The 56,567-nt window shown below is 75.1% G+C and carries 52 protein-coding genes and 1 riboswitch (1 of these 53 running past the window's edge); of the genes, 38 read left to right on the top strand and 14 right to left on the bottom strand.

Annotation, left to right across the window (positions count from 1 at the left end; all coding sequences use genetic code 11):
• The 3 genes in view from FH969_RS05875 to FH969_RS05865 are tightly spaced (at most 36 nt apart) and all read right to left on the bottom strand, a layout consistent with a single transcriptional unit that may run on beyond the window.
• A protein-coding gene (locus FH969_RS05875) for a pyridoxal phosphate-dependent aminotransferase (RefSeq protein ID WP_246071733.1) crosses the window boundary here: on the bottom strand, positions 1-1,082 show its 5' portion. Its footprint begins 85 nt before the window's first position; 1,082 of the gene's 1,167 nt are visible here — the first part of the coding sequence; its start codon is at positions 1,080-1,082; its stop codon lies off the left edge, out of view.
• 9 nt (positions 1,083-1,091) lie between these two features.
• Positions 1,092-2,042: a DUF808 domain-containing protein gene (locus FH969_RS05870; RefSeq protein WP_139986463.1), complete on the bottom strand. Its 951-nt coding sequence runs from the start codon at positions 2,040-2,042 to the stop codon at positions 1,092-1,094.
• A 36-nt stretch (positions 2,043-2,078) separates the two neighbouring features.
• Complete coding sequence (locus tag FH969_RS05865) at positions 2,079-3,185, bottom strand: alpha/beta hydrolase family protein (protein WP_180359687.1); 1,107 nt, start codon at positions 3,183-3,185, stop codon at positions 2,079-2,081.
• Between the two features lie 293 nt (positions 3,186-3,478).
• Here FH969_RS05865 and FH969_RS05860 point away from each other — a divergent pair, with 293 nt between their 5' ends.
• The 7 genes from FH969_RS05860 (at position 3,479) to FH969_RS05830 (ending at position 8,394) form a co-directional block, all read left to right on the top strand.
• Positions 3,479-4,735, top strand: coding sequence for a TadA family conjugal transfer-associated ATPase (locus tag FH969_RS05860; RefSeq protein WP_139986461.1), 1,257 nt, complete (start codon positions 3,479-3,481; stop codon positions 4,733-4,735).
• Between the two features lie 29 nt (positions 4,736-4,764).
• A complete protein-coding gene (locus FH969_RS05855; RefSeq protein ID WP_108719413.1) occupies positions 4,765-5,628 on the top strand; it encodes a type II secretion system F family protein in 864 nt (287 codons plus the stop codon).
• 10 nt (positions 5,629-5,638) lie between these two features.
• Positions 5,639-6,562, top strand: a complete 924-nt coding sequence (locus FH969_RS05850; RefSeq protein WP_108719412.1) for a type II secretion system F family protein — start codon at positions 5,639-5,641, stop codon at positions 6,560-6,562.
• A gap of 107 nt (positions 6,563-6,669) precedes the next feature.
• The gene (locus FH969_RS05845; RefSeq protein WP_108719411.1) at positions 6,670-6,897 is read left to right on the top strand and encodes a hypothetical protein; all 228 of its coding nucleotides are present in this window, start codon (positions 6,670-6,672) and stop codon (positions 6,895-6,897) included.
• 101 nt (positions 6,898-6,998) lie between these two features.
• The gene (locus FH969_RS05840; protein ID WP_234417521.1) at positions 6,999-7,346 is read left to right on the top strand and encodes a TadE/TadG family type IV pilus assembly protein; all 348 of its coding nucleotides are present in this window, start codon (positions 6,999-7,001) and stop codon (positions 7,344-7,346) included.
• Complete coding sequence (locus FH969_RS05835; RefSeq protein ID WP_234417520.1) at positions 7,343-7,885, top strand: pilus assembly protein; 543 nt, start codon at positions 7,343-7,345, stop codon at positions 7,883-7,885. Before FH969_RS05840 ends, FH969_RS05835 begins: the two co-directional genes overlap by 4 nt.
• Positions 7,882-8,394, top strand: coding sequence for a glycosyltransferase (locus tag FH969_RS05830; RefSeq protein ID WP_108719410.1), 513 nt, complete (start codon positions 7,882-7,884; stop codon positions 8,392-8,394). The genes FH969_RS05835 and FH969_RS05830 overlap by 4 nt, the downstream gene beginning before the upstream one ends.
• Positions 8,395-8,485: 91 nt before the next feature.
• On the opposite strand, the gene FH969_RS05825 is transcribed toward FH969_RS05830, so the two are convergent.
• Entirely contained in the window at positions 8,486-9,241 is a 756-nt protein-coding gene (locus tag FH969_RS05825; RefSeq protein ID WP_139986460.1) for an SDR family NAD(P)-dependent oxidoreductase, read from the bottom strand.
• Positions 9,242-9,699: 458 nt separating this feature from the next.
• On the bottom strand, positions 9,700-9,897 hold the full coding sequence (locus tag FH969_RS15165) for a hypothetical protein (protein WP_180359686.1): 198 nt from the start codon (positions 9,895-9,897) through the stop codon (positions 9,700-9,702).
• Between the two features lie 235 nt (positions 9,898-10,132).
• Between FH969_RS15165 and FH969_RS05820 the strand changes: the two genes are divergently transcribed.
• Positions 10,133-11,776 carry a phytoene desaturase family protein gene (locus FH969_RS05820; RefSeq protein ID WP_180359685.1) on the top strand — a complete coding sequence of 548 codons (1,644 nt, stop codon included), beginning with the start codon at positions 10,133-10,135 and terminating at the stop codon, positions 11,774-11,776.
• Between the two features lie 24 nt (positions 11,777-11,800).
• On the opposite strand, the gene FH969_RS05815 is transcribed toward FH969_RS05820, so the two are convergent.
• Complete coding sequence (locus tag FH969_RS05815; RefSeq protein WP_139986458.1) at positions 11,801-12,583, bottom strand: esterase/lipase family protein; 783 nt, start codon at positions 12,581-12,583, stop codon at positions 11,801-11,803.
• Positions 12,584-12,858: 275 nt separating this feature from the next.
• On the opposite strand from FH969_RS05815, the gene FH969_RS05805 reads away from it, so the two are divergent.
• The 6 genes from FH969_RS05805 to FH969_RS05780 all read left to right on the top strand — a co-directional run bounded on the left by FH969_RS05805 (position 12,859) and on the right by FH969_RS05780 (position 19,913).
• Positions 12,859-13,602 carry an ester cyclase gene (locus tag FH969_RS05805; protein ID WP_180359684.1) on the top strand — a complete coding sequence of 248 codons (744 nt, stop codon included), beginning with the start codon at positions 12,859-12,861 and terminating at the stop codon, positions 13,600-13,602.
• Entirely contained in the window at positions 13,599-13,988 is a 390-nt protein-coding gene (locus tag FH969_RS05800; protein ID WP_139986455.1) for a hypothetical protein, read from the top strand. Before FH969_RS05805 ends, FH969_RS05800 begins: the two co-directional genes overlap by 4 nt.
• A gap of 80 nt (positions 13,989-14,068) precedes the next feature.
• A complete protein-coding gene (locus FH969_RS05795; RefSeq protein ID WP_139986454.1) occupies positions 14,069-15,325 on the top strand; it encodes an acyl-CoA dehydrogenase family protein in 1,257 nt (418 codons plus the stop codon).
• Positions 15,326-15,492: 167 nt separating this feature from the next.
• Positions 15,493-16,482, top strand: coding sequence for a hypothetical protein (locus FH969_RS05790; protein WP_139986453.1), 990 nt, complete (start codon positions 15,493-15,495; stop codon positions 16,480-16,482).
• Between the two features lie 42 nt (positions 16,483-16,524).
• Complete coding sequence (locus tag FH969_RS05785) at positions 16,525-17,586, top strand: HesA/MoeB/ThiF family protein (protein ID WP_139986452.1); 1,062 nt, start codon at positions 16,525-16,527, stop codon at positions 17,584-17,586.
• Positions 17,583-19,913: an MMPL family transporter gene (locus FH969_RS05780; protein WP_139986451.1), complete on the top strand. Its 2,331-nt coding sequence runs from the start codon at positions 17,583-17,585 to the stop codon at positions 19,911-19,913. The genes FH969_RS05785 and FH969_RS05780 overlap by 4 nt, the downstream gene beginning before the upstream one ends.
• Here the strand turns inward: FH969_RS05780 and FH969_RS05775 are convergent.
• From FH969_RS05775 to FH969_RS05760, 4 genes are all read right to left on the bottom strand, one after another.
• Positions 19,906-20,643: an energy-coupling factor transporter transmembrane component T family protein gene (locus tag FH969_RS05775; protein WP_180359683.1), complete on the bottom strand. Its 738-nt coding sequence runs from the start codon at positions 20,641-20,643 to the stop codon at positions 19,906-19,908. The two genes, FH969_RS05780 and FH969_RS05775, sit on opposite strands and share 8 nt — an antisense overlap.
• A 103-nt stretch (positions 20,644-20,746) precedes the next feature.
• Positions 20,747-22,432, bottom strand: a complete 1,686-nt coding sequence (locus tag FH969_RS05770; protein ID WP_108719394.1) for an ABC transporter ATP-binding protein — start codon at positions 22,430-22,432, stop codon at positions 20,747-20,749.
• A complete protein-coding gene (locus FH969_RS05765) occupies positions 22,401-23,027 on the bottom strand; it encodes an ECF transporter S component (RefSeq protein WP_246071732.1) in 627 nt (208 codons plus the stop codon). Before FH969_RS05765 ends, FH969_RS05770 begins: the two co-directional genes overlap by 32 nt.
• A gap of 83 nt (positions 23,028-23,110) precedes the next feature.
• Positions 23,111-23,893 (bottom strand): YkoF family thiamine/hydroxymethylpyrimidine-binding protein, encoded by a 783-nt coding sequence (locus FH969_RS05760; RefSeq protein ID WP_139986447.1) that lies wholly within the window; start codon positions 23,891-23,893, stop codon positions 23,111-23,113.
• 35 nt (positions 23,894-23,928) lie between these two features.
• A riboswitch (TPP riboswitch) is annotated at positions 23,929-24,037 on the bottom strand.
• Positions 24,038-24,087: 50 nt separating this feature from the next.
• Between FH969_RS05760 and FH969_RS05755 the strand changes: the two genes are divergently transcribed.
• The 5 genes from FH969_RS05755 to FH969_RS05735 all read left to right on the top strand — a co-directional run bounded on the left by FH969_RS05755 (position 24,088) and on the right by FH969_RS05735 (position 31,710).
• Entirely contained in the window at positions 24,088-25,377 is a 1,290-nt protein-coding gene (locus tag FH969_RS05755; RefSeq protein WP_139986446.1) for an aminotransferase class I/II-fold pyridoxal phosphate-dependent enzyme, read from the top strand.
• A gap of 10 nt (positions 25,378-25,387) precedes the next feature.
• A complete protein-coding gene (locus FH969_RS05750; protein WP_108719390.1) occupies positions 25,388-26,152 on the top strand; it encodes an SOS response-associated peptidase in 765 nt (254 codons plus the stop codon).
• 52 nt (positions 26,153-26,204) lie between these two features.
• The gene (locus FH969_RS05745) at positions 26,205-27,515 is read left to right on the top strand and encodes a sensor histidine kinase (RefSeq protein WP_246071731.1); all 1,311 of its coding nucleotides are present in this window, start codon (positions 26,205-26,207) and stop codon (positions 27,513-27,515) included.
• Positions 27,512-28,213: a response regulator gene (locus tag FH969_RS05740; protein WP_139986445.1), complete on the top strand. Its 702-nt coding sequence runs from the start codon at positions 27,512-27,514 to the stop codon at positions 28,211-28,213. Before FH969_RS05745 ends, FH969_RS05740 begins: the two co-directional genes overlap by 4 nt.
• A gap of 200 nt (positions 28,214-28,413) precedes the next feature.
• Positions 28,414-31,710, top strand: coding sequence for an FtsK/SpoIIIE domain-containing protein (locus FH969_RS05735; RefSeq protein ID WP_139986444.1), 3,297 nt, complete (start codon positions 28,414-28,416; stop codon positions 31,708-31,710).
• A gap of 13 nt (positions 31,711-31,723) precedes the next feature.
• Here the strand turns inward: FH969_RS05735 and FH969_RS05730 are convergent, their stop codons facing one another.
• Positions 31,724-32,170: a hypothetical protein gene (locus FH969_RS05730; protein ID WP_139986443.1), complete on the bottom strand. Its 447-nt coding sequence runs from the start codon at positions 32,168-32,170 to the stop codon at positions 31,724-31,726.
• 470 nt (positions 32,171-32,640) lie between these two features.
• Here FH969_RS05730 and FH969_RS05725 point away from each other — a divergent pair, with 470 nt between their 5' ends.
• Complete coding sequence (locus tag FH969_RS05725) at positions 32,641-32,889, top strand: WhiB family transcriptional regulator (protein WP_108719386.1); 249 nt, start codon at positions 32,641-32,643, stop codon at positions 32,887-32,889.
• Positions 32,890-33,091: 202 nt separating this feature from the next.
• Here FH969_RS05725 and FH969_RS05720 read toward each other — a convergent pair whose 3' ends face one another.
• Entirely contained in the window at positions 33,092-34,573 is a 1,482-nt protein-coding gene (locus tag FH969_RS05720) for a sensor histidine kinase (protein ID WP_108720227.1), read from the bottom strand.
• Positions 34,574-34,700: 127 nt separating this feature from the next.
• On the opposite strand from FH969_RS05720, the gene FH969_RS05715 reads away from it, so the two are divergent.
• Positions 34,701-35,474 carry a glycerophosphodiester phosphodiesterase gene (locus FH969_RS05715; protein WP_180359682.1) on the top strand — a complete coding sequence of 258 codons (774 nt, stop codon included), beginning with the start codon at positions 34,701-34,703 and terminating at the stop codon, positions 35,472-35,474.
• Positions 35,475-35,555: 81 nt separating this feature from the next.
• Here FH969_RS05715 and FH969_RS05710 read toward each other — a convergent pair whose 3' ends face one another.
• Entirely contained in the window at positions 35,556-38,897 is a 3,342-nt protein-coding gene (locus FH969_RS05710) for a bifunctional proline dehydrogenase/L-glutamate gamma-semialdehyde dehydrogenase (protein ID WP_139986441.1), read from the bottom strand.
• 135 nt (positions 38,898-39,032) lie between these two features.
• Here FH969_RS05710 and FH969_RS05705 point away from each other — a divergent pair, with 135 nt between their 5' ends.
• From FH969_RS05705 to FH969_RS05645, 14 genes are all read left to right on the top strand, one after another.
• On the top strand, positions 39,033-39,812 hold the full coding sequence (locus tag FH969_RS05705) for a helix-turn-helix domain-containing protein (RefSeq protein WP_246071730.1): 780 nt from the start codon (positions 39,033-39,035) through the stop codon (positions 39,810-39,812).
• A gap of 175 nt (positions 39,813-39,987) precedes the next feature.
• Positions 39,988-40,512 carry a GNAT family N-acetyltransferase gene (locus tag FH969_RS05700; protein ID WP_108720224.1) on the top strand — a complete coding sequence of 175 codons (525 nt, stop codon included), beginning with the start codon at positions 39,988-39,990 and terminating at the stop codon, positions 40,510-40,512.
• A 347-nt stretch (positions 40,513-40,859) separates the two neighbouring features.
• The gene (locus tag FH969_RS05695) at positions 40,860-41,381 is read left to right on the top strand and encodes an OsmC family protein (protein WP_139986440.1); all 522 of its coding nucleotides are present in this window, start codon (positions 40,860-40,862) and stop codon (positions 41,379-41,381) included.
• A 38-nt stretch (positions 41,382-41,419) separates the two neighbouring features.
• Complete coding sequence (locus FH969_RS15160) at positions 41,420-41,593, top strand: hypothetical protein (RefSeq protein WP_159096550.1); 174 nt, start codon at positions 41,420-41,422, stop codon at positions 41,591-41,593.
• Between the two features lie 65 nt (positions 41,594-41,658).
• On the top strand, positions 41,659-42,468 hold the full coding sequence (locus tag FH969_RS05690) for a thymidylate synthase (protein ID WP_199916479.1): 810 nt from the start codon (positions 41,659-41,661) through the stop codon (positions 42,466-42,468).
• Positions 42,469-42,487: 19 nt separating this feature from the next.
• Complete coding sequence (locus tag FH969_RS05685) at positions 42,488-42,991, top strand: dihydrofolate reductase (protein ID WP_139986439.1); 504 nt, start codon at positions 42,488-42,490, stop codon at positions 42,989-42,991.
• 99 nt (positions 42,992-43,090) lie between these two features.
• On the top strand, positions 43,091-43,756 hold the full coding sequence (locus FH969_RS05680) for a DUF4129 domain-containing protein (protein WP_139986438.1): 666 nt from the start codon (positions 43,091-43,093) through the stop codon (positions 43,754-43,756).
• Positions 43,753-44,211 (top strand): hypothetical protein, encoded by a 459-nt coding sequence (locus FH969_RS05675; protein WP_139986437.1) that lies wholly within the window; start codon positions 43,753-43,755, stop codon positions 44,209-44,211. Before FH969_RS05680 ends, FH969_RS05675 begins: the two co-directional genes overlap by 4 nt.
• The gene (locus FH969_RS05670; RefSeq protein WP_139986436.1) at positions 44,208-45,317 is read left to right on the top strand and encodes an AAA family ATPase; all 1,110 of its coding nucleotides are present in this window, start codon (positions 44,208-44,210) and stop codon (positions 45,315-45,317) included. The genes FH969_RS05675 and FH969_RS05670 overlap by 4 nt, the downstream gene beginning before the upstream one ends.
• Before the next feature lie 4 nt (positions 45,318-45,321).
• Complete coding sequence (locus FH969_RS05665; RefSeq protein WP_139986435.1) at positions 45,322-46,659, top strand: DUF58 domain-containing protein; 1,338 nt, start codon at positions 45,322-45,324, stop codon at positions 46,657-46,659.
• On the top strand, positions 46,656-47,369 hold the full coding sequence (locus tag FH969_RS05660; protein WP_108719377.1) for a hypothetical protein: 714 nt from the start codon (positions 46,656-46,658) through the stop codon (positions 47,367-47,369). Before FH969_RS05665 ends, FH969_RS05660 begins: the two co-directional genes overlap by 4 nt.
• Positions 47,370-47,425: 56 nt before the next feature.
• On the top strand, positions 47,426-48,346 hold the full coding sequence (locus FH969_RS05655) for a DNA-formamidopyrimidine glycosylase family protein (RefSeq protein ID WP_108719376.1): 921 nt from the start codon (positions 47,426-47,428) through the stop codon (positions 48,344-48,346).
• Positions 48,347-48,549: 203 nt separating this feature from the next.
• Positions 48,550-49,830: a S1 family peptidase gene (locus FH969_RS05650; RefSeq protein WP_139986434.1), complete on the top strand. Its 1,281-nt coding sequence runs from the start codon at positions 48,550-48,552 to the stop codon at positions 49,828-49,830.
• Positions 49,830-50,237: a hypothetical protein gene (locus FH969_RS05645; protein WP_108719374.1), complete on the top strand. Its 408-nt coding sequence runs from the start codon at positions 49,830-49,832 to the stop codon at positions 50,235-50,237. Before FH969_RS05650 ends, FH969_RS05645 begins: the two co-directional genes overlap by 1 nt.
• A 227-nt stretch (positions 50,238-50,464) precedes the next feature.
• On the opposite strand, the gene FH969_RS16140 is transcribed toward FH969_RS05645, so the two are convergent.
• Positions 50,465-50,713: a type I restriction-modification system subunit M N-terminal domain-containing protein gene (locus tag FH969_RS16140; RefSeq protein WP_108720223.1), complete on the bottom strand. Its 249-nt coding sequence runs from the start codon at positions 50,711-50,713 to the stop codon at positions 50,465-50,467.
• Between the two features lie 486 nt (positions 50,714-51,199).
• Here FH969_RS16140 and FH969_RS05635 point away from each other — a divergent pair, with 486 nt between their 5' ends.
• The 3 genes from FH969_RS05635 to FH969_RS05625 all read left to right on the top strand — a co-directional run bounded on the left by FH969_RS05635 (position 51,200) and on the right by FH969_RS05625 (position 56,548).
• On the top strand, positions 51,200-52,492 hold the full coding sequence (locus tag FH969_RS05635) for an FAD-binding protein (protein ID WP_108720222.1): 1,293 nt from the start codon (positions 51,200-51,202) through the stop codon (positions 52,490-52,492).
• Positions 52,493-52,499: 7 nt separating this feature from the next.
• A complete protein-coding gene (locus FH969_RS05630) occupies positions 52,500-53,807 on the top strand; it encodes an AI-2E family transporter (RefSeq protein WP_234417515.1) in 1,308 nt (435 codons plus the stop codon).
• Between the two features lie 146 nt (positions 53,808-53,953).
• Positions 53,954-56,548: an MMPL family transporter gene (locus tag FH969_RS05625; protein ID WP_139986433.1), complete on the top strand. Its 2,595-nt coding sequence runs from the start codon at positions 53,954-53,956 to the stop codon at positions 56,546-56,548.
• The last annotated feature ends 19 nt before the right edge of the window (positions 56,549-56,567 follow it).

Below are 56,567 nucleotides of genomic sequence, written 5' to 3'. Positions count from 1 at the left end.
GCACCGAACGCGCTTCCGGGCGCGACCGAGACCCGTCGCTGCACGAGCAGCTCCCGGGCCCACGCGGCCACGGAGCCCAGCCCCGACGCCGCGACCCGCTCGCGCACGTCGACCCACACGTAGAACCCGCCCTTCGGCGGCAGCCACTCGAACCCGCGCTCGGCGAGCAGCCCCGTCGCCAGGCGCAGGTTCTCGGCGTAGTGCGCCCGAGCCCGCGCGACGCCCTCCTGCGGCCCGGTCAGCGCCGCGAGCGCCGCGTGCTGGTCGGGCGGCGCGACGCAGCTGACCATCGCCTCCTGCACGGCGTTCAGCACGTCCGACCATCCCGGCGGCGTCACGAGGCACCCCACCCGCGCCCCGGTGAGCGCGTACGTCTTGGACACCGAGTGCACGGACAGGACCCGACCCTCGGCCCCCGGGAGCGACGCGATCGACACGTGCTCGCCGTCGTGCACGAGACCCGAGTAGACCTCGTCGCTGATGATCCACAGGTCGGACGCGGAGGCGATGTCGACGATCTGCTGCAGCCGCCCGCGCGAGAGCACCGTGCCCAGCGGGTTCGACGGCGAGTTGACCACGATCGCGCGGGTGCGACGCGTCAGGAGGGGCGCGATATCGGCCAGGCTCGGCGCGAACCCGCGCTCGGGTCGCAGCGGGTAGGGCACCGGCCGCGCGCCGAGCGCCGCGGGCGCCATCGTGAACGTCGTGTAGCCCGGGTCGGGCACGAGCACCTTGTCGCGGCGGCCGAGCACGAGCGTGAACGCGAGGTACAGCGCCTGCGTCCCGCCGATCGTGACCCAGATCTGGTCGGGCGTGACCTCGGTGCCGCGCTGCGCCGTCGTGACCCGCGCGAGGTGCTCGCGCAGCGCCGGCAGCCCACCGTTCGGCGCGTACCGCACCTCCCCGCGCGCCCAGGCGGCGCGCGCCGCCTCGACCACGTGCGGCTCGGGCGCGAGGTCCGGCTCGCCGACGGCGAGGTGCGTCACCCGCTCGCCCGCCGCGCTCATCGCGAGGGCGGTGTTGAAGATCGCGCGGACGCCCGACGGCGGAACTTCCGTGATGTGGTCGGCGAGCGAAGGCACGGGGGCAGGTTAGTGCGCCGGGTGGCCCGCGGAGCGCCGCCGGCGGATCGTCTCGACCACGGCGACGGCCACAGCGCCGACGACGAGACCGACGAGCGCGGACCCGAGCGTGTTGACGAGCCAGCCGAGCACGCCGCCGACGGCGCCGGTGGCGTCGTGCACCGCGACCTCGAGGTGGTGCACGAGTCCGTACGGCCCGTGCCAGCCGAGCTCGTCGGCGCCGACCAGCAGGATGTGCCCGCCGACCCAGAGCATCGCGATCATCCCGATCAGCGAGAGCGCCGCGAGCACCTTCGGCATCGCCCGCACGAGGGCGTGCCCGATGCGCTGGACGCGTGGCGAGTCGCGCTGGGTGAGGTGCAGCCCGATGTCGTCCATCTTCACGATGAGCGCCACGACGCCGTAGACGAGCGCCGTCACGAGCACCGCGACGACGACGAGCACGAGCGCGCGGGTCAGCAGCCCCTCGTCGGCGACGTCGTTGAGCGCGATGACCATGATCTCGGCCGACAGGATGAGGTCGGTCCGGATCGCTCCCGAGACCACCTTCTTCTCCGCCTCCGGTCCCTCGATCGCCGCGGGCTCGGCGTTGGCCATCTCGTGGTGGGCGACCTTCTCCCACAGCTTCTCGGCGCCCTCGAAGCACAGGTAGAACCCGCCGAGCATGAGGATCGGGGTGAGCAGCCACGGCAGGAACTCGCTGAGCACGAGCGCCACCGGCAGGATGATGAGGAGCTTGTTGCGCAGCGATCCGATCGCGATCCGCCGCACGATCGGGATCTCCCGCTTCGCGAGCACGCCGTTGAGGTAGCGCGGGGTGACAGCGGTGTCGTCCACCACCACGCCGGCCGCCTTCGCGCTGGCGCGAGCTGCGGCGGCACCGACGTCGTCGACGGAGGCTGCGGCGAGCTTCGCGAGTGCCGCGACGTCGTCGAGCAGGGCGGCGAGGCCGGACGGCATCGGGGATCCTCCAGGGGCTGGTGTGGAAGGGCTCGCTCAGGCTAACCGTTCGGGCAAGGACGGACGTGGACGGGTGTCGCGCGGCTGGAGGTGCGCGAGCAGCTCCGGCAGGAGCCGCCCGGACCACGCGTGCCCGCCGTCGAACACGTCCTCGAGCAGCAGGTCGGTGGCGTCGAGCGCCGCGTACGCGCGCCGCACGACGTCGAGCGCCGCCCGCGTGCCCTGGATCGGGAAGATCGGGTCGCGCAGCCCCGCCTCGACCAGCAGGGGTCGCGGCGCGACGAGCGCGGCGAGGTCGGGCATGTCGAGCTCGACGGCGAGCCCCGGCGCCGCGTTGCACGCACAGTGCTCCATCGCCAGGACGCTCGTGGCGAAGGTGTTGAGGTAGCAGCTCACGCCGACGACGGCGATCCGGGGGTCGAGCGCGCCCGTCCAGAGCGCGAGCTGGCCGCCGCCGGAGATGCCGACGAGCCCGATCCGGTCCGGATCGGCGCCGAGGGCGGGCAGCAGGTCGACGGCGCGACGCAGGTCGTTGACCCGCAGCGCGGGCAGGCTCGTGCCGAGCATGCTCGCCAGCAGCGAGCCGGCCGCGCACTCGCTCGCGTCGTCGTCGGGCGTCCCGGCCGCGTGGTCGCGGCGCACGCCGAACCCGAGCGGCTCCACCACGAGCGTCGGCACGCCGAGGCGCACCGCGCGCAGCGCGTAGTCCTGCTGGTAGCCCTCGCCCTCGGGGCGCGGATGCCCGACGGCGTCCATCGCCAGCAGGTCGCGCGCACCGATGCCGTGGCCGGGTGTGGCGATCAGGGCGGGCGTGCCACCGGGCTGCTCGGCCGGATCCACGCCGTCGGGCACGACCCACCAGGCGATCGCCGACGTCCCGGGCGCCGTGTCGAACGCGAGCATCGTGCGGCGGTAGCCGTCGAGCTGGACGGTCTCGAGCGCGCGCGGGTCGAGCGGCACGGGGTCGAACGGGACGGCGAGCAGCGCGGCGAGGCGGGCGCGGGCGCGGTGCTGCCACGCGAGGGCCTCGGCCCGATTCACCTCACCCGAAGTGAGGGCGTGCCGCGGCGTGCTCAGCCAGGAGAGCAGCGTCGGGCGCAGGCCCGCCTGGGGAACGGGGGGTGTCGGCACCGGTGTCACCACGGTCCGCACGCTAGTCGCGTCTGATCGCGATGCGGCGGGCGACGCCCATCGTTGGCGACGGTTTCGGAGCCCTGCGCTCCGCAACCGTCGCCAGTGACGGGGAGGGCGACGGTTCACATCGACGCACGGCCGTCGGCGGCGACGCATGACGGCGAGGGTCCGAGCTCTCGAGCCCCGCAAGCCGGGTAGGCACGGTGCGCGACGCAGGCTGTCCACAGATCCAGTCCGCCGCACCTTTCGCTCCTCCGTGGCTGGCCCGTACGCTGCCGGGATTCCACGAGGGCGGAGACGAAGTGAGCGGAAGCGACGACGGTGCGCGGCGGCTCGAGTCCGAGGTGCGCGAGCTCGTCCGGCTGCGCGGCGTCGACCCCGTCGGGCAGCCCGAGGAGTTTCGGCGCCTGGTCGCCGAGGCCGTGGTCGACTACGAGGAGCGAGCGCTCGCCGGCCGCCTGCTCCCGCTGCCGGACCCGGAGTTGGCCGCCAAGGCCGTCACGGACGCCGTCGCCGGCCTCGGCCCGCTGCAGCCCTACCTCGAGGACCCGCAGGTCGAGGAGATCTGGATCAACGGCCCGGGCCGCGTCTTCGTGGCCCGGCGTGGCGTGCCCGAGCTGACCACGCTGCTGCTCGGCGAGGAGGCGGTGCGCGACCTGGTCGAGCGGATGCTCCGTCCCAGCGGACGGCGGCTGGACCTGAGCCAGCCGTTCGTCGACGCGACGCTGCCGTCGGGTGAGCGCGTGCACGTCGTGATCCCCGACGTCACCCGGCGGCACATGGCCGTCAACATCCGCAAGTACGTGACGCGGGCGAAGCATCTGGACGATCTCGTCGCCGTCGGGTCGCTCCCCCAGAACGTGGCGACGTTCCTCGACGCCTCCGTCGCCGTCGGGCTGAACATCCTCGTGAGCGGGGGAACGCAGGCGGGGAAAACCACGACGTTGGGAGCGCTGACGGGCTCCATCCCGCCCACGCAAAGGTTGGTCACCTGCGAGGAGGTGTTCGAGCTCCAACCCGCGACCCGCGACCACGTGGGCCTGCAGTGCCGCCAGCCCAACCTCGAGGGCACCGGCGAGATCACGCTGCGGCGGCTCGTCAAGGAGGCGCTGCGGATGCGGCCGGACCGGCTCGTCGTCGGCGAGGTGAGGGAGGCCGAGAGCCTCGACCTGCTCATCGCACTGAACGCCGGGGTTCCGGGCATGGGCACCGTCCACGCGAACTCCGCACGCGACGCCATCGCGAAGCTGTGCATCCTGCCGCTCCTCGCGGGCGAGAACGTCACGCCGGCGTTCGTGGTCCCCACCGTCGCGACGGCGCTGCACCTCGTGGTCCACGTCGACCTCGACCGCAGCGGGCGACGGTCCGTGCGGGAGGTCGTCGCCGTCACGGGTCGCAGCGAGGGCGGCGTCGTCGAGACCGCGGACCTCTTCCACCGGCCCGACGGCGCGCCGCCCGGCACCCTCGTGCGCGGCAACGGCTACCCGCCCCAGCCGGAACGCTTCGAGGCGATGGGCTACGACCTGCCCCGGCTGCTGCACGCCGGCTGGGCTGCCTGAGGCACGCGGGACACGGAAGCGACGACGCGATGGGAACCGTGGCGGGGCTGCTGCTGGGCGCGGGGCTGCTGCTCGTGTGGTCCTCGACCTGGGCACCGGCGCCCCCGCGGCCCACCTCCCGGCTGGTCCGCGGATGGCAGGACCTCACGGCGCAGGCCGGGCTCCACCGCCTCGGACTCGGGCCGTTCGCCGCGGCGTCGGCCGGGCTCGCGCTCGTCGTCGGGCTGGTCGCGCTCGGGCTCGGCACCGCCGTGTCGGTCGCCGTCGCCTTCGCCCTCCTCGCCTCCGCCGTGCCGCTGCTCTACCTGCGCAGCCGCGCCCAGCGCAGGCGGGTGGAGCTGCGCACGCTGTGGCCCGACGTCGTGGACGACCTCACCTCCGCCGTCCGCGCCGGTCTCACGCTTCCCGAGGCGCTCATCGCGCAGGCAGAGCGCGGCCCGGTCGAGCTGCGGGCCGACATGGCCGCCTTCGCCGCCGAGTACCGCGCGACCGGCCGCTTCGTGGGCGCGCTCGAGGTGTGGCAGACCCGCCTGGCCGACCCCGTCGCGGACCGGCTCGCCGTCACGCTCCGCCTGGCCACCGAGGTCGGCGGCACCGACCTGGGCCGCACGCTGCGGACGCTGTCCGAGTTCCTCCGGGCCGACCTGCGCACGCGCGGGGAGCTCGAGGCTCGGCAGAGCTGGACCGTCAACGGCGCGCGCCTCGCCGTCGCCGCCCCCTGGGTCGTGCTCCTGCTGATGAGCGGACGCGGGTCGACCTCCGCCGCGTTCGACACCCCCGCGGGGGTCGCGGTCCTCGTGCTCGGGGCCGTGCTGTCCGCGATCGCGTACGCCGCGATGCTGCGCATCGGCCGGCTGCCCGAGGAGCCCCGCGTGCTGAGGGCCGGACCATGAGGACGACACGATGAACGCCGTCGGCGCTCTCACCGGTCTCGTCGCGGCGAGCGGGCTGCTCGTCATCGCGTCGGCGTGGCGAGCTGCCCGGCCCTCCCTCGTCGACCGCGTCGCGCCCTACGTCACCGCGCGCGCCTCGACGTCGACCCTGCTCGGCGCCCCCGACAACCGGACCGCCACGGGCCTGCACCGCCTCCTCGTCCCGCTCGTTCAGGACGCCTCGCGCGCGCTCGAGCATCTCGGCAGCTCCGCCAGCACCGTGCGCCGACGCCTCCAGCGTCTGGGCGGCACCACGACCCTCGAGCAGTTCCGGCTCGAGCAGCTGGGCTGGGCGGCGATCGGGCTCGGCGTCGGCGTCGCCGTCGGGACACTGCTCGCCACGACACGCGGGGTCGCGATCGGACCGCTCGCCGTGCTCGTCGCCGTCGCGGCGGTGGGCGGCGCGCTGGCGCGGGACCGCGCCCTCACGCACGCCGTCGAGAGCCGCGAACGGCGCATCGCCGCGGAGCTGCCGACCGTCGCAGAGCTCCTGGCCCTCGCCGTCGGCGCCGGGGAGTCGCCGGCAGCCGCGCTCGACCGCATCGCCCGCAGCACCGACGGCGACCTCTCGCGCGAGATCGCGCGCACCCTCGCCGACGTCCGCGCCGGGGCCACGGTGACGGCCGCGTTCGACGCGCTGGCGCGTCGCGTCGACCTGCCCGCCCTCACGCGGTTCGCCGACGGCGTGGCCGTGGCCGTGGAGCGCGGCTCGCCCCTCGGTGAGGTGCTGCGCGCCCAGGCCGCCGACGCCCGCGAGAGCGCGAAGCGCGAGCTCATGGAGTCCGGTGGGCGGCGCGAGATCGGGATGCTCGTGCCCGTCGTGTTCGTTCTTCTTCCCCTGACCGTCCTGTTCGCCCTCTTCCCCGGGATCGCGATGCTGCAGCTCGGACCCTGACCTCGCGACCACCGCCCGGGATGGCGCCGCGCCCTGACCAGCCCGCCCGCCCCCGTCCGCTCGACACCGACCCCCACGAGCCCCACCGCTCGACCGAGAGGAACCCCATGTGGCAGGACACCCTGACCCCCCTGCTCGCGTTCGCCGTCCGCGTCCTGGCCTGGACGCAGCGCCGACTGCTGACGATCACCGCCCAGCCCCAGCGCGGCGACGTGCCCGGCTGGGTGATGGTGACGCTGATGTCGGCCGGACTGGTCGCCGTCGTCTGGGTGCTCGCCGACGACTGGTTGCGCCAGCTCTTCCAGCAGGCCGTCGACCGGGTGAGCGGGCCGTAGCCGCGACCGTCCTGGGCGCGTCGCACCCGCCGCGGGCGGCGATCGACCGCCCACCTGCCGGCCGCGACGGCGATGTTCGAGACGGCGAGCGAGGCTCCGCCGTGGCCGAGGTCGTCATGGTGGGGGCGCTCGTCGTCGTGCTCGTGCTCGGCCTCGTCCAGCTCGCGCTCGCGCTGTGGGTACGCACGGCGCTGATCGACGCCGCGGCGGAGGGCGCACGGACGGCCGCGATGTACGACGGCGACCTCGCCGCCGGCACGGACCGCGCCCTCGAGGTGGTCGGGATGAGCCTGACGCCGGGCTACGCCGAGTCGGCGACGGCGCGGGTCGAGTCGGGCGCCGGGTACGACGTCGTGGTCGTCGAGGTCCGGGCACCCCTCCCGGTGATCGGGCTGCTCGGGCCGTCCGGCTCGCTCACCGCGACCGGTCGTGCGGTGGCGGAGCGATGACCCACCTGGCGAAGTCCCGGAGCGGTGGGCTTGCGCGGCTGCTGCGGGACGGTCCGCACGCCCTTCGAACCCGCCGTCCGCGCGCCACACCGCACTCCCCCGGCGGCATCGACGCCCGTACCGACGACGCCGCCGACCGCGAGCGTGGCTCCGCCGTGGTGGAGTTCCTCGGCGGCGCGGTCGTGCTCCTGGTGCCGCTCGTCTACCTCGTCCTCACGCTGGCGCAGCTGCAGGCCGGCACTTTCGCCGCGCAGGCCGCCGCGCGCGACGCCGGCCGTCTCGTCGCGACGGCGGACCCCGAGCAGGCGGGCGACCTCGCCGCGAGCGCCGTGACGCTCGCGTTCGCCGACCACGGACTCCAGGTCGACGGCGCCGCGGCGCTCGCCGTCGCGTGCGAGACCACGTGCGAGCCCGGGGAGCGAGTGCACGTCAGCGTGGACGTGGACGTGCCCCTGCCGTACGTGCCCGGCGGCGGGATCACCGTGCCGGTCCACGCCGAGACGTGGACGACGATCGACCCCTTCCGGGACCGGCCGTGAGCGCGCCTGTTCGGTCCCGCGGCCACGCGTCCGACCACCACGCGGACGACCAGCACGCGCCCGACGAGCAGCACACGCCCGACGGCGAGCGCGGCGGCATCCTCGTCCTCACCCTCGGCGCGCTCGCCGTCGCCGCCGCGCTCATCGTGACGATCGCCGTCGCGAGCGCGGTCTATCTCGACCGCCGCGACCTCCTGGCCCTCGCCGACGCGACCGCGGCCGACGCCGCCGCGGCCATCGACACCGACTCCTACTACGGCGGCGAGATCACCCTCACCGACGACGCCGTCCGCGCCGCCGCACGCGACTTCCTCGCGTCCGCCCCGGCGGGCGTCACGGACGCGCCGGGCCTCGCCGTCGCCGATCCCACCGGCGCGATCGACGCCACGACGGCGGAGGTCACCCTCGTCGCCTTCTCCCGTCCCGCGTGGCTGCCCTGGGCGCTGGCACCGTGGTCCGACGGCATCGCGCTGCGCGTCACCGTCACCGCACGCGGCGGCGGGGGCTGACCGGCGAGGCGCGAGCGCGGGCGGGCCGCCCCACCCGGCCCGCTCGCGCTCACCTCTCGCTGAGCGCGTCACCTCTCGCTGAGCGCGTCACCTACTGCGCGGTGTACCCGCCGTCCACGACGTAGTAGCCGCCGGTGACGAAGCTCGCCGCGTCCGAGGCGAGGAACGCCACGAGCGCGGCGACCTCCTCGGGCTCGCCGAGCCGGCCGAGCGCGTGCTTGCCCTCGAGGAACGTGAGCGTGGCCTCGTCGAGCGAGGCGGACACCATCGGCGTGCGGATGAAGCCCGGTCCGACGGCGTTCACGCGCACCCTCTGCGGGGCGTACTCGAGCGCCGCGGTCCGGGTCAGGCCGACGACGCCGTGCTTGGCGGCCACGTAGGCGACCGAGCCCGCGAACCCCACCGAACCGAGGATCGAGGACGTCGAGACGATCGACCCGCCGCCGGCCTTCGCCATCGCGGGCGCCTGCGCGCGGATCCCGTACATCACCGCGGACAGGTTGATGCCGAGCACCTTCTGCCACCCCTCGACCGGGTACTCCCCCGTGGGCGCGATCGGTCCGCCGATCCCCGCGTTGTTCACCGCGACGCGCAGCGGCGCGAGCGCCGAGGCCGCCTCGACGCACGCCTGGGCGTCCGCCGGGTCGGTCACGTCGCCGACGTGCGCGACGGCGGAGCCGCCCGCCGCCTCGATCTCACCGACGACCGCCTCGGCGGCCTCGCCGTTCACGTCGGCGACCACCACTGCGGCACCGTTCGCCGCGAGCAGCAGCGCCACCGCCTTCCCGATCCCGGACCCGGCACCCGTGACGATCGCGGACCGGTCGGAGACGTCGTACGTGGCCATGCCAGGCTCCTCTCTCGTGCGGAACCGCGTCCGCGCGGCATCGATGCCGCGGGCGGAACGCCGTCGTTCCTGCGCCTTGGCCGACTCGTGTCGGCTGTTCTCGAGGCTGCGCCGGGACCGGCGCTGCGGCAGCGAAACGGACCGCTGCTCGCGTCAGATCTCGACGCGCTCGCGAGCATCCCTCTCAGCAGTGCTTGTCCAGACATTTGATACTCTGCACGAGTCCCCGGCGCTCGTCTCCTGCTGACGCGCGCCTGCTCAGAGCTGAGGAGAGACACGACTGCAGGACTGCCGACGGCACGCCACCGGATCCCCCACCATCACGTGCGGCGCGGCGTCGCGCTCGCCCTGACCACCGTCCTCGCGACGGGCGGCGCCGCCGTTGCCGCCGCTGCCGCACCCTCGGACGCGTCGCCGATCGCCCCTCGCGAGGCGGCGTACGGCCTCTTCGTCGACGCCTACTCGGGCAACACCGCCGCCATGCGCTCGTTTCCCACGAGGGCCTGGAGCCGCTGGACAGCGGCGACGTCGGGTGCGCGCGGAGCCAGCAGCGCCGTGGCACCTATCGCCCGCTCCGGCGGGCCACTGGAGCGGACCCGCGCGCCACTCGCGTGCTCCTCGACGTGCTCGCTGTCCCCGGCGCGCGCATGTGGCATGCGCCCATCGTTCTCGCCGCGGGTCGAGGGCATGTTGCCCGACATGTCTGCCCGAGTGGGCAGCGCCGCGAGCCGAGACGGAGCGCCCTCCTGACGTATCACCGCCCACCCTCACGGGTCATCTCTGGTGGACCCACCACCGTCGAGAGGCCACGCGATGTCCAGCACCCGTACGCCGCCCCCCGTCTCCCGCCCCGCGCCGCGAGCATCCGACGCCGCGCGAACGGCCCGCCCCTTGTCCGACGAGCACGCCGGCGTGTCCGACGGCGAGCACCACCTCGGCGGCACCCACCACGACGCCGTCGTCGTCGGCGGTGGGATCGCGGGCCTCACCTCGGCGGCGACGCTCGCCCGGGCGGGACTCGACGTCGTGCTGCTGGAGAAGCAGCCCGTCGCGGGCGGCTACTCCGACGGCCACGACGCGCACGGGTTCCACTGGGACCACGGCGGCCACATCTTCCTGGCCTACCGCCTCGGCGGGCAGGCGCGCGAGGTGTTCAAGCGGCTGGGCCTGGACGAGAAGGTCGTCATGGAGCCGCACACCCACGACTACCGGTGCGTGCTGCCCGAGGACTCCGTCGCCGTGCCGGCCGACCTGAGCGCCGCCGCCGAGGAGTTCACCCGCCGGTTCCCCCGCGAACGCGAGGGCATCGAGGCGGTCTTCCTCGCGATGGAGCAGATGGTCGCCGACCTCGACGTGTTCGTGCCGTCCTTCCGTGTGCAGGCCCACCCCGGCGAGCGCCGCCTCCTCGACCCCGTCTTCGAGCAGTTCCAGCGCCCGTGGGTGAGCCGCGCGCTCGCGCCGGCGATGAACGCGCTGCACCTGCCGGGCGCGACGCTCGCGAGGTACCAGGGCCGCACGCTGCAGGACCTCCTCGACGAGCACCTCGTCGACCCGACCCTCAAGGCGTACTTCTCCATGCTGTGCGTCGGCATCGCGTCGGCGCCCTCGGAGCTGTCCGCGGTGATCGCCGGGGTCTTCTTCACGCACGCGCTGCGCACGCAGTGGATGCCCCGCGGTGGCTTCTCCGCGCTGCGCGACGCGCTGCTGAGCACGATCGCGGAGGCGGGCGGCGCCGTCGTGCGCGACGCTGAGGTGACCCGCATCCTCACCACCGACGGCCGCGCGACCGGCGTGCGCACCGCGGACGGGCGGACGTTCACGGCCGACGCCGTGGTCTCGGCGGGCGACGCCCGCCGCACGTTCACCGAGCTGCTGCCGCCCCTGCGCAGCACGGCGGCGCTGCGTCGCAGGCTCCCGACGATGGCGACGACGCCGTCGTTCTTCCAGGTGCAGCTCGGGGTGGACATGGACCTCGAGCCCTACCGCGACGCCGTCAAGCGCCTCACGTTCGTCTACCCCGAGGTCGACATCGACGCGTCGATGGCGCGCTTCCCGGCCGGCGACGTGGAGCACGCCGCCTTCTACGTCTACGTCGCCACGTTCCACCAGCCGGAGATGGCGCCGCCCGGCATGCACTCGATCAAGCTCGAGTGCCCCACCCGCCTCGCCTCGGCGGGCATCGACTGGGAGCGCGACGCCGAGCACATCGCCGACGTGTTCGTCCGCCGCGCGGAGGCGCTCATCCCGGGCCTGTCGGAGCACGTGGTGGTGCGGCAGGTGCGCACGCCGGCCGACCTCGCACGCGACACCGGCAACGCCGAGGGCGCGTTCGCCGGCTGGGCGTTCAGCCCAGAGCTGCTCTCCCGCGAACGGCCCGCGCAGCGCACGCCCGTGCCGAGCCTCTACCTCGCGGGGCACTGGTCGCAGCCGACCGCCGGCGTGCCGTGGGTGATGCTCTCGGGGTACAACACCGCCGGCACGGTCATCGCCGACCGGGCGCGCAGCCGGCGAGGCGCGGGGCGCACGACGGCGTGACTCACCGCCGCAGACCGGCCTGACTCACGCGGCGGCCGCGTCCTCGGCGTCGGCGACCAGCAGCTCGCCGAGCAGGCTCACCGCGAGCGCCCGCGAGCGCAGGATCGCGGTGTGCCCGACCCCGGGCACGCGCACCCGCGTGACGCGCAGCCCGGGGACCTCCAGCCGCGCCGACGCCGGCTCGACCACGCGGTCGAGGTCGGACCAGTACGCGAGCCAGCGCACGCCGTCGGGCGCCTGCGTGCTCGCGAGCAGCGCGAGCTCCGGCGAGCCGGGCCGGATCGCCGCGACCGCGGCGCCGAGGCCGAGCCGCGCCACCCGGGTGCCGCGGTGCGGCGCCGCCACGGTCGCGGCGACGCCGACCGTCTCGGCCAGGCCGAGGCGCTGCACGGCGTAGCGCACCGCGACCCCGCCGAGGCTGTGCCCCACGACGTGCACCCGAGGTGACCCGGCGCCCTCCCGCGCGCGCTCGCAGCGCTCGACCAGGGCAGCGGCGATGCTCGGCACGTCGTGCCGCACCCAGTCGTAGGCCATCGCGTCGCGGTGCACGTAGCCGCCGGCCGCGAGCACCCGCGCGAGCGGCGCCCAGTCCCGGGGGTCGCCCCCGTAGCCGTGCAGGAGCACGACCGGGGTGAGCGACACCGACCTGGCACGAGTGCCCGAGGTGGCGCAGCAGGCCGCGGCGCGGCTCGGCTCCCGCAGCGGCGCGGCGAGCAGCCGGACCGATCCGCGCACCACCGAGCCCGCCACGGCACCGAGCTCGCGGGCGCGGGCGAGACGATCGACGGCGGCGCTCGGCTCGGTCACCTATCGCCTCCGGCGGTCGTGGGCTCGCCGCGCACCAGCGGGGTGCGCACGCGGCCTCAGCACGTGCCGCGCAGACGTGCGCGGCTGTTGCCGGTGAACGAGCGCGCGCCGTACCGGCTGATACCGCGTGCGCCGGACGTATCAGCAGCGCCGGCTCGTGCTCACGAGGGGTACGCGCTCGGTGCGACCGAGCGAGAACGAGCGTGACCCAGCAGGACACAGCCAGACCGACGCGGCGCTGAGCAGCCCTCAGCGGCCCCGACCCGGGAGACGAGATGACCACGACGGCCACCACCGCCGCGCAGCCCGACCGAGGCCGCACCAGCGGTCCCGGTCCCGTTGCCCGCACCGTCGGCTCCGTCGCCTCCGTCGCCCCCGATCAGACGCCCGACGGCGCAGCCGCCTGGGGTCCCTCGGCGCACCTCCTCGAGGGCGAGCGCGCCAACATGGCCGCGTTCGCGCTGGTCGTGCCGCGCTGGAACGCGCACGACGTGCCCGGGATCCTCGCGCACTACGACGACGAGATCGTGTGGCACGACGTCGCGGCCGGGCGTCGCTACCGCGGCAAGGCCGAGGTCGGGGCGTACCTGGAGCGGCTCATGGCCGGCCTGCCGGACCTCACGCTCGAGGTCACGCAGCGCCTGCCCCGCGGGCGGTTCGTCGCCGAGGAGTACGTCATCCGCGGCACCCACGCCGGCACCCTCTTCGGGCTCCCGCCGACCGGCCGGCGCCTGGAGATCCGCTGCCTCAGCGTCGTGGAGTTCCGCGACGGGAAGCTGCTCGAGGACCACTTCTCCTTCGACGTCGCCTCCGTCCTGCACCAGGCCGGCCTCCTGCCGCCCCTCACCGTCGCGGACACCGCGCTCGGCGGTGCGGCGCTGCGCCTCGCCGTCGGGGTCACGCGACGCGCCGACACCGCGCGCGCCGCGATCGGCGCACTGCTCGCCCTGCTCGGGACGGCGCACCTGCGCCGCACCACTCACCACGCACGACCGATCACGCCCAAGGAGCACCGATGAGCACGTACACCACCCGGGAGCAGGCCGTCGCCGTGTTCTCCCACCTGTTCGAGATCATGCTGCGGGACGAGACCTTCACCTCGACGATGCGCCGCGACGGGCTGTCCGTCCGGTTCGTGCACACGGCGCCCGAGTTCGAGATGTACGTGGACCCGGACGGCGTCCGGATCGACGACTCCCCGGCCACCGCCGCGCTCGCGATCAAGATGTCGTGCGACACCGCGCACGCCCTCTGGTCCGGCCACCTGCTCATGCCGGTCGCCGTCGCGATGGGCCGCATCCGCATCAAGGGCAGCGTGGCCAAGGTCATCGAGTTCGCGCCGCTGCTGCAGCCGGCGTTCGACCGCTACCCGGCCATCGCCCGTGAGGCCGGCGTCGCGGCCTGAGCCGCGCCGCCACTGCCGCTGTTCACCATCCGCCCGCACCTCGATCCCGCATCTCGATCCGCCAGAGCCAGGAGAGCGCCATGACCGCCGTCGACGTCCACGCCTTCGCCGACACCTCACTCACCGAGCCGACGCTCACCGAGCCGACCTTCACCTCGCTGCCCGCGCACGCCGAGGAGCTGCGCCGGCTGGTCCGCGAGTTCGCCCAGACCCGGCTGCGCCCGGCCGTGCGACGCCTCGACGAGGCCGACGCCGCCGACTTCGACTGGGAGCTCGTCACCGAGGCCCACCAGCTCGGCCTCACCCGGCTCGTCATCCCCCGCCACCTGGGCGGCCTCGGCTACGGGGAGCTCGGCGTCGCCGTGGCGCTCGAGGAGCTGGCCGCCGTCGACGCGGGCTTCGCACTCATCTTCGGCGCCACGATGCTCGGCCAGGCGCCGCTGCTGCTCTCGGGCGACGCCGGTGTGCAGGCGCGATTCCTGCCCCTCTTCGCGGGCGACGACCCCGTGCTCGCGTGCAACGCGATCACCGAGGAGCGCGCCGGCTGCGACCTGCTCATCCCCGAGGCCGCCGAGCACGCGATCGGGGTCACCCGGGCGCGCCGCGAGGGCGACCACTACGTGGTCGACGGCGCGAAGATGTTCATCACCAACGGCAAGGTCGCCCACTACGGCACCGTCTTCGCCAACCTCGAGGGCCACCCCGGCGCGAGCGGACTGACCTGTTTCGTCATCCCGCTGGACGCCCCGGGCGTCACCCGCGGCGCCGTTGCCGACAAGATGGGTTACCGCGCCTGCCTCGGCACCGAGCTGCAGTTCGACGGTGTGCGCGTGCCCGCCGAGAACATGATCGGCGGCGAGGGCGGCGGCGTCTTCATCAACATCGCGCAGATGAACATGGCACGCGCCGCCGTCGCGGCCATCGCGACCGGCGTCGCACGCGGCGCCCTCGACCTCGCGATCGCGTGGTGCGACGAGCGCGTCCAGGGTGGCAAGCGCCTGCGCGAGCACCAGTTCACCGCGCGCAAGCTCGCCGAGATGGCCGCGAAGGTCGAGGCCTCGCGCCTGATGTACCTGCGCGCCGCGCACCTCGCGGACACCCGGGTGCCCGCACCCGTCTTCGAGACCGCGACCGCGAAGCTCTTCGCCGACCGCATCGCGATCGAGGTCGCCGAGGAGGGCATGTCCCTCATGGGCGCTCGCGGCTACGTGCGCGACTGGGGCATGGAGAAGTACCTGCGCGAGGCACTCGGGTCCCGCATCTACGAGGGCACCCCCGAGGTGCTCGCGCTCGCCGTCACCGACGCGATCTACACCGAGGACGACGGCGACTTCTGAGTCGGGCGCGCGGCTCACCTCCGCGTCGCCCGCCTCGAGCCCGCCACTGCCGCCGCAGCGCACCACCGCAGCCGCACCGTCGACGCCGCCAGCGCCACCTCCGCCACCGCCACCACCGCCGGCCGACCAGACACCACGCCCAGTCCGACCACCACCCGGAGACCGCCATGTGCCACCCGACTCTCGCCGCGACCGACCCGTCCGCCGCTGCCGACGTGCCCCGCGGCGGGCTCGGCGTCGACCGCGCGGACGCGATGCTCGCCGTCGGCGCCACCGAGCGCTTCACGCGCGACATCATCGGGCTGCACGGCTCGCTCAGCTGCCGGCGGCTGCTGGACCACGTGCCGCCCGGCGCGCTGGACCACCTCGCGGTGCGCGGCGACGGGCTGACCACGCTGGCGATCCGCACGCGGGACCTCCCGCACCGCTACGCGCTCGCGATGCAGGGCTTCCGGCTCGCGCAGTACCTCCAGCTCGGCTGGGCGTGCGGCGACGTGGTGCGCTCGTCGGGCTGGTTCTGCGAGCCGGTCTCCGCGCTCGGCCCGAACGACGTGCACGTGCTCACACTCGACGGCGCCACGGGCCGGATCCTCGGCTACGTCTGCCTGGCCTCCTCACGGGACGAGGCCCCGCGCCCGCTCCTCGACCCCGCACGGGCGCCCTTCCCGGTGGAGACCGCGCACGGGCTCAACGTGTTCGAGAAGGTGGCGCCGCTGCCCGGCACGACGAGCCACGAGGTCCGCGAGCTCAAGCGGTTCGTCCGCGCCCGCACCGTGACCGACAAGGCGCAGCGCCTGCGGATCACCCTCGAGCTGCTCCTCGGGGTGGCGCAGGCCGTGCTCGCGAGCGACCCGCCCGTCCGCACGCTCGTGGGCGACGTCGAGGAGAAGGTCGCGCTGCGCCACCTGCTGCTCGCCGGGCTCGAGGTGCAGCTCGTGGAGCACACCACGCCCGTCCTGCCCGGCACCGACCTCATGCACCTGGTCTACACCGCGCGCGGTGAGGTGAAGCCGTTCGTCTCGCACCTGCCCTCCCGCGCCGACCTGCAGCTGCGCGCGGACCTGCTCACGCAGACCCTCGCCTCGCCCGACCTGTTCGCCGCCACCACCGGGCTCGGCGAGCACCTGCACGGCGCGACCAACCGCGTCGCCGCCTGACCCGCCCCTGATCCGCCCCTGACCAGCACCGGAGCAGAACCCATGACCACCGCGCCCCCCACCGCACGGCCCTCGGCCGAGAGCCGCCGCCCGTCCCCCGCCCCCCGTCGCGGGCACGACGGCGAGCACCGCCTCTCCCCCAGCGCCGACTACGTGGAGCTCACCCGCCGCAACCGCGGCTTCGTCCCGGCGCGCACCCAGCGGCGGCTGGCCGAGGCGGTCGTCCTGGTCGCGGGCTGCGGCTCGACCGGCGGCGCCGTGATCGAGCCGCTCGCCCGGCTCGGCGTGCAGCACCTCGTGCTCGCCGACAACGGCAGCTACGAGCTGAACAACCTCAACCGCCAGCACGCCGTCCGCGGCGACCTCGGCCGGAACAAGGCCGTGGTCGGGGCCGAGCGGGTCCTCGCGATCAACCCGGCGGCCGCCGTCGCCGTCCACGAGCGCGGCATCACCCGCACCGGCGTGACCGCGCTGGTGGAGGGCTGCGACGTCGTGATCGACGGCGTCGACGTCACCGAGCGCGCGGGCTGGCTCGCCAAGTACGCGCTGCACGAGGCGGCCGCGCGCCTGGGTCGTCCGGTCGTCTCGGGCTACGACATGGCCGGCACGCAGTACGTCCGCGTCTACGACTACGCGCCCGGCGACGCCCCGTTCGACGGCCGGCTCACCCGCGCCCAGGTGCAGCACGAGCACACCTGGACGCTGCTGCGCCGGATCGTCCCGCTGCGCACCGTGCCCGTCGAGATGTTCGTGAGCGCGCGCGCCTCGCTCGCCGACCCCGACGCGCCGCTGTCCCAGCTCGTCTACACCTCGCTGCTGTTCGGGGCGCTCGCCTCGCGCATCGTCGTCGACCTGCTCGCCGGCGAGCGCGTGCGGCGGCATACCGTCATCGACGCGCACCAGGCGGTCCGCACCGCGGGTCGACGGATGTCGGCCCAGTGGGGCCGGCCGGTGCAGGCGCTGCTCGCGCTGCGCGACCTCGCGCGGTCGCAGCGGTCGGTGCCGCCACCCGCCCCGGCGTCGCCACCCGCCCCGGCGTCGCCACCCGCCTCGCTGGCCCGCGCAGCGCAGGCCGCGCCGTCGACCACGGGAGCCGCGCGATGAGGCTGCACGCGATCGCGGTGGCCGCCCGCCGGTGGCGCTGGGTGGGGGTGGTCGCCTGGGTGGCGCTGCTCGCCGTCGCCGGCCTGCTCGCCTCCGGACTGCCGGCGCGCCTGAGCGGCGGCGGCTGGGCGGTGCCGGACTCGGCGTCGCAGCGCGTGGAGGAGGCCGTGGCGCAGGGGTTCCTGGGACGAGGACCCACGTCGCTCACGCTGGTCGTGCACGACACCGCGCACACCGCCGCCGACGCCGCGTTCGAGACGCGCGTCGCCGAGGCGTTCGACGCCGTCATGACCGACCCGGTGCTGCAGGCCACGAGCGCCTACGGCTGGTCCACGCTGTCGCCCGAGGCGCGGGGCGCGTTCCTCGGCGAGGACGGCCGGACGGTGGTGAACGCCGTCGCGCTTGCGCTGCCGGACGGCGAGGCTCGCCAGCTGCTGACGGGCGTCCAGCACGACCTCACCGAACGCTTCGCACCGGACGGCCTCGAGGTCTCCCTCGTCGGCGCCGCGCCGTTCTGGGGCGAGGTCAACCACCTCAGCGAGACGAGCCTGTTCCGCGCCGAGCTCATCGCGCTGCCGCTCATCGTGCTCGTCGTGGTGCTGCTCTTCGGCGGCGCGCTCGCGGCCCTGGCCGCACTCGCCGTCGGGGTCACGGCGATCCTGCTCACGTTCGCGGTGCTCTCGCTGATCGCGGGACAGGTGGAGCTGTCGGTCTTCGTGCAGAACGCCGCGACGATGCTGGGGCTCGGCGTCGGCGTCGACTACTCCCTCTTCCTCATCACCCGGTTCCGCGAGGAGCTGGCGGCCGGGCGCGACCAGGACGAGGCGCTCGCGACCACGCTGCGCACCTCCGGGGAGACGGTGCTGTTCTCCGGGATCACGGTGGTCGCGGCGATGTGCACGCTCGTGCTCGTGCCGCTCGGCGTCATCCGGTCGATCGCGCTCGGGGCCGTCCTCGTGGTCGCGTCCGCGGTGCTCGTGAGCCTCCTGCTGCTGCCGATGCTGCTCGCGCTGCTCGGTCCGCGGCTGCAGCGCAGCATGCGTGCCGGGCGCTCGAGCCACCCGCGGGCCGGGTCGCGGCGGTGGGACGCCTTCGCGCGCACGGTGATGCGCCGCCCGGTGGCGTTCCTCGCCGGGGCGGTGGCGCTGCTGCTCGCGCTTGCCGTCCCCGCCGCCGGGATGAGCACCTTCACCCCGGACGCGCGGATCATCCCGACGTCCTCGCCGGTGCGCGCCGGGTTCGACCTCGTGGCGCAGGAGTTCGGCCCGGGCGCGACGGCGCCGATCCGGGTGGTCGTCACGGCCACGACGCCGCTGTCCGACGGCGCCGCCACGCCCGCCGTGCTCGCCCTCGCCGAGGACCTGCGTGCGCTCGACGGCGTGGCCGGCCTGGACTCCGCGCTCGACGTGCTCACGCTCGTCTCGCCGGGCGACCCGCTCGCGGCGACCGCACCCGACGTGCGCGAGGCACTGCCGGGCGACGTGCGCCAGACCGTGGACCACTTCGTGGCCGCGGACGACCTGCGGCTCGTGCTCGACGTCGTGCCGGAGGCCACCGCCGCGGACCCCGCGACGCAGGACCTGCTCGCGCAGGTGCGCGATGCTGCGACGCAGGCCGTCGCGGGGTCGGGGACGGGGGCCGGAGTCGCGACGCTCTCGATCGACGTGGGCGGCGAGACCGCGCAGGGCGTGGACAGCAACGAGGTCATCGCCGACACGCTGCCCACCGTGGTCCTCGCGATGCTCGCCGTGATCTTCGTGCTCCTGCTCGTGACGTTCCGCTCGGTGCTGCTGCCGCTCAAGGCGATCGCGGTGAACCTGCTGTCGGTGGGCGCCACGTACGGCGTGCTCGTGCTCGTCTTCCAGGACGGCATCGGGGCGTCGCTCTTCGGGTTCGAGTCCTCCGACTACGTCCAGAACTTCGTGCCCGTGCTGCTGCTCACGCTGCTGTTCAGTCTCAGCACCGACTACGAGGTGTTCCTGCTCAACCGGGTCCGGGAGGACTACGTGCGCACGGGCGACGACGTGGGTTCCGTGGCACGCGGGCTCGCCCGGACCGCGCCGCTCATCTCGGGCGCCGCGCTGCTCATGGTGGTGGTGTTCGGGGCGTTCGCGTTCGCGGGCATCCTGCCGATCCAGCAGCTCGGGTTCGGGCTCGCGATCGGGATCGCGCTGGACGCGACGGTGGTGCGGCTCGTGGTGGTGCCGGCATCGATGCGGCTCCTCGGGCGGTGGAACTGGTGGCTGCCCGGGCGCGGGGTGCCGGGGCGGACGTCGGCGGCCGGTGCCGCTGCGGGCACCGGTGAGGAGTCGCGCGCACTCAGCTGAGGCCGATCGCGACCCCGAGCGCGCCGAGCACCACGCCGACGAGCGCGACGTCGCGCACCCCGAGCGACGTCGGCCGCCAGATCGTGCGCGGCCCGTCGGCGAGCCCGCGGGACTCCAGCGCGAACGCGACCCGCTCACCGGCCCGGATCGACGTCACGAGCAGCGCGAACGCGCACCGGGCGTACTCGCGCGGGCCGAACCGCGCGCGACCGTCGCGGCGCAGCGGCGCCCGGACCGCGTGGGCCCGCCGGATCGTCGTCCACTGCTCCGGCAGCGTCTGCAGCATCCGGTGCCCGGCGAGCAGCGCGAACGCCACCCGCGGCGGCACCCGCGCGTGCTCGACGAGGCTCGTGAGCAGCCGCTGCGGCGGCGTGGTGGCGGCGAACACCACCGCCGTCGTGCCGATCACGAGTGTGCGCAGCGCGAGCATCGCGCCGATCCGGACGCCCTCGGCCGTCACCCGCACCGGCAGGTCGGGCCAGAGCAGCGTGCCGGGGCGCGCGAGCGCGTTGACGAGCAGCGTGCCGACGCCGAACGCGAGGAACGGGACCATCGCCCGCGCCAGGTCGCGCGGCGGGACACGGCCCGCGAGCACGACGGCGAGCAGCAGCGCCGCACAGAGCGCCGCCAGCACCGCGGGGTCGGTGAGGAACAGGACCCCAGCCGAGCACAGCGTGAGCACCGCGAGCTTGACCGCCGGGTTGCAGGCGCCGAGGAAGGACGCGCTCACGAGACGCACCTCCCGGGGGCCCGGGCGCCCTGGGGAGCGGGCTCACGCCGGCGGGGCGACCAGGCAGTGCGCACGGGCGACCAGCCACCGTGCACGGCGCGGGTCATCGCGCGGCCTCCGGGAGCGGCGCGGGCACCGCGGCGTCGAGCGAGCGCAGCGCATGCCGCACCACCGCGTCGCCGTGCCTCGCCAGGTGCCCGAGCCACGGCGTGGCCCGCATGCCGACGGCGGCGAGCAGATCGGGTCGCTGCAGAAGCGCCGCGGGCGTGGTCTCGGCCAGCACGCCGCCGTCGGCGATCAGCACCACCCGATCGGCCCACGCGGCGACCTGGCGCAGGTCGTGCGACGTGAACGCGACGGCGCGACGCTCGCCGTCGGCCGCCTCCCGCAGCGCCCGCAGCGCTCGGTGCGCGCCGTCCCGGTCCAGGCCGAAGGTCGGCTCGTCGGCGAGCAGCACGGGGCGATCGTGAGCGCGCATGGCCGCGAGCGAGAGCCGACGCTGCTGCCCGCCCGACAGCGTCCACGGCGAGCGGTCCGCCCACGGCTCGAGGTCGAGCTCGCGCAGCCGCGCCCGAACGACCGCCTCGCGCCGCGCCGCGGGCAGCCCGAACCCGATCTCGGCCGTGACCGTGTGCGCGGCGAACTGGTGCTCGGGGTGCTGGAACACCAGCCCCGCACGCGGCCCCGCGACCCGCCCCGCCGCCGGCGGCACGAGCCCGGCGAGCACGGCCAGCAGCGTCGACTTTCCGGCGCCGTTCGCGCCCAGCAGCGCGACGACCTCGCCGGCCCGCAGGTCCAGGTCGACGTCCCGCAGCAGGGCGCGGCCGCCGACGTCGACGCCGAGCCCGCGCGCGGTGAGCACCGCGGCGGGCGATGCGTCCGCGCACGGGGCGAGCGACGCCGTCGGGCACGGTGGGGCGGGTTCGGCGTCGGTCGCACGCAGCGCGTCGAGGGTGCGGCGCGCCAGCGTGGCGACGTCGAGACCGAGCACGTCGAGCTCCACCTCGACCGGAAGCCAGCAGCCCTGCGCGAGGAGCGCCGCGCCGTGCCGGGCGAGGACCTGCGCCGTGGGGCCGTCGCCGAGCACCCGGCCGCCGCGGTCGAGAGCGATCGTGCGCGGCGGGAGCGCCGCCAGGCCGTCCTCGCCCGCGTACTCCGCGAGACGGTGCTCGACGAGCAGCACCGTCGCGCGACCCGCCACGCGCCCGACGGCGGCGCGCACCGCCGCGACGCCCGGCGCGTCCAGCATCGCGGTGGGCTCGTCCAGGAGCAGCACGTCGGGCCGGGCGACGGTCGCGGCCGCGAGCGCGAGCCGCTGCAGCTCCCCGCCGGACAGGCCCTGCGTGCCGCGCCCGGCGTACGCCCCGAGCTCGACGCCCGCGAGTGCCGCCGCCACGCGCGGGCCGATGTCCGCGCGCGGCACGGCCCTGTTCTCCAGGGGCAGCGCGACCTCGTCGAGGACGTCGGGCAAGCAGACCCCGCTCGTCGGGTCCTGCGCCACGACCCCGACGTGCGCGGCGGTGACGACCACGCCCGCCACGACCGGGTCGAGGCCGCAGACCCGCGCCTCGCCGGCGACCCGCGCGCCGACCGTCTGCGGGATCGCGCCCGCGAGCGTGCGCAGCAGCGTGGACTTGCCGGAGCCGGACGGCCCGAGCAGCAGCACCGCCTCCCCGGGGGCGAGCGACGCGGTCAGCGGACCGACGCCGTCGCCCCCGGGGAGCACGATCTCGAGGTCGCGAGCCTCGATCGCCGGCTCAGCGCTCACGCCGTACCAGGTCGGGGTCACCGGCGCCGCCGCCCGGCGCCGTCGAGCCTGCTGACGCGGCAGACCGCGACGCGGCCGCGATCGGGAAGCTCGCGAGCACCCCGGTGCGCAGCAGTGCGTCCACGATGACCTTGGCGACCAGGCCGCCGAGCAGCACGCCGGACAGCGCCTGGATCCCGAACCGCAGGAGCAGCAGGTCCTGGCCGTACCAGCCGAACCGGAACGCCGACCAGAAGAACACGAGACTCGCGCCCAGCAGCCCCGAGACCGCGAACCGCACCCAGCCGAACGAGCGGTACCGCCCGAGCGCGAACGGCAGCTCGCTGCCCAGGCCCTGGAGGAAGCCGGCGATCAGGAGCAGCGGGCCGACCGGACTGCCGAGGAACACGACCTCGATCACCGCGGCCAGCAGCTCGGCGAGGATCCCCACGCCCGGGCGGCGCAGGATCGCGACGGCGAGCGGGGCCACCAGCAGCCAGCCGCCGAACAGGACGTGCTGCGCGAGGTCTCCGGCCGGCCCCATCGCGATCGACAGCGCGGTCCACGCCTGCACGAGCACCCAGTAGAGGAACCCGAACACCACGCCGAGCACCACGAGGAGCACGAGGTCGCGCATCGCCAGCGGGCGACGGCGAGCGGCGCCTCGAGCCGTCGGCGCACCATCCGGGCGGGTCGGGCGGGGCGATCCGCCGGCCGCGCTCATGCTGCGTCCCCGGCGCGCGCCGACGTGGGCGCGATCGAGGGCTCGCCGTCGCGCGCGGCGTGGCTCGGGCTGTTGATCGACACCGTGAGGTGGCTCGTCACGTGCTGCACGGTGCGGCCCGCGAGCAGCCAGCCGGCGAACGCCGTGGCGAGGACGTCGGCGAGGTCGCCCTCGAGGCGGGTGACGAAGTGCTCGCTGCCGCGGAACGTGCCGAGGTCGCGGGCGTGGGCGATGGCGGCCTCGATGTCGCGCATGTGGTCCGGCTGCTGATCCGACGCAGCGGCCGCGCCGGCGGCTGGGCCGACGCCGCCACCGGCACCGACGCCGTCGGCGAGCGGGTAGAGCGCCCACTCCGCGGCGGCCCAGGCGCCGGTGCGGTCGGTCGTCGGGGGCGCCACGACGCGCGGGCCGGCGCCGCCCGGCAGCGCGCAGACGACCTCGCCCGGGCAGCCGCGGGACAGGTGGACGACGAGCGTGACGTGATGACCGGTCGCCGCCAGCGTGGCACCCAGGTCGGTGACGTAGCGCAGCAGGTCGTCCTCGGCGCCGCCGACGTAGGTGGAGACGTCGCCCGTGACGACGACGAGGTCACCGGTCGGGGTCGCCGCGAGCGCGCGGGTGAGGACGTCGACGTAGTCCCCGGCCATGACGGCCGCCGTGATCCGGGCGCCGACGCCGAACGTGAGGGGGCCGGCCGTCGGGCTTGGGGCGGCGTCGGAATGCCGCACGGCGGCGGGATCGTCGAGCTGCGAGGCGGTGGCGAGCGAGGTCTGGCTCATGCGTACCCTCTCGGGACCAGCACGGGCTCAGACGACGTTCGCCTGGCGGAGCTCCCTGCGCCGGCATGATCCGGATCAGGTTCAACGGTCGGAGTTGGAGTACTCCCTCTCAGCCCGGCCCACCGGACTCCCGTGCTGGCTCGAGGCTAGCGGGTGGCGGCGGCCGATGTGCGGCCCGCCCTACGCTCGTCCGCATGACGAGCACCCCGCGCTGGCTCGCCGTCGCGCGCGCGTCCGGTCTCCTGGCGCCCGACGGCGCCGTCCGCCCCACGATCTTCGCCGAGATGTCCGCCCTGGCCACGGCCACCGGCTCGGCCAACCTCGGCCAGGGCTTCCCGGACACCGACGGCCCCGAGTGGGTGCGCGAGGCCGCGGTCGAGGCGCTGCGCACCGGCGCGAACCAGTACCCGCCCGGTCCCGGTATCCCGGCGCTGCGCCGTGCGGTCGCCGCCCACCAGCACCGGCACTACGGAATACAGCTCGATCCCGACTCCGAGATCCTCGTGACCGCGGGCGCCACCGAGGCGATCGCCGCCGCCGTGCTCGCCCTCGCCGGACCGGGCCACGAGGTGCTCACGCTCGAGCCGTACTACGACTCCTACGCCGCGACGATCGCGATGGCCGGCGCGACGCACACCACCGCTCCCCTGGGCCCGACCCGTGAGGGCTGGCGCCTCGACGTCGAGGCGTTCGCGTCGGCCGTGACGCCGCGCACGCGCGTCGTCCTCCTCAACACCCCGCACAACCCGACCGGAACAGTCCTCACCCCGGCCGAGCTCGCCGTCGTCGCCGCGCACGCCGCGCGGGTGGACGCGATCGTGGTCACCGACGAGGTGTACGAGCACCTCACGTTCGACGGTGCGACGCACGTCCCGTTCGCGACGCTGCCCGGGATGCGCGAGCGCACCCTGACGATCTCCTCGGTCGGCAAGTCGTTCTCGCTGACGGGCTGGAAGGTCGGCTGGATCAGCGGGCCGGCGGAGCTGGTCACGGCCGTGCGCACCGTCAAGCAGTTCCTCACCTACGTGAGCGCCGCGCCGCTGCAGCCGGCGGTCGCCCGCGCGCTCGAGGAGGGCGACGCCGACGTCGCCACGCTCGCGGCCTCGCTCGCCGAGCGCCGCGACGCCCTGGTGCGCGGGCTGCGCGAGGCGGGGTTCGCCGTCGTGGTCCCGCAGGGGACGTACTTCGTCTGCGCGGACGCCGCGCCCTTCCTCTCGCCCACCGTGCCCGACGGCGACGCCCTCGCCCGCGCGCTGCCGCACCTTGTGGGCGTGGCGTGCGTGCCGCTCACCGCCTTCTGCCGCGCGGGATCCGCGACGGCGCAGGCCCTGTCCTCGTGGCTGCGGTTCACGTTCGTGAAGGACGAGGCGACGCTCGACGTCGCGCTGACGCGGCTCGCGGGGCTGCGGGCGGCGCTCGCAGCACTCGCGTCGGCCGATCCGGTCGATCGGGTCGGCGGCGGCGATGGGGGTGGCGCGACGTAGGGTCGGCGGCATGTGCGGGAGGTACGCGGCCGTCCGGGCGGCCGACGAGCTGGCGGCGGAGTTCGACGTCGACGTGGTGAGCGAGGACGCCGCGGACCGCGCGGCGTCCTGGAACGTCGCGCCCACCGATGGCGCGCGCGTCGTGCTCGACCGCCCACGCCTCGTGGGCAGCGAGGACGCACGCGAGTCCGCTGCGGACGGTGCCGGCACGGGGGTGCTCCGCGAGCTGCACCTGGCGCGCTGGGGACTGCTGCCCGCGTGGTCGTCGGGACCGGGCGCCAAGGGCGCCCCGATGTTCAACGCCCGCCTGGAGACCGTGGCGGACAAGCCCGCGTTCGCCAAGTCGCTCGTCACGCGACGCTGCCTCGTGCCGGCGGACGGGTACTACGAGTGGCGCAAGAACCCCGAGGGCTCGGGACTGCCCGCGAAGACCCCGTTCTACATCCACCCGGCCGACGGCTCCTCGCTCGCCTTCGCGGGTCTGTACGCGTGGTGGCGCGACCCCACGCGCGAGGAGGACGACCCCGCGCGCTGGCTGCTGTCGACGACGATCGTCACCCAGGCGGCGCGAGACGGCCTCGAGGCGATCCACGACCGCGAACCCGTCGCGCTCCCGCACGCGCGCGTCGACGAGTGGCTCGACCCCGCGATGACCGACGCCGACGCCGCGCTGGCGATCCTCGCAGGTCCTCCGCCCGAGCTCGTCTGGCACGAGGTCTCCGCGCGCGTGGGCTCCGTGCGCAACGACGACGCCGGTCTGATCGAGCCCGTCTAGGTCAGACCCTCGGCGGACCGCGCCGCCGACGGCCGCGGCCTACCCTCGGACGGTGACCTCTCCTGCCTCCCCCGCCAGCGGTGCGCCTCTCGGCGCTCCCGTGGCCGGAGGCGGCGTCGGGTCCCGCGACGTCGCGGCCGGCGGGCCGGTCCTCCAGCTCGACGCCTGGCTCAGCCGCAACGGAGCCTGGCTGGACGGCGTGCTCGCCGCCGCCGCGTTCCTCCTGCTCGGCAGCCTCTCGATCCTCACGGGCACGGGGTCGACCGCGTCGCCGGTCGCGGTGCTGACCATGTGGACCGCGTCGATCGGGATGCCGGTCGCGATCGCCTGCCGTCGCCGCTGGCCGATCGGGTCGGCCGTGGCGGTCAACGCTCTCGCGCTCGGGCACTTCCTCGCCGGCACGGGTCTGCTCCCGATCGACCTGCTCATCTACGTCTCCGTCTACTCCACGACCGTGCACGCCCCGATCTGGGCGCGCCGGGTCAGCCTGGGCTCGGCCGTACTCGGCAGCGCGCTCATCGCCGTCTCCATGTCGCTCGACATGGGCCGCGACGGCTTGCTGACTGCCACGTTCCTGTTCGTCGCGGCCGCCGTCCCCGCCCTGCTCGCGTGGGTCGCCGGACTCCTGCGCCGCTCCAGCTCGCAGCGCTGGGAGTCGCTGCGCGAGCGCGCGGCCCGCCTGGAGTACGAGCGCGACCAGCAGGCGCGGCTCGCCGTCGCCGCGGAGCGCACCCGGATCGCGCGCGAGATGCACGACGTCGTGGCGCACTCCCTCGCCGTCGTCGTCGCTCAGGCCGACGGCGGGCGGTATGCCGCGCGGACCGACCCGGCGCTCGCCGCACAGGCCCTCGACACGATCGCGACGACGGCGCGCGCGGCGCTGGCAGACACCCGGCGGATCCTCGGGGTGCTCCGGGAGGACGGCTCGGTGCCGCACCGCCCGCAGGAAGGCCTCGCCGACCTGCCGGACCTCGTGGCCCGCGTGCGCGCGTCCGGGCCCGCCGTCGAGCTGGTCACCTGGGGCGAGCCGCGCGACCTGCCCGCGGCCACCGACCTCGCGGCGTTCCGGATCTGCCAGGAGGCGCTCACCAACGTCCTCAAGCACGCCGGCGAGCCCGGCACCGTGCACGCCCGCGTGGACGTCGCGTGGCACCCGACCGCCCTCGTGCTCCAGGTGGACGACGACGGTCGCGGCGCCGCCGCGGCACCCGACGGCGCCGGGAACGGCCTGACCGGCATGCGCGAGCGCGCCGCGCTCTTCGGGGGCGCGCTGCACGCGGGGCCTCGGCCCGGTGGTGGTTTCCGTGTGCACGCCACGTTCCCGCTGCCACCCTCCCCGATCCTCCAGGAGTCCGCACGATGACCCAGCCCGCCACCGCGAGCCACCAGATCCGCGTCGCCCTCGTCGACGACCAGCAGCTGGTCCGCGCCGGCTTCTCCATGGTGATCTCGAGCCAGCCGGACATGGCCGTCGTCGCCGAGGCGGGCGACGGCGCGCAGGCGCTGCGCCTGCTGCCGGGGTTCGACGTCGACGTCGTGCTCATGGACGTGCGCATGCCGGGCCTGGACGGCATCGAGGCGACCCGCCGGCTGCTCGCCGCGCCGCGCCCGCCGGGCCGCCCCGTCCCCCGGATCATCATCCTCACGACGTTCGACCTCGACGAGTACGTGTTCGCCGCGATCCGCGCCGGCGCGAGCGGGTTCCTGCTCAAGGACGCCCAGCCGGAGGAGATGCTCGCCGCGATCCGCACGGTCCACGCGGGCGACGCCGTGATCGCGCCGTCCTCCACGCGGCGCCTCATCGAGCACGTCGCGACGCGCATGCCGCTGGAGAACCGCACGCCGCCCGACGCGCTCGCGGACCTCACCGAGCGCGAGCGCGAGGTGCTCGAGCTCATCGCCCGGGGCCGGACGAACACCGAGATCGCCTCGGACCTGTTCGTGGCCGAGGCGACCGTGAAGACGCACGTCGGCCGCGTCCTCGCCAAGCTCGGGGCCCGGGACCGGGTGCAGCTCGTGGTGCTCGCGTACGAGACGGGGCTGGTCTCGCCGGGGACCTGAGCCGCGCGGCACCTCGGGGCACTCGGGGCACTCGAGGCGCGGTGGACGCGGCACTCGGCGCGCGATCGGCCGCTCGCGGCCCGGACGGTCGGGGTCGGCCTGGTGCGCACGTTGTCCCCAGATCCGTGCGGCGACACCCGCCCGTGCGGCATCCACAGGTCCGCTCGCCGCTGTCGGTGCCCGGGCGCAGGCTCGGCGGCGTGGACACCGACCCGGCCGCCGTCGTCGCACGCTGGCGCGCCTGCTGGCACGCGCCGGCGCACCTCGCCGTCGTGCACGGTCCGGATGCGGGCTGGGCCGTGCCGCTCACGTCCGCGCGGGTGAGCGTGGGCCGCGCGCCGTCGGCCGACCTCACGCTCGCGGACCCGTCGGTCTCCCGGCTGCACGCCTGCGTCGCACCGATGCCCGACGGCGAGCGCTACCTCGTGCGCGTCGCCGCGCCTTCCGCCGTGGTGCGGCCGAGGCGCCGCGGCCGTCGCCGACCCGGCGGCCCTGGTGACACCGGAGGCACTGGCAGCACCGGCAGCCGGGAGCGCGTGCGACGGGTCCGCCGCCGCGCCCTGCTGCGCGTGGGTGACGCGCTGCTCCTGGGGTCCACCCGGCTCGAGGTGCGCGGCACGCCGGAGCCCGACGACGCCGGTGCGCCGCGGTTCACGGCGCCGCGCCGACCGCCGCGGCGGTCACGTCCCTCACCTCCCCCGGCGCCCACCGCAGCCGGGGAGCCCGCCGGCCGCGCGACGTCGTCGGGCGCTGGTCGGTGGCGCTCCCTCCTCGCCCTGCTGCCGATGCTCGGCATGCTCCCGCTGCTGCTCGCGGGCCACGCGTCGCGCTGGTGGCTGGTGGGCGCGATCGGGGTCGGCGCCGTGGGGGCCGTCGTCGTCGCACTGGTCGGGCGCCGTCGCCGGCCGCCCTCCCCGCCGGGCACGGACCCGCCGGATCCCGCGGCAGCAGCGGTCTGGGCGGCAGGGGTCGGCGCCCTTCCTGCGCTTGCGCACGCCGTGGCGGCGGTCGCCCGACCCGGCGGCTCCGTGCCGCCGGGAGCTGCCGAGGGCGCGGGCGTCCTGGTGCACGGCGGCGCGGCGGGTGCACCGCTGCGGATCGGGACCGAGGGCGTCGCGGTGGTCGGGCCGGACGAGCAGGGGCTGGCGCGCTGGCTCGAGGTGCAACAGCCGGGGGTCGTGCGGCGCGCAGCGCCCACTCGCGGCGCGCTGGAGCCGGGGCCGTGGCCGGTCATCGGCGCGCGGGGGCGCCTCGGCGTCTCACCCGCCTGGGTGGCCGCCGTGTGCCACGCCGTCGGGGACGCCCTCCCCGACGGCGCGCTCGTGCGTGTCCTCGACCCAGACCCGGCGCGGGTCGCGCGCGCGTGGCTGGACCCCGCGGCCGGACTGCCGGTGCACCTCGGCCCCGGTCCGGCGAGCGGACTCGACCTGGCCGAGCACGGTCCGCACGCCCTGGTCGCGGGCACCACCGGGTCCGGCAAGTCGGAGCTGCTGCAGTCCTGGGTGCTCGCGCTGGCGCTCGGGCACGCCCCACGTGACCTCACGATGCTGCTCGTCGACTACAAGGGCGGCGCCACGTTCGGCGTGGCCGCCGGCCTGCCGCACTGCGTGGGCCTGCTCACCGACCTCGACGCCGCCGCGAGCGCCCGGGCCCTCACCGCGCTGCGGCACGAGCTGCGCCGCCGCGAGCGGCTGCTCGCCGCGGCGGGCGCGCGCGACCGCGCCGACCTGCTCGCCCGCGGCGGCCACCTGGGCCGGCTCGTGGTCGTGGTCGACGAGGTCCGCGCGCTCGTGGAGGATGACGCCGCCCGGCTCGCCGACCTCACGGCGGTCGCGACGCTCGGCCGCTCGCTCGGGCTGCACCTCGTGCTCGCGACCCAGCGTCCGGCGGGCGTGCTGGAGCCGCAGCTGCGCGCCAACCTGCCGCTGCGGGTGTGCCTGCGGGTGCTGGACGCGACGGACTCGCTCGACGTCGTCGGCCGCGGCGACGCGAGCACGTTCACGCGACCGGGCCAGGCGGTGGTGACCGGAACGGCGCACGACGGCGTCACACAGCTCGGCAGACTGACGGCGCCCGACGCGGCCCGCGTGGTGGCCGCCGTGCGGGAGGCCGCCGAGCGCGTGCGACGTGCGCGACGCGGTGACCTGCTCACCGTGCACCGGCCGTGGACGCCCGCGCTGCCCGCGCAGGTCGGGCGCAGCGCGGTCCGGGCCCCGCTGCTGCTCGACGTCCCCGAGGAGACGAGGCACGCTCCGTGGCGCTGGGCGGGCGGACGCCTGCTCGTCAGCGGGCCGCCCCGCAGCGGGCGCAGCACCGCGTTGCGCGCCCTCGTCGGCGACGCGCTGCGCGCCGGACGCCCGTGCCACGTGATCTCCCGCGAGCCGTGGCCCCGCTGGACCGCCACCGGCCGCGACTCCGGACATGTGATCCACCCGGGCCTCGGCACCACGGTGACGACGGCCGAACCCGATCGGCTGGTCCGACTGCTCATGCTGCTGGCGCAGGGCAGCGACCCGGGAGCCAAGCTCGTGCTCGACGACACTGAGGCGGTGCTCGACGCCGTCGACGGCGCGACGCGCCTCGGCACCGGGCAGGACCTGATCGCCACGCTGCTGCAGGTGCGAGACGACATGGCCTTCGTCGTCGGGACCGCGCACCGCTGGGCGCCATCGGTCGCCACGCACCTCACCCTGCACGTCCGCGACGCCGGAACCGCGGCCATGCTCGGGATCCCCCGCGCCCTCGTCGACCCGCAGGCCCCACCCGGGCGCGGCGTGCTGCTCGATCGCGGCGTCGCACGGCTCGCCCAGGTGGTCGTCGACGACCTCCCGCTGGGGACGGCGGCGGAGTCGGCCGGCACCGAGCCGTTGCTTCGGCTGGCTCCCGTTCCCGCCCACGTCCGTGGGCCGGTGACCGGAGCACCCGCCGGTGTGCTCGCCGTCGGACGCGGCGGTGACGACGCCGGTCCGGTGGGCGCCGTGCTCGAGCCGGGTCGGCCGTGGCTCGTGGTGGGTCCGCCCGGGTCGGGCCGCACCACGGCGCTCGGCGCCGTCGCGGACGCGGCACGGGCGGCGGGGCTGCGGGTGGTCCGTGTCGACGGCGACGGGAGCCACCACCCCGACCGCTCCGGCCCGCACGACCGCCCCGGGCCGACCGGGGACCCCCGCCCGACCGAAGACGCCCGCCCGACCGACGACGCCGAGGAGGTCCTGCTCGTCGACGACGCCGACCAGCTCGATACCGCGGAGTCGGTGGCACTCGTCCCGCGGCTGCGGGGCCGGGTCGTCGTCGCGACGACCCCCGCCGCGCTGCTCACGGCCTTCCAGGGCGTCCTCGGTGGGGTACGCGAGGCGCGCACGGTGCTCGCGCTCGGCGGTCACGTTCCCTCGCACGCGCACCCCGGCACGCCTCGGCTCCCTCTGCCCGTGCCGCCGGGCCGCGCCCTGCTGGTCACGCCGCGCGGCACGCTCGCGCTCCAGGTCGCGCAGCCGCCGTGACGCGAGGGTCGGGTCAGCCGTGGGGCTGGTCGTCCTCGCCGGACCCGAGGGCGAGGCGCGTCGCCGGGGCGACCGCGGCCGCCGCCGTCGCGAGTCCCAGGACGGCGAGGCCGACCGCGACGGGGGCGTTCACGCTCAGCTGGGACAGGCCCGTGAGCACGAGCAGGAGCGACCACGCGACGGCGGCCCCGCGCGCCCATCGGCGCCGGCGCCACAGGGACCTGCCCACCGCCGCGACCGCGACCGCGGCGAGCAGCGCGAAGGCGAGCACCGGGAGGCTGGCGACGCGCTCGTCACCGGCGGTGGTGACGAGGACGCCGACCGCGAGCGCCGCGAACCCGATCGCCTGGAGCAGGAGCAGCACGACGGCCAGGACCAACGTGCGTGGCCGGGCTGTCCTCGTCCGGATCCCCCCGACGCGGCCAGGGTCCGGCTCCTCCGGCGTGGGGACAGCAGGCATCCCGCCACTGTAGAGGTGCCACGCAGTCCGCTGGCGGCGCTTCCGAGCGGGCGGACGCGCACCGGTGCGGGCTTCCCGGCGGCGCTGGTGCTCCTCGGTTCCGCTCGGTGTCCCTCGGTGCCCCTTGGTGCCCGTCGGTGTTTCGAGACGGTCCTTCGTGTCGCGGGAGCCGGCGAGCCGACCGCGCGCCGAGCCGGAAGCGCCCACGCCGTGAACGCTCACACGCGTGACCTGCCCGTTTGCCGCACCGTCACCCTCTGGTCACCGCCCGCGTGGCGACACGCGAGGATTTGCGTGGAACCGCTCCTGTGTGCTGCTGTGACGTTCACCTCACGGCGAAGCGGATGCAACGTCTCCGTAACCCTTGTGCGCGCGCGCATCCCGTGTGACAGTTGTCCACAGGAACTGTTCGACATGCGGTCCCTCCCCCACTACGGACGGGGACCCTCTGCGCCCAAGGAGCCGCCACCATGGACTGGCGTCACGATGCTGCCTGCCTCACCGAGGACCCGGAGCTGTTCTTCCCGATCGGGAACACCGGCCCCGCCCTCGCTCAGATCGAGGAGGCGAAGGCCGTGTGCAACCGGTGCGACGTCGTGAGCTCCTGCCTCAAGTGGGCCATCGAGACCGGTCAGGACTCGGGCGTCTGGGGCGGCCTGTCGGAGGACGAGCGCCGCGCGCTCAAGCGCCGCACCGCCCGCGCTCGCCGGGCCGGCTGAGTCCCGCACCACGCTGACGACGGCCGTCGCACCCTCGGGTGCGGCGGCCGTCTCGCGTCCGCGCCCGGCTCGCCGCGCTCTCACCGACCCCTCGCGCACCCGCGCCCGCGCACCGCGGCGCGTCGCACCGCACGCCGCACACGCACGCACGCCGCGCCCACGGCCGGCCCACGCCTGGCGCACGCCCCGCCCCGCGCGGGACTCAGAACGTGTCGACCTCGCCGTCGGACGGCGGGCCGAAGCCGAGCCGCGCCTGGATCCGCACCTCGGTGCCACCCTCGGCGCGCGGGCGCCACTCCATGCTCCCGTGCAGCTCCCCCGCCACGAGCGTGCGGACGATCTGCATCCCCAGCCCCGTCCCGGTGGGCGGCGCCGAGGGGTCGATGCCCACGCCGTCGTCCTCCACCACGACCACGAGGTCACGACCCCGACGCTCCGACCGGATCGCCACCGTGCCGCCCATCTTGGCGAGCCCGTGCTCGACGGCGTTGGAGACCAGCTCGGTGAGCACCACCGCGAGCGCCGTCGCCTCCGTGGCGGCGACGCGGCCGAACGAGCCCTCGCGGACCATCCGGACCGGCTGCTCGGCGGCCGCGACGTCCACCGCGAGCCGGAGCGTCCGGCCGAACACGGCGTCGAAGTCGACGATCTCGTCGATGGTCTGCGAGAGCGCCTCGTGCACCGACGCGATCGTCGCCACCCGCCGCATCGCCTCGTCCAGCGCCGAACGCGCGTCGCTCGAGGTGGTCCGCCGCGCCTGCAGCCGCAGCAGCGCGGCCACGGTCTGCAGGTTGTTCTTCACGCGGTGGTGGATCTCGCGGATCGTGGCGTCCTTGGTGATGAGCTCCTGCTCGCGCCGGCGCAGCTCCGACACGTCGCGGCAGAGCACCACCGCCCCGATGCGCTCGCCCTCGTTCGTCATGGGAATCGCGCGCAACGACACGCACACGCCGCGGCTCTCCACGTCGGTGCGCCACGCCGCGCGCCCCATCGCCACCAGCGGTAGCGCCTCGTCGACGGCCTCGCCGTCCTCGACGTGGTCGGCGATCACCTGCGCGAGGGACCGGCCCACCATGTCCCCGAGGACACCGAGGCGGTGGAAGCAGGACATCGCGTTGGGGCTGGAGTACAGGACCTCGCCCTCCGCGTTGAGCCGCACCAGGCCGTCGCCCACGCGCGGGGCGCCGCGCAACCGCCCCGTCGCGGCGTTCGGCGACGGGTACTCCCCGCGCGCGATCATGCCGCAGAGCTCGTCCGCAGCCTCGATGTAGTTGATCTCGAGCCGCCCGGGTGTGCGCGCCTCGCCGAGGTTGGTCTCCCGGCCGAGCACCGCCAGCGCCTTGCCGTCGCGAACCACGGGAACGGCCTCCTCGCGGATCGCGTACGACCCGTTCCACCGCGGCACGCGCGAGCGGCGGATCTCCTTGCGCGCGAGCGCGGCGGCGAGGGCAGGGACCTGCCCCTCCGGCGCCGGCTTGCCGACGATGTCGTCGTAGTGGACGGTGCCGCCCGTCGAGGGGCGGCAGTGCGCGACGGCGACGAAGCGCCCCTCCTCGTCCGGCAGCCACAGCACGAGGTCGGCGAACGCGAGGTCGGAGAGCACCTGCCAGTCCCCCACCAGCAGGTGCAGCCAGTCGACCTCCGCAGCGCTGAGGCGGCCGTGGGACGCGACGAGGTCGCTCATCGTGGACACCACAGCAGGGTAGTCGCGCCGCCGGTCGCGTCGGCGGTTGCGTCGGCACGACCGGACCCGCCCGCGCCCGACGGCGAACCGGTCGACCCCGCGCACGCTCCCCTCTAGCGTGGGTCGGGTGAGCACCCCCCTCGTCGTCGGTCACCGGGGCGCACCCGCCGTCGCCCCCGAGAACACTCTCGCCTCCTTCCGCGCCGCATTCGACGCCGGCGCGCGCTGGGTGGAGACCGACGTCCACCTCAGCGCCGACGGCGTGCCGTTCCTCCTGCACGACGACTCCCTCGCCCGCACCACGGACGCCGCGGACGCCGGGGTGGACGCCGAGGCGGACGTCGAGTCGCTGCCCTGGTCGCAGATCCGTCGCGTGGACGCCGGGGCCCGCCGGGGTGCGGCCTTCGCTGGCGAGCGGGTGCCGCACCTGGACGAGCTCGGCGCCCTGCTCCAGGCGACCGGGGGCAGCCTCGACCTCGAGGTGAAGGCGCCCAGCCGGCCGGCTGCCGAGGTGGTGGCCGCGCTCGGGGAGACGCTGTCGTCGCAGGTGTGGCACGACGTCGTCGCGCAGGGACGTCTCGTCGTCACCTCGTTCGACCCGTTCGTGGTCGCCGAGTCGCTCGAGGTCCTCGCGCCGATGGGCGTGCCGATCGGTCTGCTCGTCGAGGACGTGCCGGACGCCGACGACCTCGCCGAGCTCGCGGCGTCGGGCGTCGCGGTGCTCGCCACGAACCACGTGACGCTGACGGAGGAGGGAGCGCTCGCCGTCGGGCGCGCCGGACTGCGTCTGTGGGTGTACACCGCGAACCGGCCCGAGGACTGGGCGCGGCTGACGCGCCTCGGCGTCGAGGCCGTGTGCACCGACGACCCGGCCGCGATGCTCGCGTTCCTGCGGGCCTGAGGCGAACGCGGAGCACGAGCGCCCGAAGGTCTGCGCCGCGGACACCTCGGCGGCGCGCGACGGGCAGCGGACGGGCGGTCGTCAGGCGTGCACGTGGCCGAACCGGTGCCTGGTCCGCGAGATCGCCTGCTCGCGCAGCATCGTGAGCAGCTCGCGGCGGCCGTCGGCGAGCACGGGGTCGTCGAGCACCGTGACGCCGGCCTCGATCGCGGCCCGCCACACCTCCTCGGGCGCCCCGGCGGGACCGACCCAGCGCACGCGGTCGGCCGTGCGCCCGGCGGCGATGTCGGCGGCGAGCGCGGCGCCGTCGCCGTGCGTGACGACGACCGTCGGCACGCCCGCGGCGTCCGCCGCGTCGCGAGCGCGGTCGGCCGAGCCGGCGGGTGCGTCGGGCGCCACGTGCACCGTGACGGCCGGGACCGGGACGAGGCGCAGCGTGTTCTCCTCGCACGCCAGCGCCGAGGGATCCGCGCCCGTGCGCCACTGCGCGGCGAGCGCGCGGTCCGCCTCCTGGCGTGCGGCCCGTGCGGCCTCCGGCTCGACGGGCCCCTCCTCGACCCACCGCCCCAGCTGCGCCACGTAGTGCGGACCGCCGGCCTTGGCGCCGGGCCCCATGACGGAGCCCTTCCAGCCGCCGAACGGCTGCCGCTGCACGACCGCACCGGTGATGTGCCGGTTGACGTACGCGTTGCCGACCTCGACCCGCTCGCGCCAGAGCGCGATCTCGTCGGGGTCGAGCGAGTGCAGGCCGCCGGTGAGCCCGTACGCCGTGGCGTTCTGCCAGTCGATCGCCTCCTCGAGCGTGTCGGCCCGCATGATCCCGAGCACGGGTCCGAAGCACTCGGTGCGGTGGAACCACGAGCCCGGCACGACCCCCGCGCGGACGCCCGGGCTCCACAGCCGCCCGGCCCAGCGCTCCCCGCCCGGCGGCGGGGTGAGCTCGCGCGGCGCGAGGACCCAGCGCTCGCCGGGTTCCAGGGTGGTGAGCCCGCGCAGCAGCTTGCCGCTCGGCACCTCCACGACCGGACCCATGCCGGTGCCGAGGTCGTCGGGCACGCCGACGCGCAGCGAGCGCACGGCGTCGACGAGCTGGTCGTGGAACCGCCGCGAGCGCCCGATCGACCCCACGAGGATGACGAGCGAGGCGGCCGAGCACTTCTGGCCGGCGTGCCCGAAGGCCGAGCGCACCACGTCGGCGACGGCGAGGTCGAGGTCGGCGCTCGGCGTCACGACGATCGCGTTCTTTCCGGACGTCTCGGCGAAGACCCGCGGTCCGCCGGGGTGCCCGGCGCGCCAGGACGCGAACAGGCGCGCGGTCTCGAGCGAGCCGGTGAGCACGACCTGGTCCACGCCGTCGTGCGCCACGAGGTGTGCCCCGACCTCGTCCTCGTCGACCGCGACGACCTGCACGAGGTCGGCGTCGAACCCGGCCGCGGTGAGCGCCTCGCGGACCAGGCCCGCGACGACCTCGCCGCACCGCGTGGCGCTCGGCGAGGGCTTCATCACGACGGCGGATCCCGCGGCGAGCGCCGCGAGCACGCCACCGACGGCGATGGCCACCGGGAAGTTCCACGGCGGGGTGACGAGCGTGACGGGGACGGGGACGAACCGGGCGCCCGCCCCGTCGTGCTCCGTCGCCGCCGTGTCTTCGGGATCCGCGGCCAGCGCGAGCGCCGACCCCGCGTACCAGCGCGCGAAGTCGACCGCCTCGCTCACCTCCGGGTCGGCCTCGCCGGCGGTCTTGCCCGCCTCGTGCGCCATCACCGCGATCAGCTCGAACCGGGCCGCCTCGATGCGCTCGGCGACGTCCGCGAGCACCGCGGCCCGGCGCGCGACGTCGGTCGCCCCCCACGCCGGTGCGAGCGCGCGCGCCCGGGCCACGACGTCGTCGACCTCGCCCGTGCTGCCCAGGTGCGGCGCGCGCGGGGTGAGGTCGGGCGCGACGGCGAGCGCCGCCGTCGTGCGCTCGCGCACCCAGGCGACAGCCGGGTCGGCGTCCGCGGCGTTCTCGAACGTCGCGTGCGTCGGGACGCCCGCGACCTCGATCGGCGCTGAGGTGCGGCGTGGCTGCGTGGTCACCGTGGCGGCGTCACGCACCGAGGCGAGGAAACGCGTCCGGGCCTCGGCCTGGCCGCCGTCGGCGACGCTCTGGTGCAGGTAGTTCTCCGGCGCGGCGTTCTCCTCGAGGCGCCGCACGAGGTAGGAGACGGCGACGTCGAAGTCGGCGCGCGCGATGACCGGGGTGTACAGGAGCACCGAGCCGACGGTGTCGCGCACCGCGCGGGCCTGCGCCGGCGCCATGCCCTGCAGCATCTCGACGTCCATCGCCGCGGCGACGCCGCGCTCGGTGGCGAGCAGGTGCGCGAGCGCCAGGTGGTAGAGGTTGTGGCCTGCGACGCCGAGCCGCAGCACGCCCGCGACCTCCGGGGTGAGCGCGCGGTCCAGGATCCGCACGTAGGTCGCGTCGGTCTCCGCCTTGGACGTGTGCGGGGCCTGAGGCCAGCCGTGCAGCTGCGACTCCACGCGCTCCATCGCGAGGTTCGCGCCCTTGACCAGGCGCACCTTGATCCGCGTGCCGCCCGCGGCGACCCGCCGGGTCGCGAGGGCGACGAGCCGCTCGAACGCCGCGGGGGCGTCCGGCAGGTAGGCCTGGAGCACGATGCCGGCCTCGAGCCGCTCGAACGCCGGCTCGGCCAGGATCGCCTCGAACACCTCGAGGGTGAGGTCGAGGTCGCGGTACTCCTCCATGTCGAGGTTGACGAAGGAGCCGGTCTCCAGCGCGGCGCGGTACAGCGGGCGCAGCCGCTCGAGCACGCGCGCCACGGTGCCGGGGGTGTCCCACGTCGAGATCTGCGAGACGAGCGAGGACACCTTGATCGAGACGTAGTCGACGTCCGGCCGCCGCACGAGCGCGATCGTGCGCTCCACCCGCGAGGCGGCCTCGGCCTCGCCGAGCACGGCCTCGCCGAGGAGGTTGACGTTGAGCCGGTAGCCCGCGGCGCGTGCCCGCGCCATGTGCCCGGCGAGGCCGCGGTCGGCGTCGACGACGAGGTGGCCCACCAGCTGGCGCAGCCGCGCCCGCGCGAGCGGCACCACGAGCGAGGGGGCGAGAGGCGCGACGCGCTGCCCGACGGCGAACATCGCCCGGTCCACCGGCGTGAGGAACGCCGACGCTGCCGCGGCGTCGAGGTCGGCCAGGGCCCGCGCGGCGACCGTCGTGTCCTCGGGCCGCGCGACCTCGTCCACGAAGGCGACGGCGAGGTCGAGCCCGGCGCGGTTCGCCACGAGCTGGCCGAGGCGGTCCGACGCCGCCTGCTCGGCCCGCGAGGCGCCGTCGCCGGAGGCGCGCTGCCACTCCTCGGCGAGCGCCAGGGCGGAGGTCACGAGGGAGTCCGGGGCGAGCAGGCTGGGTGTGGCCGTCATACCGAGCAGTGTGCGCGCGGGTCGCGGCGCGCGTCTTGTCACCCAGCGCCTCCGGTCGCGTCCGTTCGCGACACGACGGCGCCATCGCGCGGCGTCCGTGCGGCCGGCGCCCGCGCCGTGCGCGACGATGGCCAGGTGGCCACGCCCGAGCATCCCGACGCGCAGTGCCTCGAGGTGCGCCTCGACCCGGCCCACCTCGCACCCGTCCTCCTCACGCTGCTCGACGAGCTGCGCACCACCATGTTCTGCGTCAAGGACGCGCAGGGCCGCTACGTCACGGTCAACCCCACGTTCGTGCGCCGGGCCGGTCGCACGTCGCGCCGCGACGTCCTGGGTCGGCGCGCCGAGGACCTCTTCGTGCCCGACCTCGCGGAGCGCTACGCCGAGCAGGACGCGCGCGTGCTCGCAGGCACCGAGCTGCGCCACGAGCTCGAGCTGATCCGAGCGCTCGGGCCGGGCGAGGCCGCCGCGGCCACGTGGCACCTCACCACCAAGCTGCCGGTGCGCGACGGCGAGGGCCGGGTCGTCGGCGTCGTCTCCGTCTCGCAGGACCTCGGCGAGCAGCGCGACGCGGCGACGTTCCCCGCCGTCGCGCGCGTGATCGACCACATCGCGGCGCACGTCGCGGACCCGCCCTCGGCCGCCGACCTCGCCGCGATCGCAGGCACGAGCACGACGGCGCTGTCCCGGCGGCTGCGCCGCGTCACCGGGCTCAGCACCACGCAGCTCGTGCTGCGCACGCGCATCGACGCCGCGGCGCGACTGCTCGCGACGACCGCGACGCCGATCGCCGACATCGCCCACGCGACCGGGTTCTACGACCAGGCCGCGTTCTCCCGGCAGTTCGCCCGGCTCGCGGGCGAGACGCCGGCCCAGTTCCGCCGTCGGGAGCGGCGCACGGCGCCCACGGACTGACCGCCCCGGACATCCGGGAGGACGCGACGCGGCCCCGCGAACCTGCCCGACACCGGCGCGACACAGCAGCGGGCCTCCGGCCGCGCGCCAGGACCAACGGTGGGCGTTGCCCGTGTCACAGGAACGTAACGATCCGGGAGCGAGCACGACACGCCACCCCGGCACCCTCGTGCTCATGTCCGCCACGACGGCCGGTGTCCGCCTCGCTCCGCTCAACGCCACGCACTGGGACCAGGTGCACGCGATCTACGCGGCGGGCATCGCCACCGGCCACGCGACGTTCTCCGACACCCCGCCGACCTGGCAGAAGTTCGACACCGACAAGCTCCCGCTGCTGCGCACCGTCGCCCTGGACGACGCGGAGCGAGTGATCGGCTGGCTCGCCTGCACGCCGCACTCGCGCCGACTGGTGTTCGTCGGCGTGCTCGAGGTGTCGGTGTACGTCCACCCGGACCACCGCCGCCAGGGTGTCGGCCGTGCGCTGCTGCAGAACCTCGTCGTGGAGAGTGAGCAGGCGGGGTTCTGGACGCTGCAGTCCTCGGTGTTCCCGGAGAACACCGCGAGCATCCGGCTGCACGAGGAGGCCGGGTTCCGGACCGTCGGGGTGCGCGAGCGCGTGGGCAAGATGACGCACGGCCCGATGGCAGGCGTCTGGCGCGACCTCGTGCTGCTGGAGCGCCGCTCGGACGTCGTCGACTGACGGCCGCCCGCGGCGCGACCACGGCCTTCCACCGCAGCGACTCCCTGTTCCGTCACAGCGACTCTCCCTCACGCCACAGCGACTGCCCGTAACGCCACGGCGACTCAGCTCGGACGCTGCCCTCGGCTCGGCGCTCTGACCAGCACCGTCGCTCGACCGGCGGCCGGCGAGCCCCCGGCGAGTCGCTCTCCCGTCACGCGCAGTCGCTCTCCCGTCACGCGCAGTCGCTCTCCCGTCACAGACAGTCGCTCTCCCGTCACGCGCAGTCGCTCCTGTCACGAGGCTCCCGCGCGGGCGTTCACCACGAACTGGTGTCCTCCGCATCGCAGGTAGGTCAAGATGTCCCCATGGGCGACGACGGCGACGACGACACGCCCCGCGACGACGAGCAGACCGCGGCCTCGACCGACAGCACAGCCGACGCCCCGGCCCCGTTCCTCGTCGCCGAGCGCGTCGGCAAGGCCACCTACGTGGGCCGCAACGAGCGCGGCGCCACCGTCCGGATCGGCCCCGAGGGTGACGACGGCGTGTTCTCCCCCGGCGAGCTGCTCGCCGTCGCCGTCGCCGCGTGCACCGGCATGAGCGCGGACTCGCGCGTGTCCTGGGAGCTCGGCGACGACGTGCCGATCTCCGTCGGCGTGAGCCGGGTCAAGGCGGAGGGCGAGAACCGGTACGAGCGCTTCGCCGTCGAGCTGGTGGTCACCGCCCCGCACCAGGACGTCGCGCGTCAGCAGCGCATGCTCGCCACGGCGCGCAAGGCGATCGAGCAGTACTGCACGGTGAGCCGCACGCTCGAGGCGAGCGCCGCCGTCGCGCTCTCGCTCACCGCCGAGGGCGGAACCGCCGCACCGTCCGCCCCACCCGCCTGACCAGCACCATCACCCGCACCACCACCAGGAGGTTCGCGATGCAGTTCACCAACGAGATGGGCCCGGTGGCCCTTCCGATGCAGACCGTCCCGTTCGACCTCGACCAGGATGCCGTCGCGGACGACCTCGAGTCCGGCGACCGGATCGTGAGCCACCTCGACGACCCCGAGGTCGCCCAGGCGATCGAGGCGCTCAAGCCGCGCAAGGCCTGAGGCGCCTCGCCACCCACCCGGCCGGCGTCCACGGAGCACCGGCAGGCCCCGTCCCGCCACCTACGATGGCTGCCATGCCCGTCGACACCCAGTACGAGGCGCTGCTCACCGACGTGCTCGCCACCGGCGCCCGCAAGGGCGACCGCACCGGCACCGGGACCCGCAGCGTCTTCGGCCGTCAGCTGCGCTACGACCTGAGCCAGGGCTTCCCGCTCGTCACCACCAAGCGGGTGCACGTGAGGTCGGTCGTGCACGAGCTGCTGTGGTTCCTGCGCGGCGAGAGCAACGTGCGCTACCTCCAGGAGCACGGCGTGCGGATCTGGAACGAGTGGGCCGACGCCGACGGCGAGCTCGGCCCGGTCTACGGCGTCCAGTGGCGCTCGTGGCCGACGCCCGACGGCGGGCACATCGACCAGATCAGCAAGCTCCTCGCGGACCTGCGCAGCAACCCTGACAGCCGCCGGCACCTCGTCTCCGCCTGGAACGTCGCCGCGCTGGACGACATGGCGCTCGCGCCCTGCCACGCGCTCTTCCAGTTCTACGTGGCCGAGGGCCGGCTGTCCTGCCAGCTCTACCAGCGCAGCGCCGACCTCTTCCTCGGCGTCCCCTTCAACATCGCGAGCTACTCGCTGCTCACCCACATGGTCGCGCAGCAGGTCGGGCTCGAGGTCGGCGACTTCGTCTGGACCGGCGGCGACTGCCACATCTACGACAACCACGTCGACCAGGTGCGCGAGCAGCTCACGCGCGAGCCGTACCCGTTCCCGACGCTCGAGCTCACTCCGGCCCCCTCGATCTTCGACTACACCGGCGAGAGTGTGCAGATCGTGGACTACCGCCACCACCCGGCCATCGCGGCCCCGATCGCGGTCTGAGGCGCGGCGCGTGATCGGGATGGTGTGGGCGCAGACGCCCGGCGGGGTCATCGCGGCCGACGGCGAGCTGCCCTGGGACGTGCCCGAGGACCTCCAGCACTTCCGCGAGATCGTGAGCGGGCGCCCCGTCATCGTGGGCCGCCCGACGTGGGAGTCGATGCCGCCCGCGTGGCGCCGCAAGCGCGCCGCCCGGTCCGTGGTCCTCACCCGGTCCGCGGACTGGCGCCCCGAGGCCGACGAGGACGCCGAGCGCGCCTCCTCCATGGCCGACGCCCTCGCGCTTCTCGCCGAGGAGGAGGCCACCGGCGACGTCTGGATCATGGGCGGCGGCGAGGTCTACGTGCTCGGCGCCGAGGTCGCCGACCTCCTCGTCATCAGCGAGATCGACGTGCCCGAGCCCGACGGCGAGCTCACCCTCGGCCCCGACGTCACCACCGGGTGGGTCGAGGAGGGCTCGGAGTCGGGCTGGCGCTGGTCGAGCACCGGGACGCGCTGGCGCGTGCGGCGTCTGCGGCGGCGCTGAGCGGTGGTGTCCGACAGAGCGACCTGCGGGTCGGCCGGCCCCGCGGACGTGGCGCCGCCGGCGCCACGGCCCGCACGGACGGGCCGCGCTCTGCCGTGGGTGACGGCGGGACTGCTCGCGCTCGCCATCGTGGGTGCCGCCGTCCGCGGGCCGCTGGAGGCCGAGCCGCGCTGGACGGGAAGCGACGGCGAAGAGAACCCGACGAGCCTGAGCACCGTGCAGCTCACGTTCCCGCCCCAGGACCCGAGCGACCAGCCCACGCTGCCGCCGTTCGAGCCGTTCGAGGTGCCCGCCGTGGTGGGCCAGGTGCTGATGTGGGTCGCGATCGCCGCCGCCGCGCTCGTGCTGGCTCTGGTGCTGCGCAGGCTGCTCAGCCAGCTCCAGCGCGAGCCGGCGATCGAGGGCCCGGACGTGGCCGGCGGGGTCAGCGTGGTGCAGGACGCCGTGCCCGACCTCACCGACGCGTTCGCCGAGGCACAGGCGCGGCTGCGCGAGCGCTCGGCGCCGCGCGACGCCGTGATCGCGGCCTGGGTCGCGCTGGAGGAGGCCGCCGCCGACCACGGCATCGTCCGCGCGGCCAGCCAGACGCCCACCGAGTTCGCCGTCGGTGTGCTGCGCCGAGGCGCCGACGCCGAGGCGGTGACGCACCTGCGTGACGTGTACCTCGCCGCGCGGTTCTCCGAGCACCCCGTCACCCACGACGACGTGGCGCGTGCCCAGGTCGCGCTGGATGCGATCGCGCGCGCCTGGCAGGACGCCCGATGACCCGCCGACTGCTCGGCGAGGCGGCGGCCGTCGTCGCCGCCGGCGCGCTCGCGTTCGCGCTGGGCGCCCCCGCGCCCGGGGTCGTGGTCACGGTTCTCGCCGTCGCCGCGCTCGCCGCGCTCGGGCACCTGATCCCCGACTCCGACGAGACCGCCTGGCCGCGGCTGCCCGCGCCCGAGCGCGGCGGCCGCCGCGCCGAGGTGTACCGCCTGTCCTGGCAGACGGGCCGAGACGGCGCGGCCGCGAGCGGCGCGGTGCTCCGGCTGCGGCAGGCGATCGCGCTGCGGCGCCGGTCGGCGGCCCCGGAGCAGGCCGAGGAACTGGACCGGCTCGCCGGACAGCTGGACCGGCGCGAGGGCGCCGCCGTCCAGCGGGTCCTCGAGGACCTCGAAGCCATGGCGCGCCGCGACGGCGCGTCCCCCCGACCCGACGGCCCGAGAGGGAGCGCACGATGACCGAGCACGACGCCGGACACCCACCCACGCACCACCACGATGACGTCGAGGCGGACGGACCCGGCGAGCACGCCGCGCCCACCAGGCCCACCTCGCCCACCGCGCCCCCCTCGTCCGCCGCCCCGCGGCCGGCCGCCTCGCAGCCCGCCACCGCGGACGAGATCGCCCGCGCGAGCGAGGCCGTCCTCGCGGAGGTGCGCACCGCCGTCGTCGGCATGCCCGCCCTGAGCACGGCGCTCGCGTGCGTGCTCGCGGGCGGGCACCTCCTGCTCGAGGACGTGCCGGGCACCGGCAAGACGCTCGCCGCGCGCAGCCTCGCCACCGCGCTCGGGCTCGACTTCGCGCGCGTGCAGTGCACGCCCGACCTGCTGCCCTCCGACGTCACCGGCTCGATGGTCTTCGACCCGGCCCGCACGGCGTTCGAGTTCCGCCCCGGCCCGGTGTTCACGGGCATGCTGCTCGCCGACGAGATCAACCGGACGCCCCCGAAGACGCAGTCGGCCCTGCTCGAGGCGATGGCCGAGCGCCAGGTCACGGTCGAGGGCGTGACCCGTCCGCTGCCGCACCCGTTCCACGTCATCGCGACGTCGAACCCGGTCGAGCACGAGGGCACCTACCCCCTGCCCGAGGCGCAGCTGGACCGCTTCATGGCGCGCCTCGCCGTCGGGTACCTCGACGGCGAGGGCGAGACCGCGCTGCTCGAGCGGCGTCTCGCGCGGCGGCAGGAGGCGGCGCCCGTGCGCACGGTCCTGCGTCCGGGCGAGCTCGCCGCGCTGCAGGCGGGGGTCGAGCAGGTCGCCGTGGAGCGCGACGTGCTGCGCTACTGCGTCGACCTCACGGCCGCGACCCGGTCGGCGCGCTCGGTCGAGGTCGGCGCGTCGCCGCGCGGCACGCAGGCCCTCGTGCTGCTCGCCCGGGCGCGCGCCGTGATGGCGGGGCGCGACTACACCACGCCCGAGGACGTGAAGTCGGTCGCCGTGCCCGCCCTCGCGCACCGGCTCGTGCTCACGCCGCAGGCGTGGGCCGCGGGGACGTCGCCGGTCGCCGTCGTCGCCGACCTGCTCGACCACGTGCCCACCCCGGGCGCGACCGCCTCGCTGCGGTGACGACGTGATCGGGCCGACCGGGCCGACCTGGCCGACCTCGCCCCGCGACCCGCTCGGGCGTCCGCCCGAGCGGGTCGCCCCGCGTGGGCGACCCGTCGGCCTCCTGCCGGAGGACGGCCGCGCACGACGGCGAGCGGTCACCACGCGCAGCGGCGTCGCCGTCGCCGTGGTCGCCCTGGTCCTCGTCCTCGCGGGGGTCGCACTCGCGCGGCCCGACCTCGTCGTCGTGGCGGCGCCGCTCGTGCTGGCGGCGGCGATGCGAGCACGCGGCTGGCGACCGGACCCGACGCCGCCGCGCACCGAGGCGGTCGGCCAGCCCGAGCCCGGGCGGCACGTCACGGCGGTCACCCTCGCCGCGGGCGAGCGAGGTGCGGTGCGGGTGCGCGCCGTCGTGCCCGGCTACCAGGAGGCGCGCGCCCTCGCCGTGCCGGGCGAGGTCGAGGTCGCGATCGAGTCCGCCCGCACCGGCGTGCTGCCGCCCCTGCGGGTGGACTGGGCCGAGGTCACCCCCGACGGCGCCCAGGAGAGCGAGCCGGGCACCGTCACCGCACCGGCCCTCGTCGTCGAGCCGGTCGCGGCACCGACCGCGGCGCTACCCGTGCCCGCGCACCTCGTCGGCCTCACGGGCACCCACCGGTCCCGGCGCCGCGGCGAGGGTGAGGACCTGCACGACATCGCGCCGTTCGCACCCGGGGACCGGCTGCGCTCGGTGGACTGGCGCGTCACCGCCCGCCGCGGCACCACCGATCCTCGGCTCGGCACGCGCCTGTGGGTGCGCCGGAGGTACGCGGACGCCGAGGCCGTCGCCGTCGTGGTGCTCGACTCGCGCGACGACGTCGGGCCCGACGTGCGCACCTGGGCCGGCGGGACGGCGGTGCTGCCGACGCAGGCGACCTCGCTCGACGTGGCACGCCAGGCGGCCGCGTCCTACGCCCGCGCCTACGTGGAGGCGGGCGACCGCGTGGCGTTCACCGACCTCGCGGCCCGCGGCCTGCCGGTGCCGCCCGGCGCCGGACGGCGGCACCTGCGCCGGGTCGTGCAGGCGATCAGCACGTCGGCGCCGCTCGGCGAGCCCGCCCCGCTGGTCCGGGCACCGCGGGTCACCTCGGGCGCGCTCGTGGTGGTGGTCTCGACCTTCCTCGACGACGACGCGGCCGCCGCGGCGCGCGGCTGGGCCCAGCAGGGGCATCCCGTCGTGGCCGTGGACGTGCTGCCCGACCTCGCGCTGCACCGCCTCTCGCCCGAGGAGCTGCTGGCCGCCCGCGTCGTGCTCGTCCAGCGCGACGCGCGACTGGCGGACCTGCGCGGGTCCGGTGTGGAGCTGCGGAGGTGGCTGCCATGAGCGCGGGGGCCGCCCGGACCCGCTCCAGGTCCAGCGCCGGCGGGCACCTCGGCCGCCGGATCCGGTCGTGGTGGCCGGCGCGCTGGCGGGCCGAGCCCGGTACGCCGCGAGCGCGCGGCGGCGTGATCGCGCCGCGCGTCGCGCTCGAGGTGGGTCCCGCGGTGCCGGCCTGGCTGCTGTGGGGCGTGGCCGCCGTCGCCGGCGTGCTCGTCCTGGTCTGCGCCCCGACGGGCATCCTCGGCCGGGTCGTGCTGGGCGCCGCGCTCGTCGCCCTCCTCGTGCGGCCGCGGGGCGTCGCCGCCGGCTTCTGGGTCGGGGTGGTCGGGCTCATCACGCTGGCCGGTGTCCCGCTCAGCGGGGTCACGGAGGCGACCGCCGGATCGTCGGGAACGGCGGTGCTGACGTCCTCGACCGGCACGGGCGACGCGCTCGCCCTGGCCGGCCTCGTGCTCGGCGTGCATCTGAGCGTCGTCGCCGCCCGGCTCGTGGAGCTGCTGCGGCCGCGCTCCCCGATCGCGCTCGGCGTGCTCCGGGGTCGACTCGCGGCGTTCTGGCCACCCCAGCTGCTCGGCCAGCTCCTCGCGCTCGTGGTCTGGCGCCCGTGGGGCGGGTCGGCGCCGTGGGTGACGGTCGCGGCCCTCGTGGGCGCGGCGGTGCTCGTGTGGCTCGTGCTGCGACCCCGGCCGGGGGCGGTGCGGCCCGAGGCGTAGATGCCGAGCTCCAGAGCCGAGCCGTCGATGTCGGCGCGGGGTGGCAGGCTGGGCGCATGCCGGAGCTGCCGGAGGTCGAGGCGTTAGGCGCGTTCCTGCGCGAGCGCGCCGTGGGGCACGTCGTGGTCGCCACCCACGTGGCGCAGATCGGCGCGCTCAAGACCTACGCGCCGCCGCTCGAGGACGCGGTGGGCCGCGCCGTCGTCGGCGTCGCCCGGTACGGCAAGTGGCTCGCCCTGGGGCTCGGCCCGCGCGGCGAGCTCGACGCCCGCCCCGAGGGCGCGCAGCTGTACCTCGTGTTCCACCTGTCGAAGGCGGGCTGGCTGCGCTGGCGCGAGGACATGCCCCCGTCCGCCAGTCCCAAGGGCAGGCCGATGGGCCGCAGCGCCGGACCGGTCGCGCTGCGGGTGTGGCTCGACGACGGCGGCTTCGACCTCACCGAGGCCGGCACCCGCAAACGCCTCGCGGTCCACCTGGTCGCGGACCCCGCCGAGGTGCCGCTCGTCGCCTCGCTCGGCTTCGACCCGATCCGCGCCGCGGCCGACGGCGAGCTGACCGACCTCCTCGGCGCGGCGCTGCGCACGCGCAACCAGCAGGTCAAGGGCGCGCTGCGGGACCAGCACCTCGTCGCTGGCATCGGCAACGCCTACAGCGACGAGATCCTGCACGCCGCGCGCATGTCGCCCTTCGCGCTGACCCGCTCGTTCACCGACGACGACGTGGCCCGCCTGGCCGACGCCGTCACCTCGGTGCTGGCCGCCGGCCTCGCGCAGGCGAGCGGCCGACCCGCCGCCGAGCTCAAGGACGCCAAGCGCCGCGGCATGGCGGTGCACGGGCGGACCGGCCAGGCCTGCCCGGTCTGCGGCGACGTGGTGCGCGAGGTGTCGTTCGCCGACTCCTCGCTGCAGTACTGCGCCACCTGCCAGACCGGCGGCACGCCGCTCGCCGACCGGCGGATGTCCCGCCTGCTGAAGTAGGCCGGCGGCTGTCGAGAAGTCGTCGTGACGCCCTTCGCGGGGCGCGATCGTGGCTTGCGCGAACGCCGCGACGACGCCGCACACCGACTCGGTTGCACAGTCGACCCGCGACCGGGATCCGCAGCGACGTCGTTCCACAGGACCGTTGACTCCCGAGTTCTGGCTGAGTACTCTCGCCGATCTGGATATATGACGAAGGAGTCATGATGAGTTGCTTCCAGACATTCCGAGCCCTTGCGACGTGCATCGCCGCCGGGAGTCTGGTGCTTCTGGGTTCCATCGCTCACGCCGAGGGCGCTGCGAGACCCGTCGTCGGAGCTCAGCCTGCGGATGTCCCGAATGTTCCCGCGCTACGGATCGACGACTCGATCAGCGCGGCCGAGATGCAGGACTTGAGGTTGGTGGCGGAGCAGAACGGCATCTCGCTGGACGAGGCGATCACCCGCTACGCCTGGAACGACAACTTCGCGTTGGTGGTCGACACGATGAGGAGAGCGCATCCCGAGTCGTTCACAAGCGCGGAGATCGTCGATGCGTTCCACGCCTGGATCTCGTTCAAGGGCCCCGCACCAGACGTAGGCGTCGTGCTGGACGCGTTCGAGAGGACGGCGCCCGCCGTCGAGGTCGAGCTCCGCGCTGACGAGGGCTACTCGGAGCGTGAGCTGGAGAGGTCGATCGAGAATGTCCACTACGCGATCTACGGTTCTCCCGGCGTCCTCCAAGCTGCCACGTCGTTTGATGCCGACACGCGCACGATCGTGAGCACCGTCGTCCTGGCCGATCCGCAGAAGGTGTCGCTGGCCCTCGATCTGGAGGAGGCGGCCCAGGGTGCCCTCGCTGCGGTGTCGACAGGCGACTCCGACATCGCCGCTGCGGTGACCATCACGCAGGGCGCAACCCTCGGCGGCGACGACAGCGCGGGCTATCACTACGGAGGTGAGGTGCTCTCGGGCTGCACCTCCGGCTTCGGGACCAGGGCATCGAGCGCTACGAGCGGGACGCGAGGCGTCGCAACTGCTGGTCACTGCGGCAACTCCCAGAGTGACGACGGGTACGCACTCACCTATCAGGGCGGGCACCAGGGCACCTATGGTGACTTCCAGTGGCACACTGGAGGGGTTGCCCACGCGGACGACTTCTACGCAGGCTCTGCGACCGTGACCGAGACGACCCTTCGAGACGTTTCCGGCATTGGAGCACCGACGGTCGGTCAGACCCTGTGCAAGAACGGGGCGACCAACCACGCGAGCTGCCAGGAGGTGCGCCTGCTCGGTGACTGCCGGGACAGCATGTGCAACCTGGTGCAGATGGGCGCGCGCCTTGCGGGGCCAGGTGACAGTGGCGGCCCGATCTACTGGGGCAACACCGCTTACGGTCTGCACTCGGGTTGGAGGTACGACCCGTTCGCGCCGTTCGACCGAGATCAGTTCGCGCGTGCCGATCGGATCGATGACGCCCTTGGCATCTACATCGCCACCAACTGATGTCCTCGAAGGTCCCACGCAGCAAGGCTGGCTCGACTCGCCGGCGACGCCTGCTGAGGTGGGGTGTTGCCATCCTGATGGTCTTGGCCGTGGTGGCCACCGCGGTGCTCTTCCTGACCCGGGGGGTCTCCTGGCGCGACCGGGTACCCGTTAGCCAGGCAGTACTTCTCCAGTCGGACGTGTTGGCCCTGGCGGTCGGTTCATGCGGCGATGAGCCCGAGGTCGATCTCCTTGACGAGCAGGAGGACGCGGTGGAGGTAGCGGTTGTCTCCACCCGCACCATCGGCGGTCCGGGCAGCGGAGATTGTATGGACATGGTCGAGGTTCGACTGCAGGCCCCCTTGGGTGAGCGGACCCTGCTCGACGTGACGTCGGGAGACGAGATTACCGTTGACTCGGATTGGTGACGGCGTTCGAGTCACGTGTGGGCGCCGCGGCCGCGTCGTTCCCGTGGACGACGCCCGCGGCGGGCGTCGCAGCTGGGCAATCTCCTGAAGCGCCCCGGGCTCGGTGCTAGTTGTCGCGCGAGTCAACGTGGCTGCACGTCGACAAGAACGTCAGCCCCGTCTGCTTCGTGATCATCGCCTCGCGCAGTTCCTCGCGAAGGTCGCGCTCAGCGCGGTCCCAGGTGATCTCACGGGTCGTGAGCCAGGATGCAGTCCAACCGGCGCGGGATCGTCATCGGCACGATCACGTCGCCGTACTCGTTCGGCTCGAACGGGCCGCGAGGCTGATCGACGGTCGCCCAGACGTCGTTGGCGAGCTTGCTCGTGCGGGAGTACTGCCTGGCCGTGTGGACCGCGCGTGAGAGCGTCGAGGGTCCGAGGAGATGGTTGCCCGTCCATTCTCCCCAGCCGCCGGCTCGGTACCGCCCGGCGCGCAGAGGTGCTGACTACTGCCGCCGCGATCGGACGACCGGAGGCGGATCAACTTGTTGCACGGTCATGTCATGTGAACGGGACTCCACGAGGCGCTCAAGTCAGGAGCACGGAGGGCCAGTTCGAACTGTGTTCGAACACCCACGTGACTCAACCAGGTCAACTACCTGTCCCACGAGTCAACGCGGGTGCATGTCGACGGCGGCGCGCGCAGGGCGCGCGCTCGCGCAAGGCCGGCGGCACGCGCAGGGCGCCCGCTCGCGCAAGGCCGGCGCCACGCGTACCCTCCCGCACCACGCCTGTCTCGCACCACGCCCCCACTCCTCACGCCTCCGCCCACCCACGCCGCCACACCCCGTGGCAGGCTGACCGGCGTGACCCACGACCCCGCCGCCCTCGTGCCCGACTCGCTCGCCCCCGCCGCCGAGCCGCCCGCGCCCGGCGACCACGGCCGGGTGACCGGGCCCACGGCGGCGGACGAGGTCGACGTCCTGCCCGTCCCGCGCGCCTGGGCGGGGCACCGCACCTACGGGGGCCGCGCGCTGCTCGCGCCGCGCACGCTCGAGGCGCTCGCGCGCCTGGTCACCAGCGGCGAGCCGGTCCGCGCGGTGGGCAGCCGGCACTCCTTCAACGACCTGGTCGACTCCGACGGCGCCCTCGTCACGCTGACCCACCTCGAGCGCGAGCCGGTGCTCGCCGTCGCGCCCGACGGCGCGGCCACCGTCACCGTGTCCGCCGGCACCACCTACGGTCGCCTCGGGCCGTGGCTGCACGAGCGCGGCTACGCCCTCGCGGCGCTCGCCTCGCTCCCCCACATCAGCGTCGTCGGCGCCGTCACGACGGCGACCCACGGCTCGGGCGACGCGATCCGCACGCTCGCGGGCGCCGTCGTCGGCCTCGAGCTGCTCACCGCCCAGGGCGACGTGCGCGCCCTGCACCGCGGCGATCCCGACTTCGCCGGCGCGGTGGTCGCCCTCGGCGGGCTCGGCCTCGTGCTCACGGTGACGCTCGCCGTCGAGCCCACGTACGAGGTCGCCCAGACCGTGCGCGACGACGTGGCGCTCGACGGCGTGCTCGCCCACCTCGACGCGGTGTTCGCCGGCGCGACGAGCGTGAGCGTGTTCACCCGGTGGGACGGCCGCGCCGCGGTGTGGCGCAAGCAGCGGACCGATGCCGATCCGGGCGCGGCGGCCCGCGACCTCGGCGACCGCACCTCGCTGGACGACCTCAGCGGCCTCGGCGGCCGGGACGCGGACGGACCGCGCCACCCGCTGCCCGACGGCGACCCGGTGGCGTGCACGCCCCAGCTCGGTGAGCCCGGACCCTGGTTCGCCCGCCTGCCGCACTTCCGGCTCGAGTTCACCCCGTCGGCGGGCGCCGAGCTGCAGAGCGAGTACCTGCTGCCCCGCGAGGCCGCAGCCGACGCGATCCGCGCCGCGGCGCCGGTCCTCGCCGAGGCCCGCGACCTCGTGCTGGTGAGCGAGCTGCGCAGCATGGCGGCGGACGACCTGTGGCTCTCGGGCGCCTACGGGCGCGACACCGTCGGGCTGCACACCACGTGGCGTCAGGACTCCCGCGTCCCCGGCGTCCTGCCGCGCCTGGAGGAGGCGCTCGCCCCGTACGCGCCACGTCCGCACTGGGGCAAGCTCTTCGCCGACCCCGACCCTGCCGGCCTCGCCGCGCACTACCCGCGGTGGGCCGACCAGGTGGACCTGTTCCTGAGGTACGACCCCGACGGCGTGTTCGCCGGACCCCTCCTGCGCCGGGTCGGCCTTCGGGCATGATGGCCGCATGAGCGGCGCGGACGGCGACGGCACGAACGACCGGGTCGAGCGCGCCGTCGCCGAGGACCTCGAGGCCCGCCGCCACCTGTGGCCGGCGCGGACGCGACGGGCGGGCAGGGCCGAGCGCGACACGGCCGCCACCGAGAAGGGCACGCGCGCGCTGCCACCCCACGAGCTGCCCGCGGAGGAGCCCGCGCGGCACGCCGACCCCACCGCGAACCGCCCGCCCCGCTGGCTGCCGCGCGCGCTGGCGATGGCGGCCCTGACGGTCTTCGTCGCGATCGGCGTCTGGAACGCCATGTCCTCGCTGAGCGGGCTCCTGGTGAACCTGCTCATCGCCTTCTTCGTCGCCCTCGCGCTCGAGCCGATGGTGCTCGGCCTGGTGCGGCACGGCTGGCGCCGGGGTGCCGCGGCCGCGGTCGCGCTGCTCGGCACGATCGTCGTGGTGATCGTCGTCATGGCGCTCTTCGGCAACCTGTTCGTGCAACAGCTCATTGAGCTCTTCGGTGCGATCCCCGAGGCCTACGCGAGCGTCACGGCCTGGATCGAGGGTCACTTCGACGTCGTCGTGCCGGGCTCGGACGAGGTGCTCGACGAGATCGTGTCGCAGTGGGGCCAGGACGTCGCCTCCGGCGCCCTGCTCGTCGGGGTCACGCTCGTCAGCGGTGTCTTCGCCGCCCTGACGATCGGCCTCGTGACCTACTACCTGCTCGCCGCCGGGCCGCGGTTCCGCGCCGCGATCTGCCGCTACCTCACACCGAACCGGCAGACCGAGGTGCTGCGGCTGTGGGAGATCACCCAGGCGAAGGTGTCCGACTTCATCAGCTCCCGCGTCGTGCTCGCGGCGTTCTGCACGGTCGCGACCGGGATCTTCCTGCTCATCGCCCGCGTGCCCTACGCACTGCCGCTCGCCCTCTTCACCGGCCTGGTCTCCCAGTTCGTCCCGACCATCGGGACCTACCTCGGCGGGGCGCTGCCCGCCGTCGTCGCCCTGACCTCGAACGGCCTGACGACGGCGCTCGTCGTCGTCGCGTTCGTCATCGCCTACCAGCAGGTGGAGAACCTCTACCTCTCCCCCAAGGTGTCCGCCCAGGCGCTCGAGATGAACCCCGCGGTGAGCTTCGTGGCCGTGCTCGCGTTCGGGGCCGTTTTCGGAGCGCTCGGCGCGTTCCTCGCCCTGCCGGTCGCCGCCACGATCCAGGCGGTCGGCAACACCTACCTGCGGCGCCACGAGCTGGTCGCCTCCCCCATGCTCGCGGACCCCGGACACGGCGGTCGTGCCGACCACGGCGGTGAGGGCACCCCCGCGGGCTGAGCGGACGTGTTGTGACGCGCGCCACCGCAGCCCGATCTCGAAGCACCGCGCGAGTCGACGTAGACTGAATACGGATACTGTTAATCCGCTTCTGTCCGGCGCGTGAGTCCCCCGCGCCGCGGCCCCCCGACGCGAGGAGCACACATATGGCCGAGCTGTTGTACCGCCTGGGCAAGGGTTCGTCCCTGCACCCGTGGCGCGCGATCGTCGCGTGGCTGCTGGCGCTCCTCGTCGCGGGAGGGTCCTATCTCGCGTTCGGCGGCACGCTCAGCTCCTCCGTCACCATCCCGGGGACGGCGACGGCGGAGGTCACCGACCGCCTGCAGGCGGAGTTCCCCGACGCCTCCGGCGGCACGGGCACGATCCTCTTCCACACCGCCGACGGCAGCGCGCTCACCGACGACCAGCGCGCGGACATCAGCGCCGCGCTCGCCGACGTCGCGGCGCTCGACGGCGTGCAGCGCGTCGTCGACCCGTTCCAGGCCGAGGCCGACCGCGAGGCGCAGGCCGCCGACCTGCAGAGCAAGCAGGCGCAGGCCGACGACGGCCGCACCCAGGCCGAGGCGGGCCAGGCCCAGCTCGACGCCGGGCGGGCCGATGCCGAGGCCGGCCAGGCCGCGCTCGACGCCGCCCGGGCCGCTGCCGAGGCGGACGGCACCATCGTCACGATGCAGGCCGCGTTCGACGCGCAGCAGGCCGTCCTCGACGCCGGTGCGGCGGAGCTGGACAGCCAGCAGCAGGTGCTCGACGCCACGTTCGCCCAGCTCGACGCCGCGCAGCCGGCGCTGACGGCCGGGCAGCAGCTCATCGACGCCGCGAGCGGTCTGCGCACCGTCTCCGAGGACGGCTCCGCCGCGGTCGCGTCGGTCCAGTTCAGCCTCCCGGCGATCGAGGTGGACCCGGACACCAAGGGCGCCGTCGTCGACGCCGTCGAGGCCGCCGACCTGCCCGCGTCCGGCGTCGAGGCCGACTTCTCCAACGAGCTGACCCAGACCCTCCCGGCCCTCGGCGGCGTCTCGGAGGTCATCGGCGTCGCGATCGCCGGCATCGTCCTGTTCGTCATGCTCGGCACGCTGATCGGTGCGGGCCTGCCGCTCGTCACCGCGCTCGTCGGGGTCGGTGTCGGCGCGGCCGGCGCGCTGGCGCTGTCCGGCGTGGTCGACATGATGTCGGTGACGCCGATCCTCGGCGTGATGCTCGGCCTCGCGGTGGGGATCGACTACGCGCTCTTCATCCTCAACAGGCACCGGCGCCAGCTGCGCGAGGGCGCCGACGTGCACGAGTCGATCGGGCTCGCGAACGGCACGTCCGGCAACGCCGTGGTGTTCGCCGGCTCGACCGTGGTCATCGCGCTGCTCGCCCTCAACCTCACGGGGATCCCGTTCCTCGGCCTGATGGGCACCGTCGCGGCGGCGTGCGTCGTCATCGCGGTGCTCGTGGCCGTGACCCTCACGCCCGCGCTGCTGGGCCTGGCGGGCCTGCGCCTGCTGCCCAGGAAGCAGCGCGCCGACCGGCACGCGCACGTGCACGGCGAGGTCGCCCCGATGAGCACTCCCCGCGCGTGGCTGCGCGTCGTCGCGGGCATCGCCGTGCTCGGCATCGTCGCGATCCCGGCCGCGTCCATGCGGCTCGGCCTGCCCGACGGCACGTCCGAGGCGACCGACTCCACGCAGTATCGCTCCTACACGCTCACCGCGCAGGAGTTCGGCGAGGGCGTGAACGGCCCGCTCGTCGTCGTCGCGGACATCCCGACGGGGCTGGACGAGGCCGGGCTGACCGTGCTCCAGGCGGACATCGTCGGCGACCTCATGGCCCAGGACGACGTCGTGGCCGTGGCGCCCGGTGGCGTCTCCGAGGACGGCTCGCTCGCGATCTTCCAGGTGATCCCGCAGGAGGGCCCGAACAGCGAGTCGACCGAGGTCCTCGTGCACACCCTGCGCGACCTCTCGATCGACGGGCACGACGACGTCACGCTCAGCGTCGCGGGCTTCGCGAGCGGCAACATCGACGTCTCGGAGAAGCTCTCCGCGGCGCTCCCGCTCTACCTCGTCGTGGTCGTCGGGCTGTCGGTGCTCATCCTCATGGTGGTGTTCCGGTCCCTCGTGGTGCCGCTCATCGCCACGGGCGGGTTCGTGCTCTCGGTGCTCGCCGCGTTCGGCGGCGTCACGGCGATCTACCAGTGGGGCTGGCTCGGGGACGTGTTCGGCGTCCACGACCCGGCGCCGATCCTCAGCTTCCTGCCGATCCTGCTCGTCGGGATCCTCTTCGGTCTGGCGATGGACTACCAGCTGTTCCTCACGTCGGGCATGCGTGAGGCGTACGTGCACGGCTCCCCCGCGCGGCGCGCCGTCGCCGAGGGCTTCCACGCGGGCCGGCACGTCGTCACCGCCGCCGCGATCATCATGATCTCGGTGTTCGGCGGGTTCATCTTCTCCCACACCGCGATCATCCGGCCGATCGGCTTCGGCCTCGCGTTCGGGGTGCTCGTGGACGCGTTCGTCGTGCGCATGCTCGTGATGCCGGCGATCATGCACCTCGTCGGGGAGAAGGCGTGGTGGCTGCCGCGCTGGCTGGACCGGCTGCTGCCGGACGTCGACGTCGAGGGCGCGTCGCTCGAGCGGCGCCACCACGCGCCCGACCACACGCCCGAGGGCGAGCGGTCGCCGGCCGGCAAGCACGCCGCGGGCGGCGACACCGCAACGGCGGACGACGGCGAGCAGCCGGCCACGTCGCGGGCCTGAGACCCGCTCGGCGCGCCGG

It is taken from the genome of Miniimonas arenae (assembly GCF_006351005.1).
GTDB lineage: Bacteria > Actinomycetota > Actinomycetes > Actinomycetales > Beutenbergiaceae > Miniimonas > Miniimonas arenae.
The sequence above is the reverse complement of the archived record's forward strand: the minus strand, read 5'-3'. Positions and strand labels throughout refer to the sequence as shown.

Excerpts from the sequence above, each read along its gene's own strand:
- FH969_RS05870 (WP_139986463.1), bottom strand. The coding sequence starts at position 2,042 with ATGCCGTCCGGCCTCGCCGCCCTGCTCGACGACGTCGCGGCACTCGCG.
- FH969_RS05855 (WP_108719413.1), top strand. The coding sequence starts at position 4,765 with ATGGGAACCGTGGCGGGGCTGCTGCTGGGCGCGGGGCTGCTGCTCGTG.
- FH969_RS05850 (WP_108719412.1), top strand. The coding sequence starts at position 5,639 with ATGAACGCCGTCGGCGCTCTCACCGGTCTCGTCGCGGCGAGCGGGCTG.
- FH969_RS05845 (WP_108719411.1), top strand. The coding sequence starts at position 6,670 with ATGTGGCAGGACACCCTGACCCCCCTGCTCGCGTTCGCCGTCCGCGTC.
- FH969_RS05835 (WP_234417520.1), top strand. The coding sequence starts at position 7,343 with ATGACCCACCTGGCGAAGTCCCGGAGCGGTGGGCTTGCGCGGCTGCTG.
- FH969_RS05825 (WP_139986460.1), bottom strand. The coding sequence starts at position 9,241 with ATGGCCACGTACGACGTCTCCGACCGGTCCGCGATCGTCACGGGTGCC.
- FH969_RS15165 (WP_180359686.1), bottom strand. The coding sequence starts at position 9,897 with ATGCCACATGCGCGCGCCGGGGACAGCGAGCACGTCGAGGAGCACGCG.
- FH969_RS05805 (WP_180359684.1), top strand. The coding sequence starts at position 12,859 with ATGACCACGACGGCCACCACCGCCGCGCAGCCCGACCGAGGCCGCACC.
- FH969_RS05800 (WP_139986455.1), top strand. The coding sequence starts at position 13,599 with ATGAGCACGTACACCACCCGGGAGCAGGCCGTCGCCGTGTTCTCCCAC.
- FH969_RS05795 (WP_139986454.1), top strand. The coding sequence starts at position 14,069 with ATGACCGCCGTCGACGTCCACGCCTTCGCCGACACCTCACTCACCGAG.
- FH969_RS05790 (WP_139986453.1), top strand. The coding sequence starts at position 15,493 with ATGTGCCACCCGACTCTCGCCGCGACCGACCCGTCCGCCGCTGCCGAC.
- FH969_RS05785 (WP_139986452.1), top strand. The coding sequence starts at position 16,525 with ATGACCACCGCGCCCCCCACCGCACGGCCCTCGGCCGAGAGCCGCCGC.
- FH969_RS05780 (WP_139986451.1), top strand. The coding sequence starts at position 17,583 with ATGAGGCTGCACGCGATCGCGGTGGCCGCCCGCCGGTGGCGCTGGGTG.
- FH969_RS05765 (WP_246071732.1), bottom strand. The coding sequence starts at position 23,027 with ATGCGCGACCTCGTGCTCCTCGTGGTGCTCGGCGTGGTGTTCGGGTTC.
- FH969_RS05760 (WP_139986447.1), bottom strand. The coding sequence starts at position 23,893 with ATGAGCCAGACCTCGCTCGCCACCGCCTCGCAGCTCGACGATCCCGCC.
- FH969_RS05755 (WP_139986446.1), top strand. The coding sequence starts at position 24,088 with ATGACGAGCACCCCGCGCTGGCTCGCCGTCGCGCGCGCGTCCGGTCTC.
- FH969_RS05750 (WP_108719390.1), top strand. The coding sequence starts at position 25,388 with ATGTGCGGGAGGTACGCGGCCGTCCGGGCGGCCGACGAGCTGGCGGCG.
- FH969_RS05740 (WP_139986445.1), top strand. The coding sequence starts at position 27,512 with ATGACCCAGCCCGCCACCGCGAGCCACCAGATCCGCGTCGCCCTCGTC.
- FH969_RS05730 (WP_139986443.1), bottom strand. The coding sequence starts at position 32,170 with ATGCCTGCTGTCCCCACGCCGGAGGAGCCGGACCCTGGCCGCGTCGGG.
- FH969_RS05725 (WP_108719386.1), top strand. The coding sequence starts at position 32,641 with ATGGACTGGCGTCACGATGCTGCCTGCCTCACCGAGGACCCGGAGCTG.
- FH969_RS05720 (WP_108720227.1), bottom strand. The coding sequence starts at position 34,573 with ATGAGCGACCTCGTCGCGTCCCACGGCCGCCTCAGCGCTGCGGAGGTC.
- FH969_RS05710 (WP_139986441.1), bottom strand. The coding sequence starts at position 38,897 with ATGACGGCCACACCCAGCCTGCTCGCCCCGGACTCCCTCGTGACCTCC.
- FH969_RS05700 (WP_108720224.1), top strand. The coding sequence starts at position 39,988 with ATGTCCGCCACGACGGCCGGTGTCCGCCTCGCTCCGCTCAACGCCACG.
- FH969_RS05695 (WP_139986440.1), top strand. The coding sequence starts at position 40,860 with ATGGGCGACGACGGCGACGACGACACGCCCCGCGACGACGAGCAGACC.
- FH969_RS15160 (WP_159096550.1), top strand. The coding sequence starts at position 41,420 with ATGCAGTTCACCAACGAGATGGGCCCGGTGGCCCTTCCGATGCAGACC.
- FH969_RS05690 (WP_199916479.1), top strand. The coding sequence starts at position 41,659 with ATGGCTGCCATGCCCGTCGACACCCAGTACGAGGCGCTGCTCACCGAC.
- FH969_RS05685 (WP_139986439.1), top strand. The coding sequence starts at position 42,488 with ATGGTGTGGGCGCAGACGCCCGGCGGGGTCATCGCGGCCGACGGCGAG.
- FH969_RS05675 (WP_139986437.1), top strand. The coding sequence starts at position 43,753 with ATGACCCGCCGACTGCTCGGCGAGGCGGCGGCCGTCGTCGCCGCCGGC.
- FH969_RS05670 (WP_139986436.1), top strand. The coding sequence starts at position 44,208 with ATGACCGAGCACGACGCCGGACACCCACCCACGCACCACCACGATGAC.
- FH969_RS05660 (WP_108719377.1), top strand. The coding sequence starts at position 46,656 with ATGAGCGCGGGGGCCGCCCGGACCCGCTCCAGGTCCAGCGCCGGCGGG.
- FH969_RS05655 (WP_108719376.1), top strand. The coding sequence starts at position 47,426 with ATGCCGGAGCTGCCGGAGGTCGAGGCGTTAGGCGCGTTCCTGCGCGAG.
- FH969_RS05650 (WP_139986434.1), top strand. The coding sequence starts at position 48,550 with ATGATGAGTTGCTTCCAGACATTCCGAGCCCTTGCGACGTGCATCGCC.
- FH969_RS05645 (WP_108719374.1), top strand. The coding sequence starts at position 49,830 with ATGTCCTCGAAGGTCCCACGCAGCAAGGCTGGCTCGACTCGCCGGCGA.
- FH969_RS05630 (WP_234417515.1), top strand. The coding sequence starts at position 52,500 with ATGAGCGGCGCGGACGGCGACGGCACGAACGACCGGGTCGAGCGCGCC.
- FH969_RS05625 (WP_139986433.1), top strand. The coding sequence starts at position 53,954 with ATGGCCGAGCTGTTGTACCGCCTGGGCAAGGGTTCGTCCCTGCACCCG.